This window comes from Sporosarcina saromensis (genome assembly GCF_033253735.1).
Classification (GTDB): Bacteria; Bacillota; Bacilli; order Bacillales_A; family Planococcaceae; genus Sporosarcina; species Sporosarcina saromensis.
The window spans coordinates 1-57,671 of sequence record NZ_JAUBDI010000012.1 but is presented as its reverse complement, the minus strand read 5'-3'; the positions used below and the strand labels follow the sequence as shown (position 1 = coordinate 57,671).

Sequence of the window (57,671 nt, the reverse complement as noted above, 5' to 3'; positions counted from 1 at the left end):
AACTCAGCATAACTCTGCAAAACGCGGCAAAATTCCCTCAAACGCCACATAATCCCACTCAAAGCCGCATAACCACCGAACTCCAACAATCCGCCTCCAACCAACCCCTTAATGGTTAAGTGCATCCATTCGCGACCGCTATGCCAAATCACAAAAGCACCCCGCGAACCCAGTAAACTCCGCATACGTCTCCAGAACTCAGCAAAACTCAGCAAAACGCGGCAAAATTCCCTCAAACGCCGCAAACTCCCGGAGAACGCGGCATAATCCCGCCAAACGCCGCATAACCACCCGAACTCCAGCAATCCGCCTCCAACCAACCCCTTAATGGTTAAGTGCATCCATTCGCGACCACTATGGCAAATCACAAAAGCACCCCGCGAACCCAACAACCCCCACATACCTCTCGAGAACTCAGCATAACTCTACGAAACGCGGCAAAACTCCCTCAAACGCTGCATAATCCCACAGAACGCGGCATAATCCCGCCAAACACCGCATAACCACCAAACTACAGCAATCCGCCTCAAACCAACTCCTAAATGGTTAAGTGCATCCATTCGCGACCTCTATGCCAAATCACAAATGCACCCCGCGAACCCAGTAAACTTCGCATACCTCTCGAGAACTCAGCATAACTCTACGAAACGCGGCAAAACTTCCTCAAACGCGGCATAATTCCGCCAAACGCCGCATAATCCCACAGAACGCGGCATAATCCCGCCAAACGCCGCATAATCCCAAAAATCCCCGCATAACCAATAAAAATCCTGTATAATCAACCCAAGAAAACAAAATCATTCAACCAACAAAAAAAGAAAGGAGCATCTACCATGCAAGCCGACCAACAAAAAACCACCTACAAACCCGATCCGCGCTTCAAAATCGCCCACCGCGAAGCAAAAATCGGCATTGCACTCGCCATCTTCAACTTCATCTGGTGGTTCGGATTCGCCTACGGACTCGGCAACCGCCCACCCGAAGAATACACATACACATTCGGCCTGCCCGACTGGTTTTTCTACAGCTGCGTCATCGGCTTCATCCTGATGTCTGCACTCGTCATCGTCATCACAAAATACTTTCTAAAAGAAATCCCGCTTGACGCAGAGCCTACCGAAACCCAGCCAAAGGAGGAATCACCGAAACTATGAATAGCCAAGTCATCATCCCGCTCATCATCTTCCTGCTCGCGATCTTCGCCATCGGCTTCATCGCGTCCAAACAAATGAGCACAAATGGCGGATTCCTACAAGAATACTTCCTTGGCGGACGCGAACTCGGCGGCTTCGTCCTCGCCATGACGATGGTCGCCACATACGGCAGCGCATCCAGCTTCCTCGGAGGCCCCGGAACCGCCTACACAGTCGGCTTCGGCTGGATCCTGCTCGCCATGAGCCAAGTTGTCACCGGCTATTTTGTCCTGCTCATCCTAGGAAAAAAATTCGCTATCCTAGCGCGCAAATACAACGCCGTCACGATGATCGACTTTCTAAAAGCCCGCTATAATAGCTCGGCCGTCGCGATTCTATCAGCCCTAGCCATCATCATCTTTCTATTTTCCGCCATGACCGCACAATGGGTCGGCGGCGCACGGCTCATCGAATCGCTAACCGGCCTCCAATACACATCGGCGCTCTTCATCTTCGCCATCTCCGTCCTCGTCTACGTGACCATTGGCGGATTTCGCGCAGTCGCACTCACAGACGCCGTCCAAGGAGCCATCATGGTCGTCGGAACACTCATCCTCCTCATCGGTGTCATCATCGCCGGCGGGGGAATCCCGGCTATCATGCAAGACTTACTCAACGAAAACCCGAGACTCGTCACACCATACGGAGTAGACGGCACCCTCACACCCGCCTACATATCCTCATTCTGGATACTCGTCGGCGTCGGCGTCGTCGGACTCCCGCAAATGGTCATCCGCGCCATGAGCTACAAAAGCTCGCGCGCCATGCACCGGGCACTCGTCATCGGCACCATTGTCACCGGCTTCATCATGCTCAACATGCACCTAATCGGCGTCTTCGCCCGCCCCGTCATGCCAGGAATCGAGGTAGGGGATAAGGTCATTCCGTTAATCGCGTTGGAAGTATTGCCCCCGTGGCTAGCGGGCATAGTCCTCGCGGCACCAATGGCAGCAATCATGTCAACCGTGGACTCGCTTTTACTATTAGTAAGCTCAGCCATCGTCAAAGACGTATACCTGAACTTCATTAAACCGGAAGCTCCCGAAAGACGAGTAAAACAAATGAGTATCGGCATCACAGGCCTCCTAGGAATCATCGTCTTCCTCCTAGCCCTGCAGCCACCCGACCTACTCATCTTCCTGAACCTATTCGCATTCGGAGGACTCGAAGCCGCTTTCATCTGGCCAATCGTCCTAGGCCTCTACTGGAAATACGGCAACAAATACGGCGCTATACTCAGCATGCTCACCGGCATCGCCAGCTACATCGCGATCCACTTCTACAACATAGCAAACGGCAATTTACTCGGAGTACACACCGTAACCGTACCAATCGTACTCTCCCTAATCGCCTACATCATCGGCTCCCTCGCCATCCAGCGAAAAGCCTTCAAATTCTAACTCAAAAGCGGGGCACATACCCCCGCTTTTCTAATCAATATCAATGATCATCCAAACACCGCATAATTCTTACAAACGCGGCATATTTCCTTCAAACCCCGCATATCTTCCTCCAAACACCGCATAACGCCAACCAATCCATCCATCTCAAACAAGCCCTTAATTTGTCAAAACCCATTAGGCGCGACACAAAACTTCAACACTCAGAAACCTTTCGCGGAACTTTGCGTACTCGTCCATAACTCAACACGGATAACTAAAAGGTAATAAAAATGAAATAACACTATAAATATGCTACAGTTAACATATACTAAAAAAGACCGAGCGTCCGACAACGCTCAGTCAATTACAGCGAACATCCGCAAGAAGTGCGGTTGGCTAGTAGAGCATAAAGTAACCCCATCCCACTTTGGCCAGTGTATTGGATGGGGTTATTTGTTTCTAGTGGTAAACAATACAATAATTGCTACAACAGTTGTAACCGCAGTAGCAATTGCTATAAAAAACTGAATCAGAACACTTATAGCTTCGTATGTTCCCGTTTTATCACCCCCTTTCACGGGAGTGCCAACCTTCCATCCAACTATGTCGCTGTAACTTCTATTCTATCATTTCATACCAATTAACGCGAACGAACATTCTGTGTAATGAATAAAGAATTACATACATCGCTCCGATCAAACGTAACCGAACAGCATAGAGTTTACCCACAGAAGCGTTAAAGTTTATTCATAATGACTATCATACTAAAACCTTAATTTGTAAAAACCCATTAGGCGCTACAGATAACCTGCATCACTCAGAAACCTCCACGAATCAGAAAAAACTCCTTCCCGTACAGCGCATAACTACCGCAAACGCGGCATAAATTCCTCAAACGCCGCATACTTTTGCGTAACGCGGCATAACCCGCTCAAACGCCGCACACTTTCTCGAATCGCCGCATAACTCCACCAATCGCGGCATAATCGCCCCAAACACCGCATAACCGCCTCAAATCCCAGCAAAACCCCCAAAAAACCAAAAATCTATGCTAAACTAAATCCCACAAACAACAGAAAGAAGGACACAATCCATGTGGAAACTATACGCACTCCTCACAACCACAATGCTCATCTGGGGACTCAACCTCCCCCTACTCAAATACATGCTCACCATCATGGACCCCGTCACAATGACCGCATTCCGCATCCTCACCGCCGGAATCGCCGTCTTCATCATCCTGAGCACATTCAAACTCGTACGCCTACCAACCAAACAAGAATGGCCATACATCATCGGCGGCGCAGCACTCAACGTCGTCTTGCACCACTACTTCCTTAATATGGGTCTCTTCCGCACATCAGGTACAAACGCCGGACTCATACTCGGAACAGGCCCCGTCCTAACCGCCATATTCACAGCACTCATCCTGCGCAACTACCCAACCAAAATCCAATGGCTCGGCGCAATCGCAGGCTTCATCGGCATCGGCTCCGTCGTCCTCGCAGGGGGGGAAGGACTCAATGGCCTCAAACTCGGCGACACATTCGTATTTCTATCGATTCTCGCCCAAGTGCTCTCATTTTTGGTAATCGCGAAGGCAGCAAGAACGCTTGACCCAAGGCTCCTCACCGCGTACATGTTAACAACAGGCAGCCTCCTGCTCATCGTCATCAGCTTCATTCAGGAACCCGGTGAAATTGCAAAATTCGCTACTGTTCCGCCAACATTCTGGGCAGCATTCGCAGCAAGCGGCATCATCGGAACAGCCGTCGGACACATGCTCTACAACTACTCACTAGGAAAAGTCGGTCCAGCTAAAGCCGCCATCTTCATGAACCTAAACACGCTCTTTTCACTAACAGGCTCAGCCCTCTTCCTAGGCGAAATCATCACAGGACGTCATCTCATCGGCTTCCTACTCATCATCATCGGTGTCATCCTCGGCTCAGGAGCGGCGGAAGATTTATGGAGAAAGAGAAAATTTGCTGAAAGCAATCAAGGAAGGAAGATTACACAAGGAAAGTAGAAAAAAAGATTAACATATCTCTATCGTCCAAGGTTTTATTTTGAAAAGTAGGATCTTGCTTATAGTCTGTTTTAAAAAATTCGGTGCTTAAACGAAGGCAAGCACCGGATTTTTATTTGGTTACTATTTCAAATTTTGTGTATAATTTAACTGAAGTTTTAATCTACTATTTCAATAGAAGTATACCAATTAAAGCAAGGAGCTGAAATATGAAGAAAAGTAGATTGTTTCTAGGAATCATACTGTGTATGACCGTAGTAAGTTCCGTACTTGTAATCAGGGATAAAGATCCTCACGAAAAACCATTACCTACACAAGGAAAGGATGAAGAAAGCGTGAAAACAAACAAAATGGAAAAAGAAAAAGAGTTTAAACCAAATGACAATAGAAAAGACAAAATTGACAATACAATTGTCGTTACGTTACTAGATGCAGGAAAATCCGATGCAACGGAAAAAACCTTCTTGTACACGATAAAAAATGTAGGGAGTACCAAAGAGAAACTGGTCTTCAAATCTGGCCAACATTACGAATACGAGCTATATAGTAAGGACAAAGGGCTAATTAAACGGTATTCTGACGGGAAGGTTTTTACACAAGCATTGGAAGAGATAACACTCGATCCTAACGAAGAAATTGTCTATGAAATAGTTCTTGGAGCACTAGAAAAAGATGACTATACACTTACCATCCACTTGCTCGCTAATAAGACTTTAGACTCTACCGCAACAATAAAATTCAGCATTAAGTAGCATAATTGTCTAATAGTACTAAATGATTTGACTATTTATTCGATTGTTAATATAGTAATAGAGTACGCCTACAAAAAATAGAAAGGAGTGCAAATTTTAACCAAATGGTAGTTTACTAATAAACAGGGGGGATTATGTTGAAAGTTGGTAGAATTCTATCGATGCTTCTTGCATTAATGCTAGTCTTTTCGAGCACATCTTTTGCAAATGGAACCTTAAAAGCACCGGAACGCAACAAATCGGTCAATCAAAGTAAAACAGAAAAAAGTGGGTATGTAACCCAAGAGGACACCTATAAATTTACCGATAAAGTTCGTGTGATTGTAGAAGTTGAAGGGGACCCTGCTATCACATATGCGACAAATCAAGGCATTAAGTACGCTGATGTATCTGAGTCGAAAAAAGCGACACTTCAAGCGAATGTGCTTGAGACTCAAAACAAAGTAAAACAAAAACTATCAAGTAATCAAGTGAATATGGAGTTTAAAGAAAGCTTTACGACCGTTTTTAACGGTTTTAGTGGGGTCGTTGAGTATGGAAAAATTGGAACAATCGAAAAACTACCTGGGGTCGTTAGTGTTTCTGTTTCCAATGAGTACGAGCGTCCTGTTACTGAACCTAATATGAATTATAGTAACGAGTTGATTGAAGCACAGAAGGCTTGGGAGGAATATGGCTACAATGGTAAAGGCATGATTGTCGGGATCATTGACACAGGAGTAGATCCAAGCCATAAGGACTTTGTGCTGACAAACGAAGAAGAAGCCAAATTGCAACAAAACGCTGTTGAAAGCTCCATCTCAGAAAATGGTCTTCAAGGAAAATTCTACACTACGAAAGTACCGTACGGATATAATTACATGGACGAAAACCATGAAATCTTAGACCTCGGTCCTAAAGCATCTCATCATGGAATGCACGTTGCAGGCACTGTTGCCGCAAATGGGGAAATTAAAGGAGTGTCTCCTGAAGCGCAAATTCTTGCTTTGAAAGTGTTTGGTAACGATGTGAATTTGAGATCGACTTGGGGAGATATATACGTAAAAGCCATTGATGATGCAATCATCTTAGGTGCTGATGTATTGAATTTGAGTTTAGGTTCTACTGCAGCCTTTGTAACACCAGAAGATCCTGAACAACAAGCGGTGACACGTGCTGTTGAACATGGTGTTTTAATGTCTATTTCAGCGGGGAACTCAGCGCATTTTGGAGCTGGTTTTGATAATCCATACGCTTCGAATCCTGACATTGGAGTTGTTGGATCACCTGGTCTCTCCATTGATTCTTTGCAGGTAGCATCGTTTGAAAACGCTTACATGGACATGGATGCAGTGAGATACGACTTTGCTGAAACAAGTGGACAAGCTACTTTCCTATCAGCAAGTGCAGTTCATCCAAATGACGTTGCGCAAAAAGAGTTTATCGTTGAACATGCTGGCTTAGGAAAACCTGCGGACTTTGAAGGTAAAGACTTTACAGGTAAATACGCATTAGTTAAACGCGGTGATATCATTTTTACTGAAAAGGCATTAAATGCACAAGCTGTTGGGGCAGCAGGTGTCATTATTTATAACAACGCGGATGGCTATGTCAATATGGCTACTGATCCAGCAATTGTTATCCCTCAATTATTTATGTTGAAAAACGACGGTGATCTACTAGCTGAAGAGATTAAAAAGGGAACTGAAGTAACATTGACATTTGATGGTGGGAAAAAGAAATCCGCAAATCCAAACGCAGGAAAAATGTCGGCGTTTAGTTCATGGGGGTTAACACCAAACCTTGACTTTAAACCAGAAATTACAGCTCCAGGTGGAAACATCTACTCGACACTACAAGGAGATGCATACGGTTTAATGAGTGGTACATCTATGGCTGCGCCTCATGTCTCAGGGGGAGCGGCTCTCGTTCTTGAACGAGTTGATAAGGATTTTAACTTAACTGGAAGAGACAGAGTTGAGCTAGCGAAGAACATGTTGATGAATACCGCAAAGCCTATGATTGACAAAGGAACTGTTCAAGGAATATTTGGTTTAGAAAATCTCTACTCACCTCGTCTGCAAGGTGCAGGACTTATGCAACTTCATGCAGCATTGAGCACACCAGTAGTCGTGACAGAGACTACTACGGATCTAGCAAAAGTAGCACTAAAAGAAGTGAATGATGAATTCACTTTCGAACTAATGGCGACAAATTATACGGATGAAGCAGTAACCTATAATCTTGACGCCAATGTGCAAACGGATTTAGTCCTGTTTGACCAGTTAGGATATGCTCCTGATGAGCTTGAAGCACAAGAATTAGAAGGGGCAATCGTAACACTAAACAAAGGCGTAGACACATTAGAAGTACCAGCAAATGGTTCAGTAGTGTTTGAAGTGAAAGTGAACTTGGCTGATGCCAAGGTTTTTAATAGGAATGCGAGTGCAATGGTAGATCCTGAAGAAGTTTTCCCGAATGGGTACTTTGTTGAAGGATTCGTAACGTTGGCAAATGAAACGCAACCGACACTTTCAGTTCCTTATGTAGGGTTTAACGGTGATTGGAACGCAGCGCCAGTAGTAGACGGAATGATCTACGATGATAGCAGCTCATTCTATGGCAATTCAGCTATGGTTTATAGTAACGAAGATAGCTATTACTACTTAGGCTTTGATCCTATTAACAAAGAGTATTCAGCGTCTACTATCGCAATTTCACCAAATGGAGACGATGAGAACGATCAGATCATACCGGTTCTGTCGTTTTTGCGAAATGCAAAACAAGTACAATACAATGTCCTAGATAGTGAGAAAAATAAACTGCGCACGATTAAAACGGATAATAACGTTAGAAAACACTACCATGATGGAACTTATCCGACGTATACGTTGGATCCGGCTAATGGGTGGGATGGCAAAGTAAAAAATAAAGTTGTTGAAGACGGTCAATATTACTTCGAAATTGCAACCACAATTGACTTTGAAGGAAAACCTGCACAAAAAGTTCAAGTTCCAGTTATCGTAGATACAGTTGGACCTGAAATTACAGGTACCCTTGAAGGCAATCAATTGACATATGGTGCAGTTGATGGTGGTTCAGGCATTAAATATATTGAGGTATTTGTTGATGGTGAGTTACAAGCAACAGTTAACGAACAAGAACAGCACATTACAATTGAGAATGCTAAATCTATTATTGAAATTGTAGCAGTAGATTTTGCAGGTAACACAAGCACATTGGCAGTCAATGATAAAAATATCCCTGTAATTACTATACTGTCACCAGAAACAGCTAGTGTTAGTGATAAGAACGAAGTGGTTGTATCTGGTACAGTTCAAGATGAATCCGACATCACAGAATTTAAAGTACAAGGGAAAGATGTTGAACTTCAGTGGGATAACGAGAGAAAGATTTACAAATTTGAGACGACTATAGTACTTGAAGATGGGGCACATCCGATTTCAATCTACGCTAAGGATACAGGAGGTAATGAAACTTCTCTATTTAATAGCAGAACGATCTTTGTAGATACAACTGCTCCAGTCATCGAAGTAGAAGTACCTGAGCGTGTTGAATTCGAGGTGGAAACCTTTGAATTGATTGCTTCATTGTCTGATAACTTTAGTGAACTTAGATTTTACGTAGATGGAGACGAAAAGTTTTACGCTGAAATGAAAGGCTACAAAATGGAAGCGATTCATGAAGATGTTTCAGTTGACCTTCCGCTCGTTGTCGGAGAAAACACTTTTGAACTTAAATTGGTAGATCTGGCAGGACATGAAACCGTACAAACAATTGTCATTCATCGAGAAGAATATAAAGAGCCGGTTGAAGAAATTGAGACGGGATGGATCCTGGAGAACGGTAAATGGTTCTACTACGATGAAGAAGGTAAGAAGGTTACTTGTTGGTATAAGCTTAATGACAAATGGTACTTCTTCAATCATCAAACAGCTGTAATGGAAACGGGTTGGGTGAAAGACCAAAATATGTGGTATTATTTAGGGGTTTCAGGAGCAATGCAAACTGGTTGGCAGAAAGTCAGCGGAACATGGTACTTGTTTGACAAGCACGGTGTAATGCAAACTGGTTGGCAGAAAGTCAGCGGAACATGGTACTTGTTCGACAAGCACGGTGTAATGCAAACCGGCTGGCAGCAAGTCAACGGAACATGGTACTTGTTCGACAAGCACGGTGCGATGCAAACCGATTGGCAGCAAGTTAGCGGAACATGGTACTTGTTCGACAAGCACGGAGCAATGCAAACCGGCTGGAAGAAAGTCGGTGCCACATGGTACTTGTTCAATAAGCACGGTGCAATGCAAATCGGCTGGCAGAAAGTAGGGACGAAATGGTACTACTTTAGTAAAAGCGGTAGCATGCAAACTGGTTGGGTTACAATTTCAGGTAAAAAATATTACTTTAGCTCTAGTGGAGAATGGATTAAATAATGTAGTGTTAGGAAAAAGTCATGAATTTAAAACATTCATGACTTTTTTTATTATATTATTATTTAATTTAGATGATAGCTGGTAAACAAGGAAATATCATAATAATCACCGTGACACTTGAGTAAGCCATAAATACTATTATGAATAAAAATGTAAAATAGTCTATTAAACATCTCGCATAGTTGCTAAAATATTAATTGAGGCATACTTTAGTAGGCTTAAATGACTGAATGAGGAGTAGAGAAAATTGAAGTATAAAATTACTGCTACTGTTCTTGCTACTGGAATATTAGTATCATCGACGAATCCATTCTCTGTCGTGGAAGCAACCTCCAATTTTGCGAAATTAGAAGGAAGCCAGGCTGTTGTTGCTAATACGACGAGAGTATCTAACGTAGGCTGGAAAAAAATTAATAGCAAATGGTACTACTTCATGAATGATGGAGTAATGAGGACTGGTTGGTTAAAGCTCGGAAGTACGTGGTATTATTTTGACCAAAGCGGAATAATGGCTACAGGTTGGAAAAAGATTAATAGCAAATGGTATTACTTTATGAATGATGGAGTAATGAGGACCGGTTGGTTAAAGCTTGGAAGTACTTGGTACTATTTCATGAGTGATGGATCAATGAGAACGGGTTGGACTTTAATTAATAATGAATGGTATTACTTAACCTCTAGTGGGGCAATGAAGGTAGGTTGGATGCAACTCAAAGGTGAGTGGTATTATTTACACGGAAGCGGAAAAATGTTGAAAAACTGGATCTACGTTAATGGTCATTGGTATTTTATGACCGCTAGCGGAGCAATGAAAACAGGTTGGTTTGTAGACGGAGGCACCACTTACTATCTAAATGCTAAAGGCCAAATGCTAGCTGGGTTACATACAATTGAAGGTGAATTGTATTTCTTTAATAGAAGTGGTAGTAGGTTAACGGGATGGATCGATTTCACGGAAGGGAAAAGGTATTTTCATCCAGAAACAGGGAAAGCCCTAATTGGTCAGCATATAATTGATGGCAAGCCATACATTTTTGACGAGAACGGGTTATTATCCTCGAATGAAGTGATTAACGGTTGGTTCGAAGAGAATGGTAAGAAATATTATTATATAAACAATTACAGAAGAATTGGTTGGCTTCAACTCGAAGGTAACTGGTATTTATTCAATTCCAATGGTGAAATGCAAGTAGGTTGGAGTAAAAGCAATAACATCAATTATTATTTCTCTGCCGACGGAGTGATGCAAACAGGATGGGTACACATTTCGGGTAATTGGTACTACTTGAACAGCAGTGGTGCCATGCAAACAGGTTGGATTCAGTTAGCGGGTAAATGGTATTACTTAAACGAGAGTGGAATAAGGCTTACCGGCAAACAAACGATTAATAATCGAGTATATTTCTTTGACGAAAATGGAGTTTGGACAAAAGGAAAAGTTATTGACTACACGCAATATCCTATTTCGTTAAATGCAATGTTAGATAAGCAGATGGCATTGAGTATTCCACCACAAACAGACAAATATCGAAATGAACCTGCTTACGTCTCTGCCGAATATGTAATTCCAGATCCTTTAGCACCTGGAAAATATATCACGACGTATAATCTCAATGTAAGAGCCGAGCCTTCTGCTACTTCCCACAAGTGGGGGTTAATACCAAAAGGAAAGCAAGTACAAATACTAGATACAGCAAATGGCTGGCATCGAATTAGTATGGTGTGGAGAAACGCTTATAGAGAGGATGTAGTTCCATACATCAATCCAAGCACCTACAAGGAAACAGACCAGGAATTCTATCAATTCCTTGTCCTCTCTAAATCTGCTGAAACGAATGTTAATGATCTAAACGAACGAGTACTAAAAGGTAAAGGTATATTCCATGGCAAAGGACAAGCATTCCTTGATGCAAGTGCTGCTAATAACATAAATGAAGTCTATTTAATTGCACATGCATTACTAGAAACAGGGAATGGTACATCAGTGCTATCAAAGGGAATCTTGGTAAGTGAAGTTAATGGAAAACCTGTAACACCTAAAGTTGTTTACAACATGTTTGGAATAGGTGCTTCAGATGTGGATGCAGTAAGATTGGGCGCTGAAAGAGCTTATTCTGAAGGATGGTTTACGCCTGAAAAAGCGATTTCCGGTGGAGCTTACTTTATATCTAGAAACTATATTAATAACCCTACTTATAAACAAGATACTCTCTACAAAATGAGATGGAATCCTGCAAAGCCTGCCATCCACCAGTATGCTACAGACATGGGTTGGGCTACAAAGCAATCTGTACTACAAGCAGGCATTATGAAAAATGTTTTTGACTCTTTAGACGCGTATACGCTTTACTTTGACGTCCCGGTTTATACAAAATAACTGAGCTATAAGCTTTATAAGGAGATTGTATGACAAGAACTAAATGGAATTTGTTTCTTTTAACAGCTGCATTATTACTCGCATTAGCATTGCTACCAAGCAATGCCGATGCGAGTACCTCTGGATGGGTTAAGACAAATGGACAATGGTCATATAGTGAAAATGGAAACCTAATAACTGGCTGGAAAAATGTCGATAGTAAGTGGTATTTCATGGACAATCATGCTCTTATGAAAACAGGTTGGGTTGCAATACAAGGGAAATGGTACTTCTTTAATTCCAACGGAGCCATGAAAACAGGCTGGTTGTTTGATCATGGAAAGTGGTATTTTTTAAACAGCAGTGGGGCCATGCAGAGTGGATGGTTGAAAGACCGGAGTGTTTGGTATTACATGGGCGCTGGAGGGAAAATGATTACTGGTAGTCATACAATCTCGGGTAAAGACTACTATTTTCGGGAAAACGGTTCAATGCACACCGGGTGGCTTACTATAGAAGGGAAAAAAAGGTACTATACTCATTCAGGCATGAAGCAAATTGGACACACTGAAATTAGTGGAAAAGAATATTTGTTTGATAGTGAAGGATATCTTAAAACAAATAGTTGGTATGAATCAGACGGGTATAAGTATTATTTTAGTGCAAACGGTGAATTAGCAAAGGGTCCAACAATAGTAGGGAATGACTTACTGCTATTCAATGAGTTGGGCCAACAAGTTATCGGAGAGCTTCTGTTCAATGGGACAACTTATCGCACTGACGATAATGGAGTTGTTCAATTGGGATGGGTTCTAACTGAAGACGGAAAAAGTTATTTTGGTGAGAACGGCTTCATCACTAGTAACTGGCTCAAAGATCAGGGGAAATGGTACTATTTTGATGAGAATGGGAAGATGAAAACAGGCTGGGTTCACATTTCAGGAAAATGGTATTTTATGGACAATGAAGGAGTCATGCAAACTGGTTGGTTAGAAGAGCCGCCGACAAAGTATTTTTTAAACTCGAACGGCACAATGCAAACCGGATGGAAGAAAATGAATAGTGAGTGGCACTTCTTTATGGGTTCTGGCCGGCACATGACGGGGTGGGTATACAACGACAATAAATGGTACTATTTAAACTCCGAAGGCATCATGCAGACAGGTTGGATTACAATAAACGGAAAGAAAGAGTACTTTACAAAGAGTGGAGATTGGATTAAAGGCAAAGCAGATAGAAAAGTAGTAGTTTTAGATGCCGGTCACGGGGGTTCAGATCCCGGTGCAAAAGGAATTGGCTTTTTTGAAAAGGAGCTAAACCTTGACCTTGCTTTGCGCACAAGAAGCCTACTAGAAAAGGCAGGTTACACAGTCATCATGACAAGGACAACAGATGAGTTTCTATCATTATCTCAACGGGCTAGTATTGCTAATTCATCTGATGGAGATATATTTATAAGCATACATGGAAATTCTCTCAATGGTGCAGTCAAGGGAGTAGAAACATTCTGGTATGGGAAATACGAAAAGGAAAACAGCTTGAAGTTGGCAGGTATTCTCCAAAAAAATGTAATAAAGCAAACAAACATGGTGAATAGACGAGTGGCAGAAGGTAATTTCCATGTCATTCGGGAAACCAAAATTCCTAGTGCCTTGTTGGAAGTAGGCTTTATTGATAATGAAGAAGATGCAGCTAAGTTAAGACAAGACAAATATAAGCGATTAATTGCAGAGGGAATTTATCAAAGCGTTCAAGATTATTTTACGAACTAGATGTACTAAGAGTTTAGGACAAGACATAAAAATGCATGAAGGCCAATATGCCGACATGCATTTTTTGCTGCTATTAATATGATTCTATTTTAAATTAAGACCTGAAACGATGTAGAAAAAGTCATGAGTGAAGGACATTTATGTCTGAAATGATGAAATTGTATTGATACACGGAAAATGATAAAATTAAAGTTTTTCATTGCTTGTTTATGAAGTTCTGCTTTATGATATGGATGAGCATCTTTATTGTACGTAGGAATACCATTCGTCATTGCAAGTTATCGAAAACGATTATGTGTTAAGCAAGTTGATGCGTAGAAGATATGCTGATTTATCAAAGAACGTAACGCAACAACAAAGGTAGGAATAGAATGATTTATCCCCTTAGTAAAATTATGAAGTAGAGGTATCCAACATGAATTTATTGAAAAATGACTTTGCTTGGTTATTTATCACACTAGCAATGGTAGCTTTTGGACTTATTGTAAATATAACTACTATTGGTTTAATAATTGTAGTCTTTTTAGCAGTTTTAACGTTTTTCAGAAAAGACTTGGGTCTATATATGTTACTCGTGTACATACCGATTAGACCATTTTTAACAGCATTAAATCCGGGTTTTAAACTTATTGGAGATTTAATAATTTTTGCGTTAATTGCTAAAACGATTTACGAAAACAGAAAAAACCTTAAAACATTAGTTCATTTTGAAAAGTTAGAAGTAGCCTACATGAGCTTCTTAGTAATAGGAAGTGTATCTGCACTTATTAACGGCGTCAGTTTAAATGCTATCATTTTTCAATTGAGAACTTACGTATTGTTTTTTCTGATTTATTACGTAGTTAAAAGAATGGAAATTTCTGTGAAACAACTTAAAAAAGGCGCAATGATTACTTTTTGCACCGCGATTATTCTATCCTTGCAAGGCTTCGTCGAGAAGATATCAGACAAAACGATGTTAATGCCGACAGAATGGCAAAATTGGACGTTGTCTCCTACAAATCATGTTAGAGTATATGGATTGCTAAAAGGCCCTAATGAGTTCGGATTGTATTTAATAATTGCTTTTTTCATTTCTTTATTCTTAATGAAAGTAGTGCCTAAAAGTAAGCGATGGATTATTTTTGCGGGCTCTTCCATTATAGCGGCTGCCTTCCTTTTAACATACTCAAGGGGATCCTTGATCGCTTTAGTTATATTTGCTCTTATCTATCTCGTTGTCTACAGATCATTGAACGGGTTAAAGAAAGTTATTGGAATAGCAGCCACTTCGGTTATCATTTATTTTGCAATAACATATGCAAGTGATCTATATATCAATACAGTTATCAACAATCCCGAGACAGATCTAGAACAGTCAATTGATGATGAAGGAAAAAAGAATAATGAAACTAACTCCACGGGCATTAACAGATATAAAGAAGCTTTCACAGGTGATACAATTCAGTTAAGTTCAGAAACAGGAAGAATCTATTATGTGAAAAAATCTATTGAAGTCTTTAAAGCATATCCGATTATTGGAGCGGGTTTTGGAACATTTGGAGGCGCTGCAACATTGGCTTATTCCTCCCCTATTTACGACCATTTTTCAATAAAAACGAATTTCTACTCGGATAACCAATATATTTTAGTGCTTGCTGAAACTGGAATTGTAGGGGTGATCACACTTGCGGTATTTGTGATATCCTTACTATTGCTTACAATTCAATACATTAAACGATACAAAAAATCACCAATACCAATTTTCTTGTTATACTTTTTAACGACCTTAGTCGTTGGAGCTGCATTCTATAACATCCTTGAGAATGATACATTTATGCTCTATTATTTCCTTCTGTTAGCAATTGCTTACGGCAATAAACACTTGTTAGATAAAGGATTTGAATGAGGCGAATTGTATGTCGCTATGAAATTTGGGTATGTGGAAGTTGATTGTGAATAGGATCGTTTACTAGTCGTTAAGCCTTTATTTAGGAGGGGGGCTCACTCCTTCTAAGTAAAGGTTTTTTATTGCAAAATGATTTGTAGCGCACATGTAACAAGTAGTGCATGAAATCTCGCTTACTAAGGCGCCGGAAGATTTTGATGAGATTGCAGGTTTACGCATAAAACGAAACATTTCGGAAAAAATAGGATGATACTAATTTTGCGCGAAGTGTATAAGCAGGCACTGAATACATGATGTATTTTTTGTGCTCTATTCCAAATCTCTGTTATAATAGTACAAGTTGAATTTGATGAATTGAGGTCTTCCAACAATGAAGGAATATTTTCTATCCGTAAGTGTCTCCCCATTAACCTATGAGGAGATAATTACAGAGCTAAGGATCCGTATAAATGAAGAAAAGCAATCGACAATCATTGCGGTGAATCCTGAAAAAGTAATGACAGCCCAGAAAAATCCAGAAGTAAAGGATTTAATTAATGCTTCTACTTTTCAAATCGCTGATGGCGTAGGGATTTTATTGGCTTCTAAGTTAAAAAAAGGTCAAGTGAAAGAACGTGTAACCGGCGTTGAAATGATGTCTAGACTGTTAGAGTTCGCAGCAAGTGACAAACTCCCTGTCTATTTTTACGGTGCGAAAGAGGAAGTTGTAAAGAAAGCAATTGAAAACATAAAAAATGATATCCCGAACTTACAAGTTGCAGGATATTCAAATGGATATAGAAAAGACGAGAAAAAGCTTGTAAGCGAAATTGATGCTAGTGGGGCAAAGATGATTTTCGTAGCTCTTGGAAGTCCTACACAAGAATTATGGATTAAACGAAACATCGATCAGTTAAGGAACGTCCTAGTTTTTCAAGGTGTCGGTGGAAGTTTTGATGTGTTTTCAGGAACAGTTAAACGTGCCCCGTTATTCTTTAGAAAACTGGGCCTTGAATGGTTCTATAGACTTCTGCGTGAGCCTAAACGTCTAAAACGGCAACTCAACTTACCATTGTTTTTATGGAAAGTATTACGAGATAGAGGAAACTAAAAGGAGAATTACTTATGAAGAAATCAATTTGCGTGATTGGCCTTGGCTATATAGGTCTTCCGACAGCTGTTATGTTTGCAAACCATGGCCATAAAGTTCATGGAGTAGATATTAATGAAAAAGCGGTTAATTTGATAAAAGAAAAAAAGTTACATATTGAAGAAAATGGTCTGCAAGAAAGACTTGAAAGTGCAATTGATTCAGATTTTCTAACAGTAGGAACGGAACCTGTGAAAGCTGATGTGTATATTGTAGCCGTGCCGTCTCCAATCAATGCGGACAAAAAAGCAAACCTTGATTATGTAAGAAGTGCAACTGCTTCGATTGTACCCTATTTGGAAAAAGGGAACTTAGTCATTCTCGAATCTACTGTACCACCACTCACTGTCGAAAATGTGATGATGCCTGAACTCATTAAAGCGAACTTAGAATTTGGCGTCGAATTGTTTGTTGCTCATTCTCCTGAACGCGTCATTCCAGGTCGTATTTTTGAGGAGCTTATTTCAAATGACAGAATAATTGGCGGTATTAATCCTGAATCAGCCAAGATGACGGCAGATCTTTACCAATCATTCGTCACAGGGAAAATGCACGAAACGGATGCTACGACTGCAGAGCTTGCAAAAGTGATGGAGAATACATACCGTGATGTCAATATTGCGCTTGCAAACGAGCTGGCAAAGATCTCAGCGAACATCGGTGTGAATGTATGGGAAGCTATTAAATTGGCCAATTATCATCCACGAGTAAATGTTCACTTGCCAGGTCCTGGAGTTGGGGGCCATTGTATTGCTGTTGATCCATGGTTTTTAGTTGAACTCGATCCTGAACAAGCACGACTTATCGAATTGGCGCGTAATACGAACGACGGAATGCCACAGTATACGGCGAGAATGACGATGGGGATTTTGAGCGAAAACAATATACAAGATGCGAAATTAGCGGTCTTTGGATTGGCTTTCAAAGGAAATGTGGATGATATGAGGGAAAGCCCTTCAGTCGATGTTGTAACAGAACTGTCAAAGCATACAATTCAAGTCAATGCATACGATCCACATATTAAAAATAATAATATACCTGAACAAACTCAATTGTTGGAGGAAGCAATAGATGGTGCTTCTGCCATTTTAGTGTTAACGAATCATAATGAGTTTTTGGACATCAACCCTAGTGAGTTGGGTGGGTTGAAAAACCGAATTATTATTGATACTAAAAATTGCATTGACCGAGAGAAATGGGAAAATGCTGGTTTTAAAGTGTACGTATTAGGTGATTCAAAAAACTAAACGCCTTGCGAGGTTTCGGAAACCCACGATAAATGGGACGACGAGAAGTGAGCGGAGCAATTAGCAGCGTACAAGACCTAAAAGAAATGTGTCTAAAAACGGTCGTGTTGAAATTAATAGATAGTAGGTGAGCACGTGAAGAAAGCTGTAAATAAGTTTGTCAAAGTCGTCCGTACATCTAAAGCATACGATTCATTAAAGACGAACAAAGTGTTAAGAGTCATAAAAGATCGGTATGACAAAAAACAATATCAATACGCACAAGACAATGTAAAAGCACAAGGCTTACAATTGCTTCTATTGCTAAAAGAGTCTTTTCAAGAAATTGAACAAGACTTTTGGTTAGACTATGGCACATTATTAGGTGCAATTCGAGAAAAAGATTTTATCGGACATGATAAAGACTTAGATATCGGTACATTTGACTTTCCAGATGACGTTAAAAAGCAATTAGAAGGAATTCTTCTACGAAAGGGCTTCGTTAAGTATAAGCAATATGAACTTGACGGGAAGATTATTGAAGAGTCTTATTCCTACAATGGAGCACACGTTGATTTTTTCTATTATCATCAAAAAGAAGAAGGGAAAGTCTGGTGCTATTTCTGTGAAATGGGCAACAATTTAAGTTTTTCGAATTCCGAAAAATACCAAATTGCTACTGGTTACAACAATCACATCGTCACCTCGCGTTTTAATGGGTTAATGCCTTATGAATTCAAAGGCGAAATGTTTACTATACCCTCTAACTATGAAGAGTATATTATTGATAATTATGGTGAAACGTACATGATCGTTAACGAAAATTGGGTAAATGGCAGTTCGCCCCAAAATATTGATTTCAACGAAAGTGGAGCTGTAATTGCAAAAGAGTATTTGTAAAAAGGAAAAACACCTCAATTTAGTGAGGTGGTTTTTCTCTTTTTACTGAGTACCGTAAAACTTATTAAAAGGAATTGTGAAGATGAAAAAATCGATATTTAAAAATGTAATTTACAAGATAACGTTGAATTTCTTCAATTTAGTCGTCCCTTTACTGATCGGCCCTTATGTATTTAGAGCACTAGGTTCAGAAGCGATGGGCCGTGTAAAATATGGTGAATCCATTTTTAAGTATTTTTTTATCTTTGCTGCTTTTGGTATATATCAGTATGGCATTCGGGAAATTAGTAAAGTTAAAAACGACAAAGAGAAGGTCGCAAAGTTATTTACAAGCCTATTTACAATAAGCTTAATCACAAATGGGATTTTTCTAGTCGTATACCTAATCGTTTCTAAGTTGAGTTTTGGGGATGAAATCATCTTCCCGATATTAATAATTTTCTCTTTGAACTTTATCTTCAATATATTTTATGTTGAATGGATCAATGAAGCATTTGAGAGCTACGATTTTATTACAATTAAAACGATAATCGTCAAAATTATCTATGTAATACTATTGTTTGTCTTCGTCCAAAATGCTGACGACTATTTATGGTTTGCGGGATTATTGGTCATATCAGCTGCTTTGAACAATATCATTAGTTTTGTGTATGTAAAAAGAAAGTTGAATTTTGATTTTAAAGGATTGAAATTACTTTCTCATATAAAACCATTGTTTCTAGTCGTAATCTTTTTGAACGGAAATATATTATATACACAACTAGACATTTTCATGCTTGGTAGATTTGTGTCTGAAAAATCTGTATCATTTTACATTATGTCACAGCAAATTATGATGATTATTAGCATGCTGATGCTCAGTATTGTGCAAGTGACAATCCCCCGATTAGCATTTTTGCTTGGAACACAAGATGATACGGCATACATCACGTTGATTGAAAAAGTTGCAAGAGTCTATTTTATGCTACTGTTTCCTGCCGCAGTAGGGCTCTACATTATTGCCGATATAGGTGTTGTTGTTTATGGGGGGAGTGAATTCACAGGGGCTGGAAGTGTGTTGGCGATATTCAGTCTGTATATGATTTTAATTGGGATAGACTCCATTCTTTCCAATCAAGTCATTTATGTGAAAAATAAAGAAAGCATGCTCGTAAGGTTCATTTTCATAAGTGGTGTCGTTAACTTGTTATTAAACATATTATTTTTAAACTTAGGCTATTTCACACCGGAAACAGCTATCGGAACAACTGCTTTTTCGACATTACTACTAATTGCAATGGAGTTAATCTATATTAGAAAGTCTTTAAAAGTGCCGTTTCGCTTAATTACTACACATAGCGTAAAGTATTTAGTATTCGCGTTAGTGTTTTTTCCAGTAGCATATGTAATTAAACAAGTTACTGACGGTATATTCATCCAATTCATATTGATAATAGCAGTCAGTGTACTTGTCTATGCTTTTCTTTTAATCATCAGTAAAGATGAAATGCTGTACGAACTGTTGAAACGGATTACGTCTAAAGTTAAACGTAATAAAACGTAACGGGTTGAATGGAGGAAATCGCTTGGAAAAAACATTGTATTTATTGAACTATCCAGGCATTGGTGGAACAGAGAAATATGTATACGATCTAATTAGTCACCGTCGTCCTGAAGATTGTATACTTGTCTATTCTGATGAGGGACCAGGGCTGGAAAGGTTTCAAGATCTGAATGTGAAAGTCATTCGGGTTCCGATGAAGCAACCATTTGACTTGTCTGCAGCTAAGGAACTGAAGAAAGTTATAAAAAACGAAAAAATAAAAGTAGTGCATGCACAGTTTTTAAGAGAAAACTATATTGCGATACTCGCTAAGTTGTTAGGGGCTCCTGTCAAAGTCATATGGACGTATCATGTCGATGTAAAGATGAGATTCCACATTAGAGCAGCGAATCGAATAATGACACGCTTTAATACCCAAATCATTGCTGTTTCAAATTTTATGAAACATAAATTGATCCAAAAAGGAATAAGAAAATCGGCTATTCAAGTCATTTATAATGGAGTGAACAAACCTCAACAAGTTAAACTTGAGCAGCCACAGAATGCTATTCCGATCATTGCTGTGATAGGTCGATTAAGTGCGGAGAAAGGTCATCTTTTCCTTATTAATGCTTTGGAACACTTCAAGAAGTCCAACCCTACGTTGCAGTGGCAGTGTCATATTTATGGCGATGGTCTGTTAAAAAAACAACTCGAGCAACTCGTTGTCGATAAAAATATGCAAGAACATATCAACTTCTTTGGACACGTAAGTCCTATTGAGAAAGTGTACTTGAACACGGATCTTGTAGTTGTTCCATCAGAAAATGAAGCACTATCGTATGTAGGTATAGAGGCACTGTCCTATGGTATACCTTTAATTGGAACTACAGTAGGTGGCATTCCGGAAGTGATTGAAGAGGGAGTTACAGGCTTATTAGTTAAATATGGTGATATTGAAAATCTCTCATCTAAACTTGAAGAACTTCTCACAAACAAGGAATTGTATCAAAAGATGTCTAAACAAGGAATTCTTGCTTTTAACTCAAAGTTTGAAATGTCAAGGATGCTCCAAAAAACGTATCATGTATATGACAAGTAATTTTTTGTTTTCCCTTCATATAAGGTAGCCATTTATTGCACCCTGGCAAAAAAGTCGCTAGGGTGCAATTAACATTTCCCTTCTCCCTCGTAAGTAGTAAAATCTTCTCTTCAATATTGGAAAATGCTAGACAGCCACGATTCTCGCAATAAAATATAAAACGCCACTTCCTATCCTTAAAACAGTAGCATCATTCACCTTCAAACGAAAATCCAATCGTCTCTTTGTAGTTTGAAATAATTTTCCTTTTATCTGTTTACAAAACCTGATTCTATTGATATGATAACATCATTCAATAATTGAACGATTAGGGGGACGCGTGACTTGGAAAAATTTAAACTACTAGGGTTACTGCTCGATAATCCTACAATGAGCCAAAAAAAAATAGCAGAACATCTATCGATTTCGATCGGGAAAGTGAATTACATTTTAACCGAGCTAATAGATGACGCTTATATCGACATTGACAAAAGCAATAAAAACTATCAATATCGTGTGACAGAGAAAGGTCGTCTATTTCTGCTCGATGAAATTGATGGGTTCCAAAAGACTAAACTTAGCTTACATAGTGAAAAGCGCAAAAAAGTTAAAAATGCCGTTATTCTTGCTGCCGGCAGCAAAGAAGATTTTACGCAACCTGTTTGCTTAATGGAAATAGAACCTAAATTGACATTATTAGATCGAACGTTAGCCATTTTGCATAACAATGGAATAGAAAAAATCTTCATCGTAACGGGGTATAAAAAAGATGCCTTTTCGGACATTCATTTACCTGGAAACGTGAAAATGGTTGAAAATACAAAATTCCAATGGACAGGCTCAATGGCATCTTTAGCGACAGTAGCCAATGTACTGGATGACGACTTTTTGTTACTAGAAGATGACACGCTTATTGAAGAAGTGGCGATTAAAAAATTGCTTGATCATCCTGAAAGAGATTGTGTTTTAATTATGAATGAAAGTGGCACGAGAGATGAAGCGTATGTTGAGATAAAAAATAATCATCTGTACAAAATCTCAAAAGATATCCACCAGCTAAATCGAATTGACGGTGAAATGGCAGGCGTTTCAAAACTTTCATATGGATTCTTTAGTGAAATGATTACAGAATATCAATCGAACATGAATCCATTTATGAATTATGAGTACATGCTTTTGGATGTTTCGCGCAAAATTGACGTCGGCTATTTAAAAATCAGTGATCTTGTATGGACAGATATTGACAACGACATCCAATTGAAAAACGCGCGTGAAAAGATCTATCCGTTGTTAAAGAGAAAAGAAGAAAAAGCGAAAATTGAAAGACTGAAAAAATATATTGAGTCAGCATTAGGCGTACCTTGCGAGGACGTACACAATATTCGAGCATTTGGCGGAATGACGAACGTTAACTACCGTGTAACGATTGGCGAAGATGATCTTGTTGTTCGGATGCCTGGAGTAGGGACAGAAGACTTTATTAATCGTCAAGAAGAAAAAGACAACCTGATCCTTAGTGCAAAAATAGGCATCAATCCGGAAATGATCTACTTTAATGCAGAGACGGGCCTGAAAATAACGAGAATGATTCCAGATGCTGAAACGTTAACAGAGAGTATGACAAAGAAAGAAAATATTATGGGGATGGTAACGGATGTATTGTTACAACTTCATAACTCGGAAGAAAAAATGAAAAATGACTTTGAACTATTCCGTTTAATGGAACTTTACGAAGGGAATATCATAAAGGCTGGAGCTGCTTTCTATGAAGGATTTGAAGAAGCAAAAGCGTCTGTTTATAAAGTGAAAGACCACTACGAATCCTTGACGATTAAAAAATGTCCAACGCATATTGACGCACTCCATCAAAATTTTATCAAGAGCGGGGATCACAAGCTCTATTTAATCGATTGGGAGTACAGTGGGATGTTTGATCCGTTATGGGATTTAGCAACGCATTCAATTGAATCGGAATTCACTAAGTTGGAAGAGGAACTATTTTTACAGTATTACTTCAAGAGAAACCCAACGCCTGAAGAAGAAGAAAGAATACTCATCCATAAAATTTTCCAAGATTATTTATGGACGATGTGGACAATCTTCAAAGAAGCAAAAGGTGATGATTTTGGTTCGTACGGAAAGGACCGATTTACACGATTGAAAGCCAATTTACAAGAATATAATAAAAGAACATGTGGGGTAATGTTATGATTGATAAGAAAGCGCTAAGCGGTGCATCATACGGCATAGTTTCTGGTATTACATGGGCTATTGATACGGTTTTAATTGGTGTTATCCTTTCCATGACGACGTTTTTAGAATTTCAAGAGATCCTGTTAGTAGCTCCGCTTGTGAGTACATTTTTACACGATGCCTTCTCGGCAATTTGGCTAACATTTTTACTTGGGGTTAAAGGCGAGCTGAAAACGGCTTTAAGTAAACTAAAGGTTACCCCCGGCCGTCTCATCATTTTGGCTGGAACATTAGGTGGACCGATAGGGATGACATTTTACGTTCTTTCCCTTCAAAACATTGGTGCTTCCTATACGGCAGTCATTTCAAGCGTTTACCCAGCTGTCGGTGCGTTCTTCGCATTCTTTATCTTAAAGGACAAGCTTGGTTTGAAAAATTGGATGGGTTTAATCATAAGTATTACCTTCATCACACTGCTTAGTTATTCAGGCGAGCTTGTTGTAGGAAGTAATATTTCGTTAGGCTTAATCTTTATCATCATTTGTGTAATTGGTTGGGGGATGGAAAGTGTTGTCAGTGCGAAAGCGATGCAAAACGATGGCATTCAACCTCAGCATGCGTTGTTAATCCGTCAATATACATCCGCATTCGTATTCGGTATCATTATCATCCCGATTTTCATCGGTCATTCTTACACAGTACATGTACTAGCCTCTCCGATTACAGTATTAGCTTTGGCTGGTGTTGCAATGGCTGGGACATTATCTTACGTATTTTACTACAAAGCGATAAATGCAATTGGTCCTGTAAAAGCGATGGCGATGAACATTACGTATGCAGCATGGGCGGTAGGATTTGAAGCGCTTATTTTAGGAACTGCTTTTACGATGAAGGAACTTATTTACGGCTTATTCATCATCACAGGTTCAATCATCACCGTAATGGTTGTAGATAAAAAAGAGCCTAGACTACACATAAAGGAGCACTCGGTGACATGAGAGCAATCATATTAGCAGCAGGAATGGGCACAAGGTTACGTCCTTTAACAGATGAAAGACCTAAGGGACTTGTTGAAGTACTAGGAAAACCAATCGTTGAGAGGCAAATTGAATTTCTAAAGGAAAAAGGAATTCATGACATCATAGTCGTCACAGGCTATTTGCGTGACCACTATGACTACCTTGTGGAAAAATACGGTGTAAGTCTTATTCACAACGATAAATACGATGTGTACAACAATATTTACACAATGTACGTAGTGAAAGATTATTTACCAGGATCCTATGTAGTGGAAAGTGATTTTTTCTGGACAACAAACATTATTGACCCTAACCCGGTTGGTTCAAAATGCTTTTGCAACTTAAGGGAAAACTTTACGAATGAGTGGATCATCCGCTTTAATGAAGAAAGTCATCGAATTACGGAATTTGAAATCGGGGATGGCCAGAACGAGTATATCCTGTCCGGCATTTCATACTGGACGGAAGAAGATGGAAAGTTCATTGTGGAAAAACTCGAACAAGAAATTGAATCGGGGAATTTCAAAGAGCTCTATTGGGATGAAATGGTGAAACGTCACTTAGGCGATATGCATGTTGAACTGGTCCCATTAAGTAGCACGGATACGTATGAAATTGACAGTGTGGAGGACTTGAAGTTTGCTGAGTCCAACATCGTAGAACAAAAAAAGCGCGTTTCTATTTAAATTAAAAGAAAAGATGAGTCCTGTTATAGGGGACTCATCTTCTTTTACATTATGGAATCCAAACACCAGCGTGATTTACTTTAAATCCGTCAATCGTAATGTTAGTCGCCATTTTTCCGTTGTAATAGAAATAATACCAATTGTTGTTAATCAATTTCCAGCCAATCTGCATGGCCCCGCTCGTATTTAGGAAATACCACTGTTTATTCCATTTGGTCCATCCGGTTTGCATAACCCCGTTAGTAGTTAAGAAATACCACTGGTTATTCCACTTGATCCATCCGGTTTGCATAGTGCCGTCAGTAGTTAGGAAATACCACTGGTTATTCCACTTGATCCATCCGGTTTGCATCACACCGTCAGTATTTAGGAAATACCACTCGTTATTCCACTTCACCCATCCCGTTTGCATAGCACCGTCATCCTGTAAGAAATACCACTTATTATTTTCCTTCACCCAACCGGTTTGGCGAGCTCCGTCATCATTTAAGAAATACCAATTGTTAGACAATCCGTTATGCCAGGTAATCCATCCTGTTTGCATCACACCATCATCATTTAAAAAATACAATTGGTCATTGGATACAACCCACCCTGTGGCCATACTTCCGTTGTGATATGAATAATACCATTTTCCATTGAGATTGTACCAGCCTGTTTTCATAACACCTTCTGGATCAAAGAAATACCAGTTGGAATTAGCGCCTTTGTGCCATCCGGTTTTCACAGTACCATCATTGTTGTACAACAACAAATAACCGTTTTTCATCTTCCATCCCGTTTGTTTATCATCAGTGAAGCGTAATTTGTAAATGGATTGGCCATCTGCGTAAAGAAACGTATTGTCGTCAACGACAATGACCGATGTAGGAGCAATTTGTAATACGTCAGTATTCATTGCCTTCCCATTGGTTGGATCTAGTTTGCTAATCGTATGTGTTGTCGAAGCATACTGAGAGAAAATGGATTTTCCGTCGTAGTGAGCGTAACCATCTCGCTTCCAATTTAGCTGACCATTATTGATAGAGTACATGCGATTACGATATTCTTTCGTGAAGTAAGGGTTGCTAGTAGTATGAACATAAGCATCTCCGAAAGAATTTACACCTTTTATATATTGGAAAGAATCACTCTCGAGCATAGTAGAGAATTCCTGCCCTGTAGTTAAGTGTTTTTCTGTTAAGCTTACTTCTCCATGTACAATTTCAGTTAGGGTATATCGAACATCATTATACTGATACAGATCTTCTAGCTGCGCTGTCTCAATGGAATTAATGATTTGACCGCTCTTTGAAACAGTATAGGAGGTATCTTCGTATTTGAACTTTGTTGCATTAAATCGTAAGTGCTGATTCTCGTCGAAATAGAGTATTGGCTGCAATACATCCCCTTCAAACTTTGTATTCCAATTCTCCACACCGTCTTTCGTTAGGGAGTAAATGTAGCCTGAACCAAAGCCATGATAATCGCGAATAAAATTTACTGTGAAATAGACCGTTCGATCTGTATCGATAAGAGTCGTCACTGGTCCAAAATAGTCCGTTTTAAAAGTCCAGTCTGTAGTTCCTGTAGGGCTGATCTTTGCTAGATAAATGGGCTTATCGATAAGCCACTCTTCTTCTCCAACTGCGTAAGAAATATAAATATACCCATTTTCATCGATTACAGGCTTGCTCGAAAAAAAATGCGGATCGAAAAAATGATGATCTGCAAAGGTGTGAGTGCCTAATTGATTGCCCTCATGATTAAAGACATTCATTTTATAAAGTTTATAAGGATACTCTTTGTCTCTTATAAATTGATAGACAACCGTATCATTTGCGTACAACAATGATTCAGCGTTCGGGAAATCTGAGACGGTTTCATCTTCAAAAAACAAGGTTGTTTCATTTGCGTATGCCTCTTTTGTGTAGAAGGTAAAACATAAGACTAGTAACAGCAAACTAGAAAAGAAAGGTGCATATTTTTTCATTGCAATCTCCTTTTATACGATTTTTTTTGTAACTTACACTTTCTACTCTCCTTAAATTTGGTTATCCAGTCGAATTCTGGCTGTTGAATTCAGTATAACACAAAAAATCTGTATTTTGTAATATGAATGTAACATTTGTTTTGTAAATGACACAAATTCTATTCAATAGTAATGGATATGTCGTGATGAGTAATATATGACATGTTCTATTAAATTGAATCCTACTAAAAAGGGAAGATTATAATAGATAAATGCCGTGAAACTCGAGTATTTTCAGTTGAAGTGTCTGTTTTTTTATATAAAATTACAAATGGTATGTCGTTTACTGTTGTAATGTGAATGTTACACAACTGAAAAACAATGTAATGTTTACGCGTGGTATCCTTATAACAGTTAGAAACGGACGATCATCTATTACCGTTATAGGGGGATATCATGTCAACTAAAAAATATGCTGCTAAAACAATTGCGGCAGTCGGTTTATCTGCTGCACTTCTGTTCTCGCCATTTGCCAATATTGAAGCACAAGCTTCAGTTAACTCATCAAGCTTAGTTAATACATCTAAACAATATATTAGTACGCCATATGTATACGGAGGATCAACACCAAGCGGTTTTGACTGTTCGGGTTATACACAATATGTATTTAAAAAAGAAGGAGTTAGTATTCCGCGGACAACAAATGACCAATATGCGCGGGGGACAGCTGTTTCAAAAAGCAACCTTCAAACAGGCGACTTAGTGTTTTTCAAAACATTTGGTTCTAGACCGGTTTCTCACGTAGGCATTTACATTGGAAGCGGTAAGTTTATTCATGCATCTACATCTAAAGGGGTTATGATTAGTTCTGTAAATGATCCATACTATTGGGGATCTCGCTATGTAGGCGCGAAAAGAATTACGGATGTTTCAAGTGTCACTCAAACATCGAATTCTGTCACTGGATGGAAGAAAGAGAACGTGGGTTGGAAGTACTACCAAAACGGTGCAATGAAAAAAGGCTGGGCACAAGTAAACTCTAAATGGTACTACATGAACCAATCTGGCGTTATGCAAACTGGTTGGTTAAAATCAGCAGGCAAGTGGTACTTTATGAATCAGTCAGGTGATATGCGTACAGGCTGGAGTAAAGTGAATAGTAAATGGTATTTCCATAACGCATCTGGTGCTATGCTTACTGGTTGGGTGCAAACAGGTGGAAAATGGTATTACTTCTATTCAAATGGACAGATGGCTGCCAATACAACAATTGGAGGATATCAATTAAATAGTAGCGGAGCATGGATTCAGTAATTCCCTATGTATTTATGGATACCCATTTCAATGATATTAAAACCGAAATCTATTAGTAGATTTCGGTTTTTGTAATACTGTTGTTACACAAATGTAAAACACCGTCATGAAAAAGAATGGTATTGTTGATTTATATAAAAAAACGAAAGATTTTAGCATCGATTAGGGGGATATCATGCTTACTAATAAATATTTATCAAAAACAATTGTTGCCTTAGGTTTATCCGCTGCACTTCTCGTTTCACCACTTGCTAGTTTAGAAGCTTCAGCAAATAGTTCTTCTGCGAACATCGTCACTACCGCACAAAAATATATTGGAAAGCCGTATGTCTATGCAGGAACTTCACCACGTGGCTTTGATTGTTCTGGCTATGTCCAATATGTTTTTAAAGAAGAAGGAGTAAGTTTACCGCGTACGTCAAGTGATCAATACAGTCGAGGTACTGCTGTTTCTAAAAATAACCTTCAAGCAGGAGACTTAGTCTTTTTCAAGACATCTGGCACAAATGCGGTTTCACATGTTGGAATCTATATCGGGAGTGGGAAATTTATCCACGCTTCTACATCTAAAGGTGTAATGATTAGTGCGGTGAATGATCCTTATTATTGGGGCTCTCGCTACGTTGGTGCTAAACGAGTGATGGAAACGTCACAAGTTACGCAGACCTCAAACGCCACTACTGGGTGGGTACTATTTGGAAACGATTGGAGTTACCATAAAGACGGAAGCTTCCAAACGGGTTGGATCAATGTCAAGTCAAAATGGTATTATCTAAATCAATCAGGTATTATGCAAACAGGTTGGTTGCTTACGGGAAGTAAGTGGTACTACTTGAATGCGTCAGGTGAGATGCAAACAGGATGGAATAAAATTGGCGGTAAGTGGTACTTCCATGACGGTTCTGGTACTATGAAAACAGGCTGGGTAAAAACCGGTGGAAAGTGGTATTACCTTTACAACAATGGAGAAATGGCAGCTAATACGAAAATTGGTGCTTATCAATTAGATGCAAATGGCGCATGGATCCAATAACACTTAGTAAATAGAATAAAAGAAATACAAAAAAACAAACCGACAAGTAGGTTTGTTTTTTTTTTTTTTTTTTTTTTTTAGCATGATATACACAGACAGTTGAAGGGAAATGAAAAAACACTCTTTAGGAGAAGGTGCCTCCTAAAGAGTGTGCATGAAACTAGATTATTGAATCCAAGCTCCACTGCTGTTTAGTTTGTAGCCATCAATTGTTGTGCTTGCTGCCATGTGACCATCGCTATGCAAGTAGTACCACTTAGAGTTCACTTTCACCCAACCGGTCTTCATTGCGCCCGATGAGTCCATGTAGTACCATTTCCCATTGACTTTCACCCAGCCCGTTTGCATCGCACCTGTATGATTTAGGAAATACCATTGATTATACGATTTTACCCAACCCGTGCGCATTGCTCCGTTCGTGTTCAAGAAGTACCACTTATGACCGGACTTTTGCCATCCAGTTTGCATCGCGCCAGTTGAAGAAAATAGATACCAGTTATTTCGATCTTTCAACCAGCCCGTTTGCATTGCACCGGAACTATCATTGAAGAAATACCAAATTGGTCCAATTTTATTCCAGTTGGTTTGCATGACGCCATTCTTATTTAAATAGTACCATTTATTATGATCGAATGCCCAACCTGTTACGAGGAAGCCTTCATCATCCAAGAAATACCACTCGTTATCAATGTTAGCCCATCCAGTGACGATGTTTCCGTGAGCATCTACATAAAATGGTTTGCTATCTACTTTGTCGTTCCATCCTGGAGTGTGCGCATTAATGCGACCTTCCATTTCAGGAGCTACTGTTTCGAATTGCTGAATGTACTCGATGAACATTTCGTAATCGACATATCCAGGCTCACTCACGCGACCTTCTTCGTAAGCTTTGCCGAACATTGTATAGCCGTCTCCACCTTTAGCAGTAAACGTATTCGTTGCTACTTTGTAGAAAGTGTCAGCCTCAAGTAGTGTTTTGCCATTCTCGTCATCTGTTAGATACGCAGCTAACACTCTTGAACCGACAGGCGCTTTTGGATCGAAGTTAAAGGACAACCCAGAAACGTGAAGGAAACCACCGAACTCAGCAGGATATTCTTTTACGCTATGCTCAAGTGCAGCAATAATCTCTGAACCTTTTACGTTCATAATAGCAAGAGAGTTTCCGAATGGCATGACAGTCAGTACTTCACCAACCGTAATATCGCCTTCATCAATTCCTGCACGGATGCCTCCACCATTTTGTAGGGCAATCACTGTGTCACGATCAACGGTTTTTGCTTTTGCCAACATGCCGTCTGTAATTAAATTCCCTAAATTTGTTTCAGAAGCACGGACGCCTCCTTCATTACGCTTTCCGTTCAGGATTACTTCAGCGTGTACGCCTGTTGACTTATTCTTAGTTTCTTCGATTTTATCCGCATAAGGTTTCAATAACTCCGCAGCCGCAGGGTCTGCTTGGGCTTCACTTACTTTATGAAGAATACCGTTATGTGATGTGATGACGCCGTTCTCGTCAAATGTTAAATCTAATTGACCTAAAAATTTATTATATTCGCCAGCTTGTACAATGACTGTTGGAACATTATCATGTTCAATGATTCGTGGTTCAGTTAACGTTTTATGTGTATGACCACCGACGATAACGTCAATGCCTTTTACAGCTTCAGCTAATAATAGGTCATTGTCATAGTCTGCTGAATCATCGAAACCGATATGTGTGACAGCGATAATTTTATTAATGCCTTCTTGTTCAAAAGTTGAAACAGCTTCTTTTGCAGCATCGATGTAATTTGAAAAAGTTATTGCAACTGGACTTGAAATATCTTTTGTTTCTTCAGTAACTAAACCAAAAATACCAATCTTCTCACCTGCAATTTCTTTAATGATGCCGTTATAAATTTCACCATTATTATAGTTTGCAGTGTAGATAGTGTGTTGAAGACCGTCAAAAAGAGGATCTTTACTGAAGTCTGCATTCGTTCCTAGTAAGGGGAATTTCGCTCCAGAAACAAATTGTTGTAATGCTAGGTGGCCATCTTCGCTAGCACCTAAGTCGAATTCGTGATTGCCGAAAACCATTGCATCATATTCCATTAAATTCATGAATTCCAAATCAGCTTGTCCTTTAAATTCATTAAAGTACAACGTTCCTGAAAACACATCTCCCGCGTCAAGTAAGAGATTATTAGGTTTTGTGTTACGGATCTGCTTTACGAGTGTTACACGATTGGCCACTTTGTCTAAGTTAGCATGGGTATCATTTGTGTGCATGATTGTTAAAGAGTAGTCATTCACATTCGCTTCAGAGACGATAGGTGACTGTAAGCCCAGCATGCTAATCAACAAGACAGCTGATACAACAAACTTGAAACAAAACTTCTTCATTTTTTTCCTCCTTAAATCGTTGTGTAAATGACTGTGATTTGTTGTAAGCCTATTAGAATTTATAGGGCTTATTACAACGAGCATACAATCATTCCATATTATTCTAACACATATGTCGAAATTATGTGTAAAGTAATTGTAATGATTAATAGATTGAATTCATACTAGGACGGGTATCGTAAAAATTCGAACTGTGGTGATTTACGCTTCATGCAGACTCAATCATGATATAGTAGTAGATAGTGTGAAAAACATGTAACCATTATGAGAGATGATACGTCTATTTGATAACACAGAAAAAAGTGAGTTGATTGATAAAGTGGAAAAAAGAGCTGATAGGCTTTCTAAAATGATGTTTGAAAGAAAAAGAATGTTTGTTTCGGCATTGACGTTATTTGTTATTGGCGTGATGACGCTTGGTGTCTATCTATATTTTAAAGACACAAATGATAAGAAAGAGCTAATCGATTCTTTACCCTATTTTAATGAATTGGTGATCGAAGCGAATGATTTCATTACGGTGGATGAAGTGAGCAAGTATTTAGCTACCTATTCCAAAGATCCGCAAGCAGGTGAAGTAACAAGTGAAATAAAAGAAGATGAAGAAAGTGAAATAGAACTGCCAAAACGTGATTTAACGATGATGATTGCGAACGCGAAGTCGATTGTCTATACCATCTATACAGATCGTGAACAAGGTTCTGGTTTTTTGTTTAATGAGCTAGGCGACGTAGTGACCAATGCTCACGTAGTAAAAGATGCAACGTTAATTCGTTTGAAAAATAGTAGTGGTAAAGAATTTAATGGCCGCCTTATTGGGATCTCGGATAGTACGGATGTAGCGCTTATTCGAGTGGAAGAACTAAAAGGGAAACAACCGATGGAAATTGAAACGAAGAAAGCAGATATCGGTACAGAAATATTTGCATTAGGCAGCCCTGAAGATATCGCAAACACCTCAACTACAGGATATATTACAAAAATAGGGATTAGTTTTTTTGAAGAGTATAACTACACGGACTTGTATGAAATGAATGCTCGTATACGAAGAGGGTCAAGTGGAGGACCGCTAATAAGTGCGGAAACAGAAAAGATTCTAGGGATCAACTCGATTGTCTTAAATAGTGATCCTTCTATCGGATATGCAATTTCCATGACGTCTGTTTTAGACTTATTGCAAAAATGGTCGGCAGATCCGCTTCAACAAGAAAATTGGGAAGAAGAAATAGAAGAAGAGATTGAAGAGGCTCACTTAGATGAAAGTCTCATTAAAAGTTTTATTGTTGATTATTATGAGTTAATCCCTTACACATTAAATGATTCCAAGTTGACGTATTACACAAACTATATTTTACCAGATAGCCAAGCTATGAAAGTAGGGGCTGAGCTTGTTCAGAAACTTACAATGGAAAATCGTGTTTATGACTCTGTCAAAACAACACCGAAGCATGTTGAAGTGGATGAAAAAGCAGAAAAAGCAGTAATTGAAGCAGTGACTGAATTTACGTACCATGAGAAAAATGCAGAAGAGCCAAAAGTAGTGACATACCATGCTGTTTATACAATTATTATTGATCAGTTTGGAGACTATCAAATTACGAACATTGATGAAAAGGTAAGTGAATGAAGATAGAGGCTGGGACAAAACAGAAAAAATGCATGATGGAAGAATTGCCGTCATGCATTTTTTTCTGCTTTTACTATTCCTCTTTTCATATTCATGAGTGGAGCGCAGAGAAAAGGTCTATTTAGTGTTTTGTCCCATCCTCTTTTGCCGATAATAAGATGGAATGTCGTTGAATTGCGGAAAGCTCCAGCAATCGAAATTAACAAGGGTAGTATTGAAAAACTGTAGGCAAACACCGAAATGCTAGGTGTTTGCCTACAGTTTGTGGTCTACTATTAATCCATAGCGTAAAAACGTTTGTAGCTATCGAAATGCTTGCTCCAATAACTATTTGAAAGATGGGTGATTTGGACGCGGTCGCCTCCAGCGTGTAGGAACTTATTATCGCCGATGTAGATCCCTACATGAGAAATCCCTTTTCGATAAGTATCTTTAAAAAACACTAAATCTCCAACTGCTGGTGTTGAAACTTCGTAGGAACGTGCATCTAAACCGATCGTACTTGTTCTTGGGATCTTAACCCCTGCTTTGTTATAAACGTAATAAATGAAACCACTACAATCAAATCCGTTTACCGTTGAACCTCCCCATACATAAGGTGTTCCGAGTAAAGAAGTTGCGGTTGAAAGAATGGTGCCAACCGTGCCGGAAGCAGATGGTTTTTGTACGGGCGATGAAACAGGTGTCGTTTCTGGCTGGGTAGCTACGACATTGTTCTCAATCTTTAATACTTGCCCAACGCGTATTAAGCTTGACGTAAGGTTGTTCCAATTCATGAGTTGTGTAACTGAAATACCTTGCCTATAAGCGATCCCTGAAAGTGTATCCCCTCTAACGACTGTATACGTACCACTTGGTGAAGGTACAATTGGAGTTGTCGCAGTAGGTGGTACAGTTGGCTGTGTTGTAGGTGGTGTTGAGTTAGCGCTAGTTGACACTATTAACTTCTGTCCAGGGAAGATTAAGTGACCTGTAATGTGATTTAAAGCTTGCAAATTGTGTACAGTCGTATTGTGTAAACGGGCAATTTTACCTAAAGTGTCACCGCTTTGTACAACGTATTCTTTACTTGGTGTTACAGGATTTGCTGGTTTCTCTGGTTTCTCTGGTTTGGACGCGACTTCCGTCTCTTTGTTGTCAGCGTGAATGCGTATTTGTTGATTGGGATAAATCATGTCCGATGATAACGCGTTCAATTTTTTTAATTGTGAAATCGAAATATTATGGGCATGAGCAATTTTCCATAAGCTATCACCTGATTTTACGGTATATGTACTGGCTTCCGCATTTGAGATTCCAATAAGTAAACTGAATGCTCCAGTTGCTAGAGTAGTAGCAGCGATTTTCTTCATAGTCTCTCTCCTCGTATGTATTGCGTATAGTATTGTCGAATTGGCAAGTCGGACTAGTAATGTTCTCTAATACTAATAGTATCTAAGTTCAAGGGATAGTTCAATAAGATTATAATTACAAATATATTACAAGGGTCATACGTAATTCTAAAGTAATAAAAAACGGGGCGGATACGAGGTATCCGCCCACAAGGATTAGAGTTCTAGGTGTTCTTTTAACTCGTTTTGTATTTGTTCGAGTTCGTCTTCGTTCATCATATAGTACCAAATGCCATTCATTTTATTGCCATGGCCTTTTTCGAAAAAGAGTTGATCGACAGTGCCGATTGCGTCTTTGTAATTCTTTTGGACATCCATCATTTCATCAAAATCCATATTGGTCCGAACGTTTTTCCCAATGGCTTCAAAGATCGATTTATAATTAAGGAGGCTATTTAAAGAAGCGCCTTCTTGTAAAATGGCTTGAACCACAAGTTTTTGACGATCTTGTCGACCAAAATCACCTCTAGGATCTTCATACCGCATTCTAATGTACGTTAGTGCTTCTTCACCTGATAAGGAGATAACCCCTTTGTTGAACTTTTTATTACCAGATTGAAAGTCTAGTGGATTGTTAAGCTGAATACCACCTACTGCATCGACAATATCTTTGAAACTTTCCATGTTCACTTGAACGATATAGTCGATGGGTAAATCTAAAAGATGCTCGACTGAATCCATGGACATTTCAATTCCACCAAAAGCATAAGCATGATTGATCTTATCCGAAAACCCTTTGCCGATAATATCTGTATACGTGTCGCGTGGAATACTTAACATCTTTGTAGATTTCGTCGTTGGGTTGATGGTCAAGACAATCATCGTATCAGAACGGCCTTTGTCCCCTTCGCGTTCATCTACCCCTAAAATAAGCACTGAAAAAGGTTCTTGCTTCGTAAAAGAAACAGGTTCTTCTCTTTTCTCCGAAACGACACGGTCTATTGGTTCATGAATTTCGTCTATAGTTTTAGTGAAATTCGTATAGATACTAATACCGTAAATAAGTAGGCCAATTAGTCCGATTCCTAAGATGGATAAAACCCAAGGCCATTTTTTTCTTTTTTTAACGATCATGTTCTCCTCCAAAATTTTTGTTTGAAAATGTAAAAAAATATCGATAATTACATAGTAGCACCTTGAGAATGATTCGTCTATCTCAATCTATCTAGTTAATAACTAGATGTACATGAGCTTTTAAGAATAAGTTAGAAGAAAAATGAAATGTATTTTCAATGAAAGGAAGTTTCAATTTGAAAAAGGATACACAAATTACGAAAGTTGCATAATAAATTAATATTGTATTCTATACTTCACTGGGGATGAGAATAAAGACTCTTTAAATTGGAAATTCATTGGAATGCTTGTTTAATACAAAGAAATGAGGAAGATTTAACAAGAAGTTTTTATGAAAAAATAAATATTTGGATATGAATGAATACGCGGTGTTTGGGAAGTAACAAGAATTTCATATAGTTTTCCTTATAATCTACTGCTATAATAGTATTTAGTTGCAGAAAATGTAGAAAAAAAGCGGTAAATTTTTCTCATGAAGGACGTGAGTACTATAACGATTAAAAAAAGATTGACCATGTTGGTTTTTGTTGACTCTTTTATCGTCTTATTTTCCATTTATATTGGTTATTTCATGTTGTCACCGACACCTGCGCTCATTTATAGCAAGATGTTGTTTGTGAGTGCAATTACAATTCAACTGGCACATCATTTCTTTGCTTGGCGTTATGGCTTGTACCGTAAAGCGTGGACGTATGCATCAATTGGCGAACTTAAGTCTATTTTTAAAGCAGTAACGTTGACAATTATTGTTGTAGCACTCGTGCATCTTGCTATTAAACAAGATATCTATGTAAGAGCGCTAGCGATCACGTGGATGCTTCATATTTTGCTGATTGGTGGTTCCAGATTGTCTTGGCGGCTCTACCGGGATACGTTCTTACATAATGAAGATACGAGTGAGGCAAAACGTACAATGATTGTTGGTGCTGGACAAGCAGGAAGTGTCATCGTCCGTCAAATTTCCCAAAACCCCGATTGCGGCATGCGTCCGGTTTTGTTTATAGATGATGACGAAAAAAAACACGGCCTCGAATTGTTCGGAGTGAAAATCGCAGGGGATACAAAACATATACCCGAATTTGTGAAAGATAATCGCATTGAGAAAATTATTATCGCAATTCCTTCAATGGGCAAACAGGAAATGGCGGAACTGGTGAAGACTTGCGTCGCTACAGGGGCAAGAACGCAGACAATTCCTCGGATTGAAGACCTCATGACTGGGAAAGTATCTGTCTCGGATATCCAAGACGTTAAGATCGAAGACTTGCTCGGAAGAGAAGAAGTGAAATTGGACATGGAGGCCATTGCAAGCAAGCTGACCGACAAAACGATTTTGATCACCGGTGCAGGGGGATCAATCGGTTCAGAAATTTGTCGGCAAGTGAATCGGTTTACACCGAAAAAGATCATTTTGCTTGGTCATGGCGAAAATTCCATCTACTTAATAGAACGTGAACTGCATGAAAAAGTTGCATCGACTACAGAAATTGTGCCGGTCATCGCAGATGTCAAAGACCGCCAACGTATTTTTGACATCGTGTCAGAGCATAGCCCGGATGTCATTTATCATGCGGCGGCACATAAACACGTCCCGCTTATGGAAGCGAACCCGATGGAAGCAGTGAAGAACAATATCTTCGGCACAAAAAACGTCGCAGAAGCAGCGCGCATGTTCGGCGTCCCGTATTTCGTTCTCGTTTCCACCGACAAAGCAGTCAACCCGCCGAACGTCATGGGCGCAACAAAGCGTTTTGCTGAGATGATTGTTCAAAATCTTGCGAAGAAAAGCGATACGAAGTTTGCAGCTGTACGGTTTGGAAATGTCCTTGGATCGCGCGGCAGTGTCGTTCCATTGTTCAAAAAACAAATCGCAGCGGGCGGCCCCGTGACCGTAACTGATCCAAAAATGACCCGTTATTTCATGACAATTCCTGAAGCAAGCAGACTCGTCATCCAAGCGGGTACATTAGCAAACGGCGGCGAAGTATTCGTCCTCGATATGGGTGAGCCAGTGAAGATTGTTGATTTGGCGAAGAACCTTATTCGTCTATCAGGCTACTGTGAGAATGAGATAAAGATCGAATACAGCGGAATCCGTCCTGGTGAGAAACTGTTTGAAGAGCTTCTGAACGAAAGCGAGAGGCAAAGTGACTATGTGTTTCCGAAGATTTACGTCGGCAAAGCGACGCCGATTACAGAAACCGAGCAGCAGTATGTGTTGGACAAGCTGTTGGATATGGGGACAGAGGAGTTAAGGGATACGTTGGTCGGGTTGGCGAATCGGAAGGTTGTTGAGCCACCTTTGAAACTGACGGTGTAATAGGTAGATTAATACTAGTATAAGCTAAGGGATTTCCGCTGCAGGTGGACGCTTTCCTGGGGGCGTGCGGTGAGCCTCCTCGTCAGCGACGCTACGCTTTCGCTTCCTGTGGGGTCTCACCTGTCACGCTAATCCCCAAGGAGTCGCCGCCTTGCGCTCCAATCCGAAGTATAAAAAGCGCAGTAATACTTTAACACTCTCAGACTTAAAGAGTGAATAAGGATAATTTCTTTAGAAGTTTTTTGAACACAAAATGATGGAAGAAAGTTTTTTATAAAGAGGTTTCATTTGAAAAGGGTGGCATGCGGGACATCATCGGGGCAGGAACGAACCGATACAGTTAGAAAAGTTGCGTATGGTTTATCCCGATACATATTCGAATAACGAAAAGATAGAGCGGAGCAAATTGTAGACATTATGGAAAGTTTCTGGAGTGCTCGCCCCGTAATATCAGTTGATTTGCAAGCCTTTCCGCTGGAGATTATGCAGTTGGAAGATGGATGGACAATCGTATTGGTTAACAGTCAAGGGTTGAATTGTCAATGTAAGTCGCTTTGAGTTGTTTTAGAATGCAGTTTTTATGGGTTTGTATCCGCCCGTCCAGCACAGCCAAAATGTAAATTATATTTTGCTATTACAGGCGAGACATCATATATATCAAATTCGAAACTTGCACGTTAACAAGAAATTTGTCTTGCTTGGTTTATTGGCGTAAGCAGGTATAAGTGATAACTATACAAGTACGGAAAGCAATTATTCCAGCAGCAGGTTTAGGAACACATTTTTCACCTGCCACAAAAGCGATGCCAAAAGAAATGTTACCGATTGTCGATAAACCGACAATCCAATACATCGTCGAAGAAGCAATCGCTTCAGGAATTGAAGATAATATTATCGTTACTGGAAAAGGAAAACGAGCAATCGAGGATCATTTCGATAATAACTTTGAGCTTGAAGATAATTTAGCACAAAAAGAGAAATACGACATTTTAGAGAAAGTTCGTCAATCATCGGATGTCGACATTCATAATATTCGTCAGAAAGAACCTAAAAGCCTCGGCCATGCGATATGGTGTGCGCGTAAATTCATTGGCAACGAACCGTTTTCAGTGTTGCTCGGGGATGACATTGTGCAAAGTGAAACACCAGGATTAAAGCAATTGATTAATACAATGAAACGCATGCTTCAGTAATCGGTGTACAGACTGTGCCTGATGATGAAACGAATCGGTACGGGATCGTTGAGCCATCCAGTCAAACAGGTCGCCGTTATGCGGTTGAGAACTTTGTCGAGAAGCCTGCGGTTGGAACAGCGCCTTCTAATCTTGCGATTATGGGTCGGTATGTGTTGACTCCTGAAATTTTCATGTGTTTGGAAAAGCAGGAGAAGGGTGCAGGCGGAGAGATTCAGTTGACGGATGCGATCCAGCAGTTGAATAAGATTCAGCGTGTGTTTGCTTATGATTTTGAAGGTAAGCGGTATGATGTTGGAGAGAAGTTAGGGTTTATTACGCCGACGATTGAGTATACGTTGCAGAATGAGGGGTTACGTGAGCAGTTGTTGGATTATATGAGAGGGAAAGTTGTTGAGGTTGAGCTAGGAAGTGAGTGATTAAGTGAGTGAGGGGCTGACCTTCGGTCTTTGTTGTTGGTTGGCTGAGTTTTTTTAGGGCGAACCTTTGGTTCTTTTTTGTGGGGATCAGCCCTTCGGTCTATTGTTTGTAGGTGATGTCTTCTGACCTTTATTAATGAAGGCACTCGGCTGTGCTGTGGGTGATGTGTATGCGCCACCTTAGATGCGTTTTGTCATCAAGAGTATGGTGTGAGGTAGGGTTAAATGCCCTGTTTTTTTGTTTTGTTTGCGATGTATAAAGAATCATCTATAGAAATAAAGTGTTGTTTATTTACCTAAAGGAGGCGAAGATGCATGTGAATGGTTAGAAAATTGTTTCTTTGTAGTAAAGGGATTACCCTAGTGGAATTACTAGCAGTCATTGTGATTCTTGGGATATTGGCTAGTATAGCGATTCCTATGTATGTAAACAGAGTTGTTAAAGTGAATAAAGAAGTTTGTGTTGCCAACGGAATAGAAGTTGATCAGTTTAATACGATGTTATTTATAGAAGATAAAAATTTTAGTGGTTTAGTAGTTGGTTGGAAGTAGATCTTCTAATTAAGTCCTAATCTACTGAAAATGTATTAAAAAAAGACATAAAATAAAACATAAGCGAGGTAAATGAAATGTCATATTTAGTTGTTATTGCACATCCAGATGACGAAGTTTTAGGAGCAGGTGCTACTATGCATAAATTAACACAGAAAGGCCATTCCGTAAATGTCTGCATCCTTTCAGGTGATGTGAATGCTAGAAAATTCAGACCAAGCACGGAAGAGTTAAATGAAGATGTAAATAATTCTATGAATATTCTAGGCGTTGATAGAGTCATTACAGGAGAATTTCCAAACATTGAGTTTAACATGGTCCCACATTTAAGACTTGTACAATTTATCGAAAAGGCAATTATTGAAACAGGAGCGGATGTGATTTTTACACACCATCCAGCGGATTTAAATAATGATCACCTTCATACTTCTCTGGCTTGCCAAGCAGCATCGAGGCTGTTCCAACGCAGAAGTGATGTTAAACCTTTAAAAGAACTCCTCTTCATGGAAGTCCCATCATCTACGGAATGGGGACTAAACAAAACAATGAATCAATTTTCACCAAACACTTTTATTGAAGTTGGTGAAGAGAGTGTTGATAAAAAGATAGAAGCTCTAGCGAAGTATCGTGGAGTAATGAGAGATTACCCTCATCCTAGAAGTAATGAGGCAATCAAAGGATTAGCAGCCTACCGTGGTGGCCAAGCTGGAATGGTTTATGCTGAAGCCTTTGAAAGTGTATTTAGACGTGGATTCTAGATTAAGAGAGGATGAGATAAGTTGACGAAAAAAATAGCTTTTGCTACTTGTGTACAATTAGGTCTAAGCTGTATTGAAGAAATATATCGCATTGGTGGGAGTCTTGATTTACTCATCACTCTTAAAGATGAAAAAGCGAAGAATAAGTCTGGAAGAATTTTTTTGGATGAGATTGTAAACGAACATAATGCACCCCTATTGAAGATTGATAACATCAACGATCAGAAGGTTCTTAGTACTTTAAAAGAACAGCAAATTGATTGGTTGTTTATTATTGGTTGGTCCCAAATTGCAAAGAAAGATGTTCTTGAAGCACCTACGTATGGTTGTATAGGTATGCATCCTACATTATTACCAGTCGGTAGAGGAAGAGCAGCAATACCGTGGGCAATCATTAAAGGGTTAAAAGAAACTGGTGTAACTATGTTTAAGTTGGATGAAGGTGTTGATACAGGAGATATTATCGGTCAGGGCGTTATTCAACTAGATCAGAATACATCAGCAACTGAGCTTTATCAAAAAGTGGACGATATGCACATTACTCTTATTGCAAAGTATTGGGATGATATCGTAAATAACAACATTACACTTACAAAGCAAAATGACGCGGAAGCTACTGAATGGCCAGGGAGAAAGCCAGAAGATGGTGAGATATTAAGTAGTATGACCATGGATGAAGTTGATAAATTGGTAAGAGCTGTTACACATCCGTATCCAGGAGCTTTCTATAAAGATAGAGATAAAACAATGACAATATGGTCAGCTAAAACAGATGAAAACGATGGCGGAATAAAACTAAGTGATGGGTATTTAATTCCTATTGAATATGAGATTGAGGGGTAGTCATGGTAGAAAAGAAGTTTCAAAAAACTACTAAACGCTTTTTTGATGTAGTTGTTTCTTTATCAGTACTTATATTATTACTTCCTTTGTGGGTGGTAGTTGCCATTTTAATTAAAGCTACTTCAGAAGGCCCGATATTCTTCTTACAAGAAAGACCAGGGTATCATAGGAAAATATTTAAGGTTTATAAATTTCGAACTATGCAACCTGGTTCGGAGCAAATGACTAAAGGCAAAGAAGTAATGAAGGATGATGATAGAATTACTTCTATTGGAAAATATTTAAGGAGAAGTAAAATAGATGAAATACCTCAAGTGCTAAATGTTTTAAAAGGTGAAATGAGTCTTGTAGGACCAAGGCCAGAGCGTGTGGCGTCTCTTAAGGATTATACAGATGAAATTTCGAAAAGATTAAATATTAAACCAGGGTTGACTGGATTAGCACAGGTTAGCGGTAATATTTATCTTTCATTGCAAGATAGGTATAAGTTTGATGTTTACTATGTAGATCATTATAGTTTGGGGCTTGATTTTAAAATCATAATCAGGACTTTTGGTGTAGTTCTTTTCGGGGAGGAAAAATATGTTGATAGATGTTTAGTAAATGTCAATAGAGGAACTGCTGAAGTAGCTGCTACTAAAGAGGAGACTGCAGGAAAATGAAAATACTAGTTGTGTGTCAATACTATTACCCTGAACCATTCAGGATAACTGATATATGCGAAATGCTAGTTAAAAGAGGGCATGAAGTCACTGTAGTAACAGGTCTTCCTAACTATCCAGAAGGTAAAGTACTAGAAGAGTATCGTAATGAGAATAAAAAAAATGAAATTAAAAATGGTGTGAAAGTGATTAGAACCTACGAGATTGGAAGGGGTAATAGTAAACTTAGGTTATTCCTCAATTATCTAAGTTTCACTCTATCTGCATCTTTGAAGACTTTTAATTTAAGAGATAAATATGATGTAGTTTTTGTTAATCAGCTTTCACCTGTTATGATGGCAATACCAGCAATCATATATAAAAAGAAATATAAAAAAAAGTTATTGTTATATTGTCTAGATCTCTGGCCAGAAAGCTTAACAGTTGGTGGAATAAAAAAAGGCTCTCTTATTTTTAATTTGTTCTTAATTATTTCAAAAAGAATATATAAGTCAGCAGATAAAATTGTGGTTACATCAAGTATGTTTAAAAAGTATTTTAAAGATACATTTGATTTTCAAACCGATAGTATAGGCCATATTCCTCAATATGCTGAAGATTTATTTTTACTTAATAAAGATGGAAGAGTAATTGAGAGTAATAAGAGTGACATTTACAATTTTGTTTTTGCTGGTAACATTGGTGAATTTCAGTCAGTAGAAACTATAGTACAAGCAGCAAATGAATTGAAGAATCACAAAAATATTCGCTTTCATATTGTTGGTGATGGTTCTAACTTAGATAGATGTAAAGAATTAGCAAGTAAATATATGCTTGATAATTTAGTTTACTATGGAAGAAGACCTCTTGAAGATATGCCTAGCTTTTATGAAATGGCAGATGCTATGTTAATTACACTTATTAATAATAAAAATGTTTCCTATACACTCCCGGGAAAGGTTCAATCGTATATGGCTGCAGGTAAACCTATTATTGGAGCAATAGATGGTGAAACTAGTATTGTAATAAAAGATGCAGATTGTGGGCTTTGTTGTGCGGCTGGTAAATATATAGATTTTGCAAAACTAATTTTGGAATTTGTCAATAGTGATAGAAAGAAACAAATGGGTGTTAATGCACAAAACTATTATATCCAGAATTATAATAAAAATATATTCATAGAACGCCTGGAGAATGAGTTAAATAATTTGGAGGTCTATTAAGTGTTTAAAAATAAAACTCTACTAATAACTGGAGGGACAGGTTCCTTCGGTAATGCTGTTATGAAAAGATTTTTAGATGCAGATATAAAAGAAATAAGGATATTTTCTCGAGATGAGAAAAAACAAGATGATATGAGAAAGCATTATAAAAATGAAAAGCTTAAGTTCTATATAGGCGATGTAAGAGATTTGGCAAGTGTTAAGAATGCTATGCATGGTGTAGATTATATTTTCCATGCAGCTGCATTAAAGCAAGTTCCTTCTTGTGAGTTCTTTCCTCTGGAAGCTGTTAAGACTAACGTAATTGGAACTGAAAACGTGCTTAATGCTGCTATTGAAAGTGGTGTTAAGAAAGTTATATGCCTCTCTACTGATAAAGCTGCGTATCCTATAAATGCAATGGGGATTTCTAAAGCAATGATGGAAAAGGTATTTGTAGCTAAAGCAAAAACGGTTGATCCAGAGAGGACATTAATTTGTGGGACACGTTATGGCAATGTAATGGCTTCAAGAGGTTCAGTAATTCCATTATTTATTGAACAGATTAAAAGTGGACAACCTTTAACAGTTACTGATCCTAATATGACAAGATTCCTCATGAGTTTGGAGGAGGCTGTAGAACTCGTAGTATTTGCTTTTGAAAATGCTGAAGCAGGCGATATTATGGTGCAAAAATCACCAGCTTCAACTATTGGAGATTTAGCACAGGCACTTAAAGAATTATTTAATGTTGAAAATGAAATAAAAGTCATAGGTACTCGCCATGGTGAAAAGTTATACGAAACTTTGCTTACAAGAGAAGAGCATGTAGTTGCAAAAGATTTAGGTGGATTTTATAGAGTTCCTGCAGATAAGAGAGACCTTAATTATGGTAAGTATTTTGAAGAAGGAAATCAAAAATTATCTTCTGAAGATGAATACAATTCTCATAACACGGAGCGATTAAGAATCGAGGCGATTAAAGATAAACTCTTAATGCTTGATTATGTTCATGAAGAATTGAAAGGTTGGAATAAATGATGAAGATATTAGTAACTGGATCAAAAGGTTTTATTGGTAAAAATCTTATAGTAGAGTTAAGAAACCGAAATTATACAGATATATATGAATATAGTAGGGAAACAGAAGCAGCTTTACTTGATGAGTATTGTAAAGATGCGGATTTTGTATTTCATCTTGCAGGAGTAAATCGCCCTAAGAACCAATCTGAATTCATGGATGGAAACTATGGTTTTACATCTACATTATTAGAAACTCTCAATAAGTATCAAAACAACTGCCCAGTAATGATTTCATCTTCTATTCAAGCCGAGTTAGGCAACCCTTATGGTATAAGTAAAAGAGCAGGTGAAAATTTACTATTTCAATACGGTATTCAAGCCGGTGCAAAGGTACTAGTATATCGTTTTCCTAATGTATTTGGGAAATGGTGTAAACCTAATTACAATAGTGCAGTTGCTACTTTTTGCCATAATATCGCTAATGACCTACCAATTAATGTGAACGATCCAAACGTTAAGATGAACTTAGTTTATATTGATGATGTTGTTGAAGAGCTTATTAATGCTTTAAGCTGTAATGAAAATGTAATAGGTGATTTTTGTGAGGTACCAGTAGTTCACACTATTACACTAGGTGAAATTGTTGATTTGATTTATTCTTTTAAACAAAGTAGGGAAAAACAATTAGTTCCTGATATGTCTAATTCATTTACTAAAAAATTATATAGTACGTACTTGAGCTATTTGCCAAAAGATAAGTTTTGTTATGAACTCAAAATGAATGTAGATGATAGAGGTTCATTCACAGAGTTCATTAAGACACCAGAAAGAGGTCAAGTGTCGGTTAACATTTCTAAGCCAAGCATTACAAAGGGTAACCATTGGCATCATACAAAAAACGAAAAGTTTTTAGTTGTTAGCGGGCATGGAGTTATTCGCTTTAGAAAAATTGATTCTAATGAAGTTATTGAATATTATGTCAGTGGGGAAAAGATGGAAGTAGTTGATATACCAACTGGATATACACACAACATTGAGAATCTCGGTGATACAGATATGGTCACTATTATGTGGGCGAATGAGTTATTTGATCCAGAGAAACCCGACACTTATTACCTGGAGGTTTAACATATGAAGAAATTAAAAGTCATGACAGTAGTTGGCACTAGACCAGAGATTATCAGGTTGTCAGCTGTAATCAATAAATTAGAAGAGTCAAATGCAATAGAACACACTCTTGTCCATACAGGGCAAAATTATGACTACGAATTAAATGAAGTGTTTTTTAATGATTTTAATTTAAAGAAACCGGACTATTATCTTAACGCAGCTACTGGTACTGCAGTAGAAACAATTGGAAATATACTAATTAAAATTGATCCTATAATGGAAGAAGTAAAACCCGACGCTTTTTTAGTTCTAGGAGATACTAATAGCTGTTTATGTGCTATTGCAGCAAAAAGACGTCATATTCCAATATTCCATATGGAAGCAGGAAATCGATGCTATGATCAAAGAGTACCAGAAGAAACAAATAGAAAAATTGTAGATCACACTGCAGATATTAATTTAACTTATAGTGATATTGCCAGAGAGTATTTGTTAAGAGAAGGTTTACCTGCAGATAGAATTATTAAAACAGGAAGTCCTATGTTTGAAGTTCTTAATTCTAGAAAAGGCGATATTGAGAAATCTGATGTAGTAGAAAGGTTGAATCTTGAAGAAGGGAAATATTTTGTTGTTTCTGCACATAGAGAAGAAAATATTAGTTCAGAGACTAATTTTCTAGATTTAATTGATAGTTTAAATGTTATTGCAGAAAAGTATAATATGCCTGTGATTGTAAGTACACACCCTAGGACTAGGAATATGATTGATTCAAAGGGTGTAAATTTCCACCCACTAGTCAATACAATGAAGCCTTTGGGTTTCACAGATTATGTAAAGCTTCAAATAAAAGCTAAGGCGGTACTAAGTGATAGTGGGACAATTAGTGAAGAATCGTCTATCCTAGGTTTTAAAGCGCTTAATATAAGACAAGCTCACGAAAGACCAGAGGCAATGGAAGAAGCCTCAGTAATGATGGTTGGAGTTAAGAAAGAAAGAATATTACAAGGGTTGGATATATTAGAAAATCAAGGAGAGGGAACACTGAGACTAGTTAAAGATTATAGTATGCCTAATGTATCTGAAAAAGTTGTTCGAATTATCCTTTCCTATACAGATTATGTGAACAGAGTTGTTTGGAGTAAAAACAATGAGTAAAAAGAGAATTTGTTTTATTACTTTAAGTAATTTATATTTATGCCCATATATTTCCAAGTATATATCACTAATTGATTGTGATTACGACATTATATATTGGAATAGGCATGGAATTAATGAAAATATGGGAGCAAAAGAAGTTTTCCCTTTCCGATATGAAATGGAGGAAAATCAAGGAAAACTAAAAAAAATATCTGGATATGTGAAGTTCAGAAAATATGCTATAGATATTATTAAGAAGAAAGATTATGATGGAGTTATTTTGTTGCAAACTAGTGTAGGTATTTTGTTGCAAAAAATTTTAAAAAAGAAACTTAGTGGTAAATATATAGTTGACGTCAGGGATTATACGATGGAGAAAAATAAGATATTTTTTTCTTTAGTAAAGAACTTAATTAATAAGTCGGCAAATACAGTTATTTCTTCAAAAGGATATAAAAGCTTCCTTCCTGAATATGAATACACTATTGTTCATAATGACATTAAAATAGATAAAGATACAATAGTAAGATTTGAAAAAAGAAAACGAAATAAAGAGAGGGTTGTTATATCATATATTGGTTTAATAAGGTTTAACGATCAAAATAAAAGAGTAATACTAAAATTTAAAGATGATGATCGTTTTCTTCTAAGATTTATTGGTAAAGGTGCCAATTCATTAAAAAAGTTTTGTCTAGATAATAATATTGCCAATGTGGATTTAATTGATCGATTTCCTCCTGAAAAAACATTAGAGTATTATTATGATACAGATATTATTTACAACCTATATGGTAACAACTCTCCTTTATTAGATTATGCATTATCTAACAAACTATATTATGCAGCTAAGCTTAGAATGCCAATTATCGTTTGTCCAGATACCTATATGGAAGAAGTATGCACTCAATTTGGTTTCGGATTTGTATTTAATTTGCAAGATAAGAATGCATGTACTGATTTATTTAACTACTACCAATCTATTAATTGGAGTATTTTTGAACAGAAGTGTCAGAGATTTGTAAAATTAGTTGAAGAAGAAAATGAAGTATTTAACGATATGGTAAAAAAATACATCTATAAAATATAAAATATGATGTAAATTGTATTTTGAGTAAGGATGGTATAAAAACAATGAATATAATTCACATTGAAGATTTCTTTCACCCTGATGCTGGATATCAAATTAATATTTTACCAAAGTATATGGTTCAGCAGGGACACGAAGTTACTATTATAACATCCAATATGGACAACGCTCCTAATGATTTAACTGGCTTTTTCGGAAAAGAGGATATTGATAAAAGGGATAAGGATTATCAGAAGAAAACTGGAGTAAACATTATTAGAGTGAAAAATAGGGGCTTTATTAGTGGCAGAGCAGTATTCACAAAGGATCTTTTTGAAGTTGTCAAAAATATAAATCCTGATATATTGTATATTCATGGAAATGATACATTGACTGCAATGAGATATTTACTAAAGCTAAAGAATTACAATTATCCAATTGTTATGGATAGTCATATGCTTGCAATGGCATCAAAGAATAAATTTAATAAGGTATTTAGATTTATTTATAGGAATGTCTTTACTCCAATCATTATAAATAAGAAAATACCCGTTATAAGAACGCAGGACGACCCCTATGTTGAAAAGTTTTTAAATATACCGCTTGGACAAAGTCCTTGGATTTCTGTAGGTTCAGATACTTTGTTATTCTATCCAGACAAAGATATTAGAAGTGAATTTAGAAAAAATAATAATATCAGTGATGATGACTTTGTTGTTGTATATACAGGAAAGCTAGATGAGGCAAAGGGTGGAATGCTTTTAGCTAATGCCTTTGAAAAGAAGTTTGATACTAACAAAAATGTAGTATTAATTGTTGTAGGAAATTCAAATGGAGAATACGGAGAAAAAGTAGAAGAAATGTTTTTAAAGTCTGAAAGTAGAGTGATTCGATTTCCTACACAAAAATATACTGAGCTTGCAAGATTTTATCAAGCATCAGATTTATCCGTTTTTCCAAAGCAATGTAGTCTAAGTTTTTACGATGCTCAAGCTTGTGGTTTACCTGTAGTTTCTGAAAATAACAATATCAATATTCAAAGATTATCTAATAACAATGGTAGAACTTTTGTAGCAGGTGATGTAGAAGATTTCAGAATGAAAGTATTAAATTATATAAATACTCCAGAAGATGAATACAAGCAAATTAGAAAGAACGCTATTGAGTACGTCAAAACTAACTATAACTATAGTGATATTGCTAACGAATATATAGGTATAATTCAAAAAGAGGTGGAAAGATTTGGAGGGAACCATAGCATTAAATAAATTTTCAAGTAAACAAGTCTTCTTTTATTTGATAATATATAAATTTGTAATTGAGTTTATGTATGCATTCGTTATTTCTCCAAGATATAGTTATAGTGGACTAACTATGCAAATAAATATAGAGGGCTTTTGGTTATCAAATATATTTCTTTTTATATTGGTGCTCTTTTCTCCTAAGGACAAAAGTAGACCATCAACTTATCTGTTTGTTATTTTGAAAATATTTTTAATTATACCAACACTTTCTTATTATTGGCTTAATAATCAAAGTCTTTTATATACTACTTTTGTTATCTTATCGTCCATAATTATATGTTTAGTATTAAAGATAAAATTATCTTCAATAAACATAAAAGATCGAACATCTAAGGTTTGGTTAAGTTTTATGTTTTTTTTGTATATTTTTATGACATTATACTTGATTTATATAAGAGGGGGTATAGATCCTCGGGCATTTAACTTTGACTCGATTTATAATTTGAGATCAGAATATGACCTGGCTGGAATTTCAGGCTATTTGATGAATTGGAGTACTAAAGTACTTTGTCCTTTCTTTTTTACTTATTTTTATTTTCAACGGAAATACTTATTAATGCTACCAATCTTAGTTTTACAATTAATGATGTATCTGAGCTTTGGTAATAAAGCTTTTTTATTTTCAATAGGAGTATTGATAATGACTATAATTATAACAAAAAGGAACAATTTTATCCGTGAGATGGCTTTATCAATGTCTTTATTGAATATTTTTGCATATCTTTTAGATACATTAATGATCACAGATGCACTTAGAAGGGCAATCCCATATAGGCTCACTTTTATTCCTGCGCAAATACAATTCCAATACTATGAATTTTTCAATGTCAGAGATAAACTCCATTTTGCTGATGGTATTATTGGGAAAATTCTTATGGTTGAAAGTCCTTTTGGAGAGAAGATTGGTTTTGTAATCGGTAGATTCTTTTCTCATAATGGTGTGGGTTCAAATTCAAATACAGGCATATTTGCAGATGCATATGCAAATGGTGGAATTTTAGTAATGATAATTGTAGCGTTAATTTTTGGAATTATATTAAATGTTATTGATGCGTCAACAAGAGATCTTCCTATCTATGTTGTAGTAGGATCTTTTAGTTATATAATGTTTGTTTTGAATGATACGGCTCTACTAACAACCTTATTAACTGGCGGAATGGGTTTGATGATGATTATGTTATTGTTATTGAATTCAAGTGTTCTAAAGAGTGATGATACAGGTTCATCTAGAGTCAGAATAAAAGGTAATCACAAGTTTACATTATCTAATATTGAACGGGATGTTAATGATGTTAAATAAGTATATTAATAAGCTTAAATCTAGAATATTTAAAGACTTTACATTAAACATTATAGCTACATTACTATTGACGCTAGCAACACAAATACTAGCTTATCCTTACTTAAGTAGATTTTTATCTAGTGAGGAATATGGGTTAATGTTAACAATCATGGGAGTTGTTAATGTAATAGGTGTTTCTTTAGGGAATCCATTAAATAATACTAGATTATTACTTCAGTCTGAATATGAAGAAAAGCATCTAAATGGCGATTATAATTTAATGTTTTGTTTTATTTTTATTGTAAATATCATAGCTGTACCTACACTAACAAGTATAATATTAAAGGATTTTAATTTTACAGTTGTTGGGTGTACTTTGATATCATCCCTTCTATTATTCCGAGCTTATTATTCAGTAAGTTATAGAATAGTAATAAATTATAAAAAAACTTTATATGTCAGTGTATTTGGTTTTATTGGATATATACTTGGGATAATCATAACTTATATTACTCAAATATGGGTATTTACTTTTATCTTAGGTGAGCTATTTGCCTGCATATATATTTTTTTTACGGCTAAAGTGTTACATGATAGATTCAAATGCACTCCTCTATTTAAAAAAACTATAAAGAAATATTTATATATTTTTTCTGCTGCTGTTTTATCCACATTGATTACCTATATGGATAGATTTTATATATATCCAGTTTTGGGAGCAGAACAGGTTGCAATATATAACGTTGCATCATTTTTAGGGAAAACAGTTGGGATTGTTATGATACCTATAACAGGCGTTTTACTAACTTATTACGCTAAAGAAACAAGGCTTACCATTAAACAATTTTATGCAAGAGTTGGTAGTTTTACAATAGTAACTTTTTTCTTCTATATCATTACTATACTAGTTGGCATTCCTATTATAAAACTATTATATCCAACACTTGCTAGTAGTGCATTGCCATACTTTTATATAGCAAATCTAGTTGCTGCAGTTTTTATTCTAGGGAACACTATTCAACCAACACTATTAAGATTCTGCAATGCAATGTGGCAGCCAATCATCCAGGGAGTATACTTTCTTCTATATATATTACTAGGTTTTTTAGGTATGTCAAAATACGGATTAATGGGATTTTGTTACTCAATATTAATTGTAAACTTTTTGAAAATTATTCTAATGCTCGTAATAACAACCTTTAGTTTAAAAAAACACCAAAAGAAAGGTGATGGAAATTTTGTCAGTAATTAATGTTATAGGTCTTGGTTATATTGGCTTACCTACTGCACTTATGTTTGCTAAACACGGCATTAGTGTTGTAGGAACTGACTACAATACTAATTTAATAAATTCATTGTCAGAAGGAAGGCTAACTTTTGAAGAAGAAGGGCTAGAGGAACTGTTTGAACATGCCAGAACAAATGGAATAAAATTTACAACTGAATATCAGAAGACGCATACTTATGTTCTTGCAGTACCAACTCCCTACAATAAAAACAGTAAAAAGCTTGATCCAAAGTATGTTATCTCAGCTTTAAATAGCGTACTTAATATTTGTGAAAAAGGTTCAATAATAATTATTGAATCAACAATTTCACCTGGAACAATCGATAAACATATACGACTCGAAATTGAAAAAAAAGACTTTATTATAGGAACTGATATTCATTTAGTACATGCTCCGGAAAGAATCATACCGGGAAATATGCTCTACGAGCTTGAACACAATTCAAGAACAATAGGAGCAGATGACATTGAAATTGGAGAGAAAGTTAAAGGATTATATTCGAAATTCTGTAAGTCAGATATTGTTGTAACCGATATAAGATCAGCAGAAATGTCTAAGGTTGTTGAGAATACCTATAGAGATATTAATATTGCTTTCGCAAATGAGTTAGCGAAAATTTGCCGTACCGATAATATGGATGTTTATGAAATTATTAGAATCGCAAATATGCACCCCCGAGTTAATATCTTACAACCAGGCCCCGGTGTTGGAGGCCATTGTATTTCAGTGGACCCTTGGTTCTTGGTTGGAGACTATCCAGATTTAACAAATTTGATTTTAACAGCACGAAAAATTAATGATTCTATGCCTAGGCATGTACTTGGTAGAATAAGAGATATCATGAGAGAGCATAATATTAAGGATATATCAAAAGTTGGATTATATGGCTTAGCTTATAAAGAGAATGTTGGTGATACACGAGAAAGCCCTACACTTCAATTACTAGAAAGAATGGATGAGCACTTAGCTTTTGGTGTTAAAGTCTTTGATCCATTCGTAAAGAAAAGAATTGTAGATCATCAATTCTTGAATTTTGAGGGTTTTTTAAATGAGATTGAGATCCTAGTAATTATGGTTGGGCATGACCAGATAAAAAGTAATATGGAACTTATTAAGAATAAGCTCGTCCTTGATACCAAAAATATTTGTTCATTTGAAGATGTTTATAAATTATAGGAAAAGGGGGTGGGGGATAAATATGAATAAAAAAGTTGAAATCAGGTGCCTGTGCAAGGTTGAATTCAGTTAATTCACTACAATTGTATATACATAAAATTGAGTTGCTGTAGTTGGTGTGTTTGTATTTATTGATTGCATATCCATACAAATTGTCTGAATTAACATGAATGTATCTGGCGCAGGCACCGTCCACTAAAGCTAAGGGTATTGAAGTTGTTGTATATGAGCCGGCACTTTATGAGGAGACATTCTTTAATTCCAGAGTAATTAATGACTTTGAAGAGTTTAAGAGAGTTTCGGATGTGATCGTTGCTAATCGATTGTCCGATGATCTACGTGATGTAGAGGACAAGGTGTACACAAGAGATTTGTTTAGTAGAGATTAGGAAATGGGTTGGCGGAATACGACTGATATGCATAATATCTGAATTGCTGGGGTGGATCTATGTTAAACACTGAAAATAAGAATCGTCTCATTTATGCACTTGGACTGGCTATTGAATCTAAATTTGATGCAAGTGATTGGACAAAACTTGCTTATGAAATAGACGAGGTAGATACTATTGAAGACCATAATCGCCTTATTCGCAGCTTAAATTGGGGTGATCCCGATTATACACAAAATGTTATAGACGTGTTAAAAGATATTGGAAGAAATACTAGTCAATTAGAAAAGATTGCGGAATTTGTAAGCTTAAAAGAGTGGCTACAAAGAAAACGTATGGATTTATATAAAGAACTATATTTAGATGAAGAACCGGCACATTTATTAGAGGATAATCCACTTGATACGGAAGAATTTGACTTATCAAAGCAGTTAAAACGTATTTATGATTCTTTGGAGGATGATCCTGAGCTTGCTATCGGTACAACAAAAGAAATGGTCGAAACAGTTTTAAAGACCATTCTTAAGAATGAAATTGAGGGAAATATTGATGACTTTGATCTTCCGGAATTAATTAAAGCTGTCCATAAAAATATAGAATTAATTCCAGATGATGTTGAAGATGCGAATAAAGCTCATCAAACTGTTAAAAGAACTTTAAATAATTTGGGGCAAATTGTAATAGGTATTGCTGAGCTTAGAAATGCCTACGGTACTGGGCATGGTAAAGTTAAAAATGAAAGTGGATTAAAACCTTATCATGCACGGTTAGCAGTTAATGCTGGAGTAACATTAGCAAAATTCCTAATAGAAGTATATCAGGATCCAGACAACAATTAAAAGATAGCGGGGACTAGGAGGAACCTATGAAAACTAAAACGATAACTACTAAACGAGGCAATCAATTTAGAATAGATGGAAAAGAAGTAGCCCCTACATCACCTGAGTTTAGAATGGAGTTTTTTGTCGACACTCCTATGCAGAATCAAAACCGGGTGTCTGTGCAAGGTTTAATTCAGTTAATTCACTACAATTGCATATAGCTAAAAATGAGTTGTGGTAGTTGATGTGTTTGTATTTTTTTATTGCATATCCATGGGAATTGGATGAATTAACATGAATGTTTCTGGCACAGTTACAAAAGTCGATCATTTCCTATAGGAAATTCAACAGGTGCTACAGCTGACCGGATTAACTGGAAATTCTATCGGAAAGAGCTCTTACAACTAATATATGAGGGGTGAGATATTATGAAAACAATTAATCAAAAGAACACAGAACAAATCATCGAATGCTTTACTCAAATTGTAACTTATACTAAGTTACAAAATAAATTAGGTCAATATGATTTCAGTAAAGAATTGGAATTAGTAACAAAAGACATTTTAAATACCTTATTCGGTTTCAACTTGAAATTTTTAGAAAGTGAGCAAGCAAATCACCCAGGAATCGATTTAGGTGATATAAAAAATAAAATTGCAGTCCAAGTCACTTCTCAAAATACAAAAAACAAAATCACTACAACACTTAACCTTTTTAAAAAGCATAAATTAGAAAAGAATTACTCAAAAATTCTTATAGTAATTTGGAATTTGGAGAAAGCACCTACATCAGTTGAATCAGATATCCCATATGATATCATGACCCCTGTAGATTTCGTTAATGTGTTTAAAGGTTTGAATGATGCGCAACAAAATAAATTTATAAGTTATCTTTCTATAAATTTCGATATGTTAAAACAAACATTTAACAATCGAATCTTAACAAATAAGAAGGCGGTCTTACCAAATAATTTCGATAATCTATATTCAATTTTAGAAATGAATGATTGCGAAATAGATAACACGCTACAACATGATATTGATTTAGTCTTAAATCAGTTTAGTAATAATTTAGAATTACTTTCATCTAAAGAACGACAATTATTATATGACTGTTTGACAATCTCAAAAACATAGATGACGAATATCTCCTATTAACTCAAGGAGTGGGAAAAAGAATATCGGAAGAAAATTCAAATGACGCCTTCGAGAACTTAGTAGAGTATGACTTCATTGAAAATGAATTTGAATATAATGATGGTTGTAAAACAGGAGCCATTTTCATTTTTGATCACAAAGATGCTTCCGACCATTTAAATTGGCTCTGGGTAATCCTAAAAGAGAATCTCAGCAGTCAAGAGCTCTATCTTCTTATTGTTGGTATGGATTTATGTATTTTCGAAAAATAATTTTATAATGAAAACAGGGTGCCTGCGCAAGGTTGAATTCAGTTAATTCACTACAATTGGATATATATAAATTCAGAATGTTGTAGGCGTTGTGTTTTATATTATTTCTTACATAACCATTCAAATTGGCTGAATTAACATGAATGTTTCAGGCACAGGCACCGACAAAATTACAAAAACGCCTTGAACATTGGCGCGAAACGTTCAGGCGTTTTATAATGAGAGTATACTAAGTGTTCGATTAAGATGAACGGGTCAACTTATCATCCTGTCGTCTTCAGAGTTGTCTACTTCGTTACACGATTTTCTGTACCATTAAGGAACCGTATGAAATCTTCATCGATGATGAAAACTCTTTTGCCTTTTTCTGGTACCCAGTCATTGTCAAGATTCTTACTGAAAGGCAGCAACGGATAGAGCGTAATCGAAGTACCGTCACGTTCTGTTTCAATCCGTTCAATAATGCCGAGCGTGATCAGTTTTTCAAGTGAACGATCGATCGTGGCGTAAGGCAGCTTGAATAGTGTATGCGCTTGCTCCCTCATATTTGGTGCACAGTATCCTAAATTGTGCATCACAATCCATTCAATTACGTCGAGGTCTTCTTTCGACAAAACGCCTTCGTGGTAATTTCTATGATGGAAGGATGCTTTCATTAACTCCCTATGACTCTCGAACTTAAAATGTCCATAATATTTGTTTTTCATCATACACACTCCTCGTATTTTTCATTTCCTCATACTTGTATAAGCCCCAAAAGCTTAGCATTGTCTCCTCGATGCTTCCCCTCCGTCAAACCGGTTCCACTCCAAAGCTGTAATGAGCAAGTCTTGTCCATGTATTTCATACTTCAAAACGTCTAATCGAGCGAGTGTTTCTAAAGCAACCTTGACCTTCTCGCTTGTCATTGAGTAGTGGACCTGTCTAGCAAATGCTCCTAAAGTTGTGAGCAGCTGTCCTGGTTTAACGGTCATCGTTTCATTTTTCCAAACCCCTTCTTCTTCGCGATCATTCACACACGCCAGCATTGTGATAAACGTCGATTTCTCTTCGTTTGTTGTCTCTCTCCACACCGGCTTGTCAATCAGTGATCCCTGCAAGTTAATCCAACCTTGTTTCATTTTCATCTTCCCCTTTCCATTGTGAACAGCCCTTTCACTCTTTATATAGATGCGGGTTAGCGAAAAGGATACATAGGGGCGAAAATAAATTTATAGATTTTTAAATCGGGGCCTGTGTACAGTGAAATTCAGTTCAATCACTCCAATTACATATCCTGTTTATGGCACACTAGAAATGTAGAAAACGGCAGCTAATTTATGTATAAAAAAAAGGCCACTTGCCAACATCTGAAAAAATACTTACACTCCTGTTGGGCATTAAGTTCACAGGAGGTAAAT

At 37.4% G+C, this 57,671-nt stretch carries 42 protein-coding genes and 2 pseudogenes; 38 read left to right on the top strand and 6 right to left on the bottom strand.

Annotation, left to right across the window (positions count from 1 at the left end; translation table 11 throughout):
- Positions 1-833: 833 nt before the first annotated feature.
- From QT711_RS12705 to QT711_RS12630, 16 genes are all read left to right on the top strand, one after another.
- Positions 834-1,154 (top strand): YhdT family protein, encoded by a 321-nt coding sequence (locus tag QT711_RS12705; protein ID WP_317944800.1) that lies wholly within the window; start codon positions 834-836, stop codon positions 1,152-1,154.
- Positions 1,151-2,593, top strand: coding sequence for a sodium/pantothenate symporter (gene panF / locus QT711_RS12700; RefSeq protein WP_317944798.1), 1,443 nt, complete (start codon positions 1,151-1,153; stop codon positions 2,591-2,593). Before QT711_RS12705 ends, panF begins: the two co-directional genes overlap by 4 nt.
- Positions 2,594-3,668: 1,075 nt before the next feature.
- Positions 3,669-4,604, top strand: a complete 936-nt coding sequence (locus tag QT711_RS12695) for a DMT family transporter (RefSeq protein WP_317944796.1) — start codon at positions 3,669-3,671, stop codon at positions 4,602-4,604.
- A gap of 209 nt (positions 4,605-4,813) precedes the next feature.
- Positions 4,814-5,356 carry a BsuPI-related putative proteinase inhibitor gene (locus QT711_RS12690; RefSeq protein ID WP_317944794.1) on the top strand — a complete coding sequence of 181 codons (543 nt, stop codon included), beginning with the start codon at positions 4,814-4,816 and terminating at the stop codon, positions 5,354-5,356.
- Between the two features lie 137 nt (positions 5,357-5,493).
- Positions 5,494-9,789, top strand: a complete 4,296-nt coding sequence (locus QT711_RS12685) for a S8 family serine peptidase (protein WP_317944792.1) — start codon at positions 5,494-5,496, stop codon at positions 9,787-9,789.
- A gap of 247 nt (positions 9,790-10,036) precedes the next feature.
- Positions 10,037-12,166 (top strand): glucosaminidase domain-containing protein, encoded by a 2,130-nt coding sequence (locus QT711_RS12680; RefSeq protein WP_317944790.1) that lies wholly within the window; start codon positions 10,037-10,039, stop codon positions 12,164-12,166.
- A 29-nt stretch (positions 12,167-12,195) separates the two neighbouring features.
- Entirely contained in the window at positions 12,196-13,917 is a 1,722-nt protein-coding gene (locus QT711_RS12675) for an N-acetylmuramoyl-L-alanine amidase (RefSeq protein WP_317944788.1), read from the top strand.
- A 415-nt stretch (positions 13,918-14,332) separates the two neighbouring features.
- Positions 14,333-15,805, top strand: a complete 1,473-nt coding sequence (locus tag QT711_RS12670) for an O-antigen ligase family protein (RefSeq protein ID WP_317944786.1) — start codon at positions 14,333-14,335, stop codon at positions 15,803-15,805.
- A gap of 370 nt (positions 15,806-16,175) precedes the next feature.
- Positions 16,176-16,895, top strand: coding sequence for a WecB/TagA/CpsF family glycosyltransferase (locus QT711_RS12665; protein ID WP_317944784.1), 720 nt, complete (start codon positions 16,176-16,178; stop codon positions 16,893-16,895).
- 14 nt (positions 16,896-16,909) lie between these two features.
- Complete coding sequence (locus tag QT711_RS12660) at positions 16,910-18,181, top strand: nucleotide sugar dehydrogenase (protein ID WP_317944782.1); 1,272 nt, start codon at positions 16,910-16,912, stop codon at positions 18,179-18,181.
- A 135-nt stretch (positions 18,182-18,316) separates the two neighbouring features.
- Positions 18,317-19,060, top strand: coding sequence for a LicD family protein (locus QT711_RS12655; protein WP_317944780.1), 744 nt, complete (start codon positions 18,317-18,319; stop codon positions 19,058-19,060).
- An 82-nt stretch (positions 19,061-19,142) separates the two neighbouring features.
- Positions 19,143-20,603 carry an oligosaccharide flippase family protein gene (locus QT711_RS12650; RefSeq protein WP_317944778.1) on the top strand — a complete coding sequence of 487 codons (1,461 nt, stop codon included), beginning with the start codon at positions 19,143-19,145 and terminating at the stop codon, positions 20,601-20,603.
- A gap of 22 nt (positions 20,604-20,625) precedes the next feature.
- Positions 20,626-21,684 (top strand): glycosyltransferase, encoded by a 1,059-nt coding sequence (locus QT711_RS12645; RefSeq protein ID WP_317944776.1) that lies wholly within the window; start codon positions 20,626-20,628, stop codon positions 21,682-21,684.
- Positions 21,685-22,008: 324 nt separating this feature from the next.
- Positions 22,009-23,874, top strand: a complete 1,866-nt coding sequence (locus QT711_RS12640) for a winged helix-turn-helix transcriptional regulator (protein ID WP_317944774.1) — start codon at positions 22,009-22,011, stop codon at positions 23,872-23,874.
- Positions 23,871-24,854 carry a DMT family transporter gene (locus tag QT711_RS12635; RefSeq protein ID WP_317944772.1) on the top strand — a complete coding sequence of 328 codons (984 nt, stop codon included), beginning with the start codon at positions 23,871-23,873 and terminating at the stop codon, positions 24,852-24,854. Before QT711_RS12640 ends, QT711_RS12635 begins: the two co-directional genes overlap by 4 nt.
- Complete coding sequence (locus QT711_RS12630) at positions 24,851-25,561, top strand: sugar phosphate nucleotidyltransferase (RefSeq protein ID WP_317944770.1); 711 nt, start codon at positions 24,851-24,853, stop codon at positions 25,559-25,561. Before QT711_RS12635 ends, QT711_RS12630 begins: the two co-directional genes overlap by 4 nt.
- 49 nt (positions 25,562-25,610) lie before the next feature.
- Here QT711_RS12630 and QT711_RS12625 read toward each other — a convergent pair whose 3' ends face one another.
- The gene (locus QT711_RS12625; RefSeq protein ID WP_317944768.1) at positions 25,611-27,533 is read right to left on the bottom strand and encodes a hypothetical protein; all 1,923 of its coding nucleotides are present in this window, start codon (positions 27,531-27,533) and stop codon (positions 25,611-25,613) included.
- A gap of 435 nt (positions 27,534-27,968) precedes the next feature.
- Here QT711_RS12625 and QT711_RS12620 point away from each other — a divergent pair, with 435 nt between their 5' ends.
- A complete protein-coding gene (locus QT711_RS12620; protein WP_317944766.1) occupies positions 27,969-28,826 on the top strand; it encodes a C40 family peptidase in 858 nt (285 codons plus the stop codon).
- Positions 28,827-29,001: 175 nt separating this feature from the next.
- Positions 29,002-29,859: a C40 family peptidase gene (locus QT711_RS12615; RefSeq protein ID WP_317944764.1), complete on the top strand. Its 858-nt coding sequence runs from the start codon at positions 29,002-29,004 to the stop codon at positions 29,857-29,859.
- Between the two features lie 165 nt (positions 29,860-30,024).
- On the opposite strand, the gene QT711_RS12610 is transcribed toward QT711_RS12615, so the two are convergent.
- Positions 30,025-32,247, bottom strand: coding sequence for a 5'-nucleotidase C-terminal domain-containing protein (locus QT711_RS12610; protein WP_317944762.1), 2,223 nt, complete (start codon positions 32,245-32,247; stop codon positions 30,025-30,027).
- A gap of 271 nt (positions 32,248-32,518) precedes the next feature.
- Here QT711_RS12610 and QT711_RS12605 point away from each other — a divergent pair, with 271 nt between their 5' ends.
- Positions 32,519-33,874 (top strand): S1C family serine protease, encoded by a 1,356-nt coding sequence (locus tag QT711_RS12605; RefSeq protein ID WP_317944760.1) that lies wholly within the window; start codon positions 32,519-32,521, stop codon positions 33,872-33,874.
- Between the two features lie 275 nt (positions 33,875-34,149).
- Here QT711_RS12605 and QT711_RS12600 read toward each other — a convergent pair whose 3' ends face one another.
- Complete coding sequence (locus tag QT711_RS12600; protein ID WP_317944758.1) at positions 34,150-35,226, bottom strand: C40 family peptidase; 1,077 nt, start codon at positions 35,224-35,226, stop codon at positions 34,150-34,152.
- A gap of 195 nt (positions 35,227-35,421) precedes the next feature.
- The gene (locus QT711_RS12595) at positions 35,422-36,339 is read right to left on the bottom strand and encodes an LCP family glycopolymer transferase (RefSeq protein WP_317944757.1); all 918 of its coding nucleotides are present in this window, start codon (positions 36,337-36,339) and stop codon (positions 35,422-35,424) included.
- Positions 36,340-36,829: 490 nt separating this feature from the next.
- Between QT711_RS12595 and QT711_RS12590 the strand changes: the two genes are divergently transcribed.
- From QT711_RS12590 to QT711_RS12500, 19 genes and pseudogenes are all read left to right on the top strand, one after another.
- Complete coding sequence (locus QT711_RS12590) at positions 36,830-38,659, top strand: polysaccharide biosynthesis protein (protein WP_317944890.1); 1,830 nt, start codon at positions 36,830-36,832, stop codon at positions 38,657-38,659.
- A gap of 734 nt (positions 38,660-39,393) precedes the next feature.
- Positions 39,394-40,271: pseudogene (gene galU, locus QT711_RS12585) on the top strand (UTP--glucose-1-phosphate uridylyltransferase GalU).
- 321 nt (positions 40,272-40,592) lie between these two features.
- Positions 40,593-40,823, top strand: coding sequence for a type IV pilin protein (locus tag QT711_RS12580; RefSeq protein WP_317944756.1), 231 nt, complete (start codon positions 40,593-40,595; stop codon positions 40,821-40,823).
- A 77-nt stretch (positions 40,824-40,900) separates the two neighbouring features.
- A complete protein-coding gene (locus QT711_RS12575) occupies positions 40,901-41,581 on the top strand; it encodes a PIG-L deacetylase family protein (RefSeq protein WP_317944755.1) in 681 nt (226 codons plus the stop codon).
- 21 nt (positions 41,582-41,602) lie between these two features.
- Positions 41,603-42,424: a formyltransferase family protein gene (locus QT711_RS12570; RefSeq protein ID WP_317944753.1), complete on the top strand. Its 822-nt coding sequence runs from the start codon at positions 41,603-41,605 to the stop codon at positions 42,422-42,424.
- 2 nt (positions 42,425-42,426) lie between these two features.
- Complete coding sequence (locus QT711_RS12565) at positions 42,427-43,086, top strand: sugar transferase (RefSeq protein WP_317944752.1); 660 nt, start codon at positions 42,427-42,429, stop codon at positions 43,084-43,086.
- On the top strand, positions 43,083-44,288 hold the full coding sequence (locus QT711_RS12560; RefSeq protein ID WP_317944750.1) for a glycosyltransferase family 4 protein: 1,206 nt from the start codon (positions 43,083-43,085) through the stop codon (positions 44,286-44,288). Before QT711_RS12565 ends, QT711_RS12560 begins: the two co-directional genes overlap by 4 nt.
- Complete coding sequence (locus QT711_RS12555) at positions 44,289-45,308, top strand: nucleoside-diphosphate sugar epimerase/dehydratase (RefSeq protein WP_317944748.1); 1,020 nt, start codon at positions 44,289-44,291, stop codon at positions 45,306-45,308.
- Positions 45,308-46,417, top strand: coding sequence for a capsular polysaccharide biosynthesis protein CapF (locus tag QT711_RS12550; protein ID WP_317944746.1), 1,110 nt, complete (start codon positions 45,308-45,310; stop codon positions 46,415-46,417). Before QT711_RS12555 ends, QT711_RS12550 begins: the two co-directional genes overlap by 1 nt.
- 3 nt (positions 46,418-46,420) lie before the next feature.
- A complete protein-coding gene (gene wecB, locus QT711_RS12545) occupies positions 46,421-47,554 on the top strand; it encodes a non-hydrolyzing UDP-N-acetylglucosamine 2-epimerase (RefSeq protein ID WP_317944744.1) in 1,134 nt (377 codons plus the stop codon).
- Positions 47,547-48,623 carry a glycosyltransferase family protein gene (locus QT711_RS12540; RefSeq protein WP_317944743.1) on the top strand — a complete coding sequence of 359 codons (1,077 nt, stop codon included), beginning with the start codon at positions 47,547-47,549 and terminating at the stop codon, positions 48,621-48,623. Before wecB ends, QT711_RS12540 begins: the two co-directional genes overlap by 8 nt.
- Positions 48,624-48,667: 44 nt before the next feature.
- Complete coding sequence (locus tag QT711_RS12535; RefSeq protein WP_317944742.1) at positions 48,668-49,870, top strand: glycosyltransferase; 1,203 nt, start codon at positions 48,668-48,670, stop codon at positions 49,868-49,870.
- Between the two features lie 406 nt (positions 49,871-50,276).
- Positions 50,277-51,206: a hypothetical protein gene (locus tag QT711_RS12530; RefSeq protein ID WP_317944741.1), complete on the top strand. Its 930-nt coding sequence runs from the start codon at positions 50,277-50,279 to the stop codon at positions 51,204-51,206.
- Positions 51,196-52,440: a lipopolysaccharide biosynthesis protein gene (locus QT711_RS12525; RefSeq protein WP_317944739.1), complete on the top strand. Its 1,245-nt coding sequence runs from the start codon at positions 51,196-51,198 to the stop codon at positions 52,438-52,440. The genes QT711_RS12530 and QT711_RS12525 overlap by 11 nt, the downstream gene beginning before the upstream one ends.
- Positions 52,427-53,653 carry a nucleotide sugar dehydrogenase gene (locus QT711_RS12520; RefSeq protein WP_317944738.1) on the top strand — a complete coding sequence of 409 codons (1,227 nt, stop codon included), beginning with the start codon at positions 52,427-52,429 and terminating at the stop codon, positions 53,651-53,653. Before QT711_RS12525 ends, QT711_RS12520 begins: the two co-directional genes overlap by 14 nt.
- A gap of 197 nt (positions 53,654-53,850) precedes the next feature.
- A pseudogene (locus QT711_RS12515) lies at positions 53,851-54,042 on the top strand (UDP-glucose 6-dehydrogenase); the annotation flags it as partial.
- Between the two features lie 59 nt (positions 54,043-54,101).
- The gene (locus QT711_RS12510; protein WP_317944737.1) at positions 54,102-54,881 is read left to right on the top strand and encodes an abortive infection family protein; all 780 of its coding nucleotides are present in this window, start codon (positions 54,102-54,104) and stop codon (positions 54,879-54,881) included.
- Positions 54,882-55,291: 410 nt separating this feature from the next.
- A complete protein-coding gene (locus QT711_RS12505) occupies positions 55,292-55,999 on the top strand; it encodes an SMEK domain-containing protein (RefSeq protein ID WP_317944736.1) in 708 nt (235 codons plus the stop codon).
- Between the two features lie 29 nt (positions 56,000-56,028).
- Positions 56,029-56,271, top strand: coding sequence for a hypothetical protein (locus QT711_RS12500; RefSeq protein WP_317944734.1), 243 nt, complete (start codon positions 56,029-56,031; stop codon positions 56,269-56,271).
- A gap of 287 nt (positions 56,272-56,558) precedes the next feature.
- Here QT711_RS12500 and QT711_RS12495 read toward each other — a convergent pair whose 3' ends face one another.
- Both QT711_RS12495 and QT711_RS12490 read right to left on the bottom strand, forming a co-directional pair.
- Positions 56,559-56,978, bottom strand: a complete 420-nt coding sequence (locus tag QT711_RS12495; protein ID WP_317944733.1) for a hypothetical protein — start codon at positions 56,976-56,978, stop codon at positions 56,559-56,561.
- Between the two features lie 54 nt (positions 56,979-57,032).
- Positions 57,033-57,392 carry a hypothetical protein gene (locus QT711_RS12490; protein ID WP_317944732.1) on the bottom strand — a complete coding sequence of 120 codons (360 nt, stop codon included), beginning with the start codon at positions 57,390-57,392 and terminating at the stop codon, positions 57,033-57,035.
- Positions 57,393-57,671: the final 279 nt, after the last annotated feature.

What these genes read in the sequence shown, in the direction of transcription:
- QT711_RS12690 (WP_317944794.1), top strand. Translation starts at nt 4,814, where the DNA reads ATGAAGAAAAGTAGATTGTTTCTAGGAATCATACTGTGTATGACCGTA.
- QT711_RS12575 (WP_317944755.1), top strand. Translation starts at nt 40,901, where the DNA reads ATGTCATATTTAGTTGTTATTGCACATCCAGATGACGAAGTTTTAGGA.
- QT711_RS12650 (WP_317944778.1), top strand. Translation starts at nt 19,143, where the DNA reads ATGAAAAAATCGATATTTAAAAATGTAATTTACAAGATAACGTTGAAT.
- QT711_RS12510 (WP_317944737.1), top strand. Translation starts at nt 54,102, where the DNA reads ATGTTAAACACTGAAAATAAGAATCGTCTCATTTATGCACTTGGACTG.
- panF (WP_317944798.1), top strand. Translation starts at nt 1,151, where the DNA reads ATGAATAGCCAAGTCATCATCCCGCTCATCATCTTCCTGCTCGCGATC.
- QT711_RS12540 (WP_317944743.1), top strand. Translation starts at nt 47,547, where the DNA reads ATGAGTAAAAAGAGAATTTGTTTTATTACTTTAAGTAATTTATATTTA.
- QT711_RS12490 (WP_317944732.1), bottom strand. Translation starts at nt 57,392, where the DNA reads ATGAAACAAGGTTGGATTAACTTGCAGGGATCACTGATTGACAAGCCG.
- wecB (WP_317944744.1), top strand. Translation starts at nt 46,421, where the DNA reads ATGAAGAAATTAAAAGTCATGACAGTAGTTGGCACTAGACCAGAGATT.
- QT711_RS12595 (WP_317944757.1), bottom strand. Translation starts at nt 36,339, where the DNA reads ATGATCGTTAAAAAAAGAAAAAAATGGCCTTGGGTTTTATCCATCTTA.
- QT711_RS12600 (WP_317944758.1), bottom strand. Translation starts at nt 35,226, where the DNA reads ATGAAGAAAATCGCTGCTACTACTCTAGCAACTGGAGCATTCAGTTTA.
- QT711_RS12605 (WP_317944760.1), top strand. Translation starts at nt 32,519, where the DNA reads ATGATACGTCTATTTGATAACACAGAAAAAAGTGAGTTGATTGATAAA.
- QT711_RS12580 (WP_317944756.1), top strand. Translation starts at nt 40,593, where the DNA reads ATGGTTAGAAAATTGTTTCTTTGTAGTAAAGGGATTACCCTAGTGGAA.
- QT711_RS12695 (WP_317944796.1), top strand. Translation starts at nt 3,669, where the DNA reads ATGTGGAAACTATACGCACTCCTCACAACCACAATGCTCATCTGGGGA.
- QT711_RS12615 (WP_317944764.1), top strand. Translation starts at nt 29,002, where the DNA reads ATGCTTACTAATAAATATTTATCAAAAACAATTGTTGCCTTAGGTTTA.
- QT711_RS12620 (WP_317944766.1), top strand. Translation starts at nt 27,969, where the DNA reads ATGTCAACTAAAAAATATGCTGCTAAAACAATTGCGGCAGTCGGTTTA.
- QT711_RS12505 (WP_317944736.1), top strand. Translation starts at nt 55,292, where the DNA reads ATGAAAACAATTAATCAAAAGAACACAGAACAAATCATCGAATGCTTT.
- QT711_RS12535 (WP_317944742.1), top strand. Translation starts at nt 48,668, where the DNA reads ATGAATATAATTCACATTGAAGATTTCTTTCACCCTGATGCTGGATAT.
- QT711_RS12560 (WP_317944750.1), top strand. Translation starts at nt 43,083, where the DNA reads ATGAAAATACTAGTTGTGTGTCAATACTATTACCCTGAACCATTCAGG.
- QT711_RS12660 (WP_317944782.1), top strand. Translation starts at nt 16,910, where the DNA reads ATGAAGAAATCAATTTGCGTGATTGGCCTTGGCTATATAGGTCTTCCG.
- QT711_RS12630 (WP_317944770.1), top strand. Translation starts at nt 24,851, where the DNA reads ATGAGAGCAATCATATTAGCAGCAGGAATGGGCACAAGGTTACGTCCT.
- QT711_RS12625 (WP_317944768.1), bottom strand. Translation starts at nt 27,533, where the DNA reads ATGAAAAAATATGCACCTTTCTTTTCTAGTTTGCTGTTACTAGTCTTA.
- QT711_RS12665 (WP_317944784.1), top strand. Translation starts at nt 16,176, where the DNA reads ATGAAGGAATATTTTCTATCCGTAAGTGTCTCCCCATTAACCTATGAG.
- QT711_RS12525 (WP_317944739.1), top strand. Translation starts at nt 51,196, where the DNA reads ATGTTAAATAAGTATATTAATAAGCTTAAATCTAGAATATTTAAAGAC.
- QT711_RS12675 (WP_317944788.1), top strand. Translation starts at nt 12,196, where the DNA reads ATGACAAGAACTAAATGGAATTTGTTTCTTTTAACAGCTGCATTATTA.
- QT711_RS12495 (WP_317944733.1), bottom strand. Translation starts at nt 56,978, where the DNA reads ATGAAAAACAAATATTATGGACATTTTAAGTTCGAGAGTCATAGGGAG.
- QT711_RS12565 (WP_317944752.1), top strand. Translation starts at nt 42,427, where the DNA reads ATGGTAGAAAAGAAGTTTCAAAAAACTACTAAACGCTTTTTTGATGTA.
- QT711_RS12635 (WP_317944772.1), top strand. Translation starts at nt 23,871, where the DNA reads ATGATTGATAAGAAAGCGCTAAGCGGTGCATCATACGGCATAGTTTCT.
- QT711_RS12550 (WP_317944746.1), top strand. Translation starts at nt 45,308, where the DNA reads ATGAAGATATTAGTAACTGGATCAAAAGGTTTTATTGGTAAAAATCTT.
- QT711_RS12670 (WP_317944786.1), top strand. Translation starts at nt 14,333, where the DNA reads ATGAATTTATTGAAAAATGACTTTGCTTGGTTATTTATCACACTAGCA.
- QT711_RS12610 (WP_317944762.1), bottom strand. Translation starts at nt 32,247, where the DNA reads ATGAAGAAGTTTTGTTTCAAGTTTGTTGTATCAGCTGTCTTGTTGATT.
- QT711_RS12705 (WP_317944800.1), top strand. Translation starts at nt 834, where the DNA reads ATGCAAGCCGACCAACAAAAAACCACCTACAAACCCGATCCGCGCTTC.
- QT711_RS12530 (WP_317944741.1), top strand. Translation starts at nt 50,277, where the DNA reads ATGACATTATACTTGATTTATATAAGAGGGGGTATAGATCCTCGGGCA.